This is a genomic window from Paeniglutamicibacter selenitireducens, assembly GCF_051550675.1.
Classification (GTDB): Bacteria; Actinomycetota; Actinomycetes; order Actinomycetales; family Micrococcaceae; genus Paeniglutamicibacter.
Window position 1 is genome coordinate 57093 of the sequence record NZ_JBPULF010000011.1, and the last position, 57387, is coordinate 114479.

The 57387-nt window shown below is 65.6% G+C and carries 50 protein-coding genes, 2 tRNA genes and 3 riboswitches (2 of these 55 running past the window's edge); of the genes, 34 read left to right on the forward strand and 18 right to left on the reverse strand.

Features of this window, described 5'->3' with window-relative positions; translation table 11 throughout:
* From ACSYDW_RS16595 to scpC, 7 genes are all read left to right on the forward strand, one after another.
* Positions 1 to 84, forward strand: partial view of a DUF6916 family protein gene (locus ACSYDW_RS16595; protein ID WP_438339841.1) — the final stretch only. The gene continues 273 nt to the left of window position 1, outside the view; only the last 84 of its 357 coding nucleotides appear in the window; its start codon lies beyond the left edge, outside the window; the stop codon is at positions 82 to 84.
* Position 85: 1 nt separating this feature from the next.
* Entirely contained in the window at positions 86 to 595 is a 510-nt protein-coding gene (locus tag ACSYDW_RS16600; protein WP_438339842.1) for a phage tail protein, read from the forward strand.
* A gap of 873 nt (positions 596 to 1468) precedes the next feature.
* A complete protein-coding gene (locus ACSYDW_RS16605; protein WP_438339843.1) occupies positions 1469 to 1609 on the forward strand; it encodes a hypothetical protein in 141 nt (46 codons plus the stop codon).
* Between the two features lie 306 nt (positions 1610 to 1915).
* Positions 1916 to 3613, forward strand: coding sequence for an MFS transporter (locus tag ACSYDW_RS16610; protein WP_438339844.1), 1698 nt, complete (start codon positions 1916 to 1918; stop codon positions 3611 to 3613).
* On the forward strand, positions 3610 to 5118 hold the full coding sequence (locus ACSYDW_RS16615) for a leucyl aminopeptidase family protein (protein WP_438339845.1): 1509 nt from the start codon (positions 3610 to 3612) through the stop codon (positions 5116 to 5118). Before ACSYDW_RS16610 ends, ACSYDW_RS16615 begins: the two co-directional genes overlap by 4 nt.
* A 56-nt stretch (positions 5119 to 5174) precedes the next feature.
* Positions 5175 to 5723: a GNAT family N-acetyltransferase gene (locus tag ACSYDW_RS16620; RefSeq protein WP_438339846.1), complete on the forward strand. Its 549-nt coding sequence runs from the start codon at positions 5175 to 5177 to the stop codon at positions 5721 to 5723.
* Positions 5724 to 6071: 348 nt separating this feature from the next.
* A complete protein-coding gene (scpC, locus tag ACSYDW_RS16625; protein ID WP_438339847.1) occupies positions 6072 to 7598 on the forward strand; it encodes a succinyl-CoA:acetate CoA-transferase ScpC in 1527 nt (508 codons plus the stop codon).
* Positions 7599 to 7696: 98 nt separating this feature from the next.
* On the opposite strand, the gene ACSYDW_RS16630 is transcribed toward scpC, so the two are convergent.
* On the reverse strand, positions 7697 to 8269 hold the full coding sequence (locus ACSYDW_RS16630; RefSeq protein ID WP_438339848.1) for a GNAT family N-acetyltransferase: 573 nt from the start codon (positions 8267 to 8269) through the stop codon (positions 7697 to 7699).
* Between the two features lie 507 nt (positions 8270 to 8776).
* On the opposite strand from ACSYDW_RS16630, the gene ACSYDW_RS16635 reads away from it, so the two are divergent.
* Positions 8777 to 8853: transfer RNA gene (locus ACSYDW_RS16635), tRNA-Val, on the forward strand.
* A 74-nt stretch (positions 8854 to 8927) separates the two neighbouring features.
* Here the strand turns inward: ACSYDW_RS16635 and ACSYDW_RS16640 are convergent.
* Positions 8928 to 9986, reverse strand: coding sequence for an LLM class flavin-dependent oxidoreductase (locus ACSYDW_RS16640; protein WP_438339849.1), 1059 nt, complete (start codon positions 9984 to 9986; stop codon positions 8928 to 8930).
* 595 nt (positions 9987 to 10581) lie between these two features.
* Here ACSYDW_RS16640 and ACSYDW_RS16645 point away from each other — a divergent pair.
* Positions 10582 to 11958, forward strand: coding sequence for a threonine/serine exporter family protein (locus ACSYDW_RS16645; protein WP_438339850.1), 1377 nt, complete (start codon positions 10582 to 10584; stop codon positions 11956 to 11958).
* On the opposite strand, the gene ACSYDW_RS16650 is transcribed toward ACSYDW_RS16645, so the two are convergent.
* A complete protein-coding gene (locus ACSYDW_RS16650) occupies positions 11955 to 12728 on the reverse strand; it encodes a uracil-DNA glycosylase (protein WP_438339851.1) in 774 nt (257 codons plus the stop codon). The genes ACSYDW_RS16645 and ACSYDW_RS16650 overlap by 4 nt on opposite strands.
* Before the next feature lie 129 nt (positions 12729 to 12857).
* Here ACSYDW_RS16650 and ACSYDW_RS16655 point away from each other — a divergent pair, with 129 nt between their 5' ends.
* The 3 genes from ACSYDW_RS16655 to groL all read left to right on the forward strand — a co-directional run bounded on the left by ACSYDW_RS16655 (position 12858) and on the right by groL (position 15815).
* Entirely contained in the window at positions 12858 to 13154 is a 297-nt protein-coding gene (locus ACSYDW_RS16655) for a DUF3263 domain-containing protein (protein WP_438339852.1), read from the forward strand.
* Between the two features lie 94 nt (positions 13155 to 13248).
* On the forward strand, positions 13249 to 13908 hold the full coding sequence (locus tag ACSYDW_RS16660) for a LytR C-terminal domain-containing protein (RefSeq protein WP_438339853.1): 660 nt from the start codon (positions 13249 to 13251) through the stop codon (positions 13906 to 13908).
* A gap of 278 nt (positions 13909 to 14186) precedes the next feature.
* Positions 14187 to 15815: a chaperonin GroEL gene (gene groL / locus ACSYDW_RS16665; RefSeq protein ID WP_438339854.1), complete on the forward strand. Its 1629-nt coding sequence runs from the start codon at positions 14187 to 14189 to the stop codon at positions 15813 to 15815.
* Between the two features lie 105 nt (positions 15816 to 15920).
* Here the strand turns inward: groL and ACSYDW_RS16670 are convergent, their stop codons facing one another.
* From ACSYDW_RS16670 to ACSYDW_RS16690, 5 genes are all read right to left on the reverse strand, one after another.
* Positions 15921 to 16820, reverse strand: coding sequence for a DUF4031 domain-containing protein (locus ACSYDW_RS16670; protein WP_438339855.1), 900 nt, complete (start codon positions 16818 to 16820; stop codon positions 15921 to 15923).
* A 44-nt stretch (positions 16821 to 16864) separates the two neighbouring features.
* Positions 16865 to 17155 carry a WXG100 family type VII secretion target gene (locus ACSYDW_RS16675; RefSeq protein ID WP_438339856.1) on the reverse strand — a complete coding sequence of 97 codons (291 nt, stop codon included), beginning with the start codon at positions 17153 to 17155 and terminating at the stop codon, positions 16865 to 16867.
* Between the two features lie 166 nt (positions 17156 to 17321).
* Positions 17322 to 18839 carry a sensor histidine kinase gene (locus tag ACSYDW_RS16680; protein ID WP_438339857.1) on the reverse strand — a complete coding sequence of 506 codons (1518 nt, stop codon included), beginning with the start codon at positions 18837 to 18839 and terminating at the stop codon, positions 17322 to 17324.
* A gap of 13 nt (positions 18840 to 18852) precedes the next feature.
* Positions 18853 to 19563, reverse strand: coding sequence for a response regulator transcription factor (locus ACSYDW_RS16685; protein ID WP_209995209.1), 711 nt, complete (start codon positions 19561 to 19563; stop codon positions 18853 to 18855).
* A gap of 114 nt (positions 19564 to 19677) precedes the next feature.
* Complete coding sequence (locus ACSYDW_RS16690) at positions 19678 to 19893, reverse strand: hypothetical protein (protein ID WP_438339858.1); 216 nt, start codon at positions 19891 to 19893, stop codon at positions 19678 to 19680.
* Positions 19894 to 20129: 236 nt separating this feature from the next.
* Between ACSYDW_RS16690 and ACSYDW_RS16695 the strand changes: the two genes are divergently transcribed.
* Together ACSYDW_RS16695 and ACSYDW_RS16700 are read left to right on the forward strand one after the other, a co-directional pair.
* Entirely contained in the window at positions 20130 to 20513 is a 384-nt protein-coding gene (locus tag ACSYDW_RS16695) for a cold-shock protein (RefSeq protein ID WP_438339859.1), read from the forward strand.
* A gap of 4 nt (positions 20514 to 20517) precedes the next feature.
* Positions 20518 to 21009 (forward strand): DUF3027 domain-containing protein, encoded by a 492-nt coding sequence (locus ACSYDW_RS16700; RefSeq protein WP_438339860.1) that lies wholly within the window; start codon positions 20518 to 20520, stop codon positions 21007 to 21009.
* Positions 21010 to 21239: 230 nt separating this feature from the next.
* On the opposite strand, the gene serC is transcribed toward ACSYDW_RS16700, so the two are convergent.
* Complete coding sequence (serC, locus tag ACSYDW_RS16705) at positions 21240 to 22361, reverse strand: phosphoserine transaminase (protein WP_438339861.1); 1122 nt, start codon at positions 22359 to 22361, stop codon at positions 21240 to 21242.
* Positions 22362 to 22649: 288 nt separating this feature from the next.
* Between serC and ACSYDW_RS16710 the strand changes: the two genes are divergently transcribed.
* The 12 genes from ACSYDW_RS16710 to ACSYDW_RS16765 all read left to right on the forward strand — a co-directional run bounded on the left by ACSYDW_RS16710 (position 22650) and on the right by ACSYDW_RS16765 (position 36104).
* Positions 22650 to 23348, forward strand: a complete 699-nt coding sequence (locus ACSYDW_RS16710; protein ID WP_438339862.1) for an iron-dependent transcriptional repressor DtxR — start codon at positions 22650 to 22652, stop codon at positions 23346 to 23348.
* 103 nt (positions 23349 to 23451) lie between these two features.
* Positions 23452 to 23614: riboswitch (cyclic di-AMP (ydaO/yuaA leader) on the forward strand.
* Positions 23615 to 23689: 75 nt separating this feature from the next.
* Positions 23690 to 24622: a M23 family metallopeptidase gene (locus tag ACSYDW_RS16715; protein ID WP_438339863.1), complete on the forward strand. Its 933-nt coding sequence runs from the start codon at positions 23690 to 23692 to the stop codon at positions 24620 to 24622.
* Positions 24623 to 24752: 130 nt separating this feature from the next.
* Positions 24753 to 24910: riboswitch (cyclic di-AMP (ydaO/yuaA leader) on the forward strand.
* Between the two features lie 5 nt (positions 24911 to 24915).
* The gene (locus ACSYDW_RS16720; protein WP_438339864.1) at positions 24916 to 25770 is read left to right on the forward strand and encodes a C40 family peptidase; all 855 of its coding nucleotides are present in this window, start codon (positions 24916 to 24918) and stop codon (positions 25768 to 25770) included.
* Positions 25771 to 26518: 748 nt separating this feature from the next.
* Positions 26519 to 26950 carry a DUF305 domain-containing protein gene (locus ACSYDW_RS16725; protein WP_438339865.1) on the forward strand — a complete coding sequence of 144 codons (432 nt, stop codon included), beginning with the start codon at positions 26519 to 26521 and terminating at the stop codon, positions 26948 to 26950.
* Positions 26951 to 26994: 44 nt separating this feature from the next.
* The gene (locus tag ACSYDW_RS16730; RefSeq protein WP_438339866.1) at positions 26995 to 27864 is read left to right on the forward strand and encodes a F510_1955 family glycosylhydrolase; all 870 of its coding nucleotides are present in this window, start codon (positions 26995 to 26997) and stop codon (positions 27862 to 27864) included.
* Between the two features lie 237 nt (positions 27865 to 28101).
* Complete coding sequence (locus ACSYDW_RS16735; protein ID WP_438339867.1) at positions 28102 to 28599, forward strand: HNH endonuclease; 498 nt, start codon at positions 28102 to 28104, stop codon at positions 28597 to 28599.
* Entirely contained in the window at positions 28596 to 29264 is a 669-nt protein-coding gene (mobA, locus tag ACSYDW_RS16740) for a molybdenum cofactor guanylyltransferase (protein ID WP_438339868.1), read from the forward strand. The genes ACSYDW_RS16735 and mobA overlap by 4 nt, the downstream gene beginning before the upstream one ends.
* A 15-nt stretch (positions 29265 to 29279) precedes the next feature.
* On the forward strand, positions 29280 to 29558 hold the full coding sequence (locus ACSYDW_RS16745; RefSeq protein ID WP_438339869.1) for a DUF6457 domain-containing protein: 279 nt from the start codon (positions 29280 to 29282) through the stop codon (positions 29556 to 29558).
* Between the two features lie 3 nt (positions 29559 to 29561).
* Positions 29562 to 30773, forward strand: a complete 1212-nt coding sequence (locus ACSYDW_RS16750; RefSeq protein WP_438339870.1) for a molybdopterin molybdotransferase MoeA — start codon at positions 29562 to 29564, stop codon at positions 30771 to 30773.
* Between the two features lie 58 nt (positions 30774 to 30831).
* Positions 30832 to 31662 (forward strand): formate dehydrogenase accessory sulfurtransferase FdhD, encoded by an 831-nt coding sequence (gene fdhD / locus ACSYDW_RS16755; protein ID WP_438339871.1) that lies wholly within the window; start codon positions 30832 to 30834, stop codon positions 31660 to 31662.
* A 111-nt stretch (positions 31663 to 31773) separates the two neighbouring features.
* Entirely contained in the window at positions 31774 to 34095 is a 2322-nt protein-coding gene (locus tag ACSYDW_RS16760; RefSeq protein ID WP_438339872.1) for an FdhF/YdeP family oxidoreductase, read from the forward strand.
* Positions 34096 to 34247: 152 nt separating this feature from the next.
* The gene (locus tag ACSYDW_RS16765; RefSeq protein ID WP_438339873.1) at positions 34248 to 36104 is read left to right on the forward strand and encodes an ABC transporter ATP-binding protein; all 1857 of its coding nucleotides are present in this window, start codon (positions 34248 to 34250) and stop codon (positions 36102 to 36104) included.
* Between the two features lie 27 nt (positions 36105 to 36131).
* On the opposite strand, the gene ACSYDW_RS16770 is transcribed toward ACSYDW_RS16765, so the two are convergent.
* Entirely contained in the window at positions 36132 to 36533 is a 402-nt protein-coding gene (locus tag ACSYDW_RS16770; RefSeq protein ID WP_438339874.1) for an NUDIX hydrolase, read from the reverse strand.
* A 291-nt stretch (positions 36534 to 36824) separates the two neighbouring features.
* On the opposite strand from ACSYDW_RS16770, the gene ACSYDW_RS16775 reads away from it, so the two are divergent.
* Complete coding sequence (locus ACSYDW_RS16775; RefSeq protein WP_438339875.1) at positions 36825 to 37967, forward strand: ROK family transcriptional regulator; 1143 nt, start codon at positions 36825 to 36827, stop codon at positions 37965 to 37967.
* Positions 37968 to 38566: 599 nt separating this feature from the next.
* On the opposite strand, the gene ACSYDW_RS16780 is transcribed toward ACSYDW_RS16775, so the two are convergent.
* Together ACSYDW_RS16780 and ACSYDW_RS16785 are read right to left on the reverse strand one after the other, a co-directional pair.
* Positions 38567 to 38640: transfer RNA gene (locus tag ACSYDW_RS16780), tRNA-Arg, on the reverse strand.
* Between the two features lie 98 nt (positions 38641 to 38738).
* Positions 38739 to 39371, reverse strand: a complete 633-nt coding sequence (locus ACSYDW_RS16785; RefSeq protein ID WP_438339876.1) for a hypothetical protein — start codon at positions 39369 to 39371, stop codon at positions 38739 to 38741.
* 72 nt (positions 39372 to 39443) lie between these two features.
* Between ACSYDW_RS16785 and pcrA the strand changes: the two genes are divergently transcribed.
* The 3 genes from pcrA to sucD all read left to right on the forward strand — a co-directional run bounded on the left by pcrA (position 39444) and on the right by sucD (position 44167).
* Positions 39444 to 41864, forward strand: a complete 2421-nt coding sequence (gene pcrA / locus ACSYDW_RS16790; RefSeq protein ID WP_438339877.1) for a DNA helicase PcrA — start codon at positions 39444 to 39446, stop codon at positions 41862 to 41864.
* A gap of 214 nt (positions 41865 to 42078) precedes the next feature.
* The gene (sucC, locus tag ACSYDW_RS16795) at positions 42079 to 43248 is read left to right on the forward strand and encodes an ADP-forming succinate--CoA ligase subunit beta (protein WP_438339878.1); all 1170 of its coding nucleotides are present in this window, start codon (positions 42079 to 42081) and stop codon (positions 43246 to 43248) included.
* A gap of 16 nt (positions 43249 to 43264) precedes the next feature.
* The gene (gene sucD / locus ACSYDW_RS16800; RefSeq protein WP_438339879.1) at positions 43265 to 44167 is read left to right on the forward strand and encodes a succinate--CoA ligase subunit alpha; all 903 of its coding nucleotides are present in this window, start codon (positions 43265 to 43267) and stop codon (positions 44165 to 44167) included.
* A 95-nt stretch (positions 44168 to 44262) separates the two neighbouring features.
* Here the strand turns inward: sucD and ACSYDW_RS16805 are convergent, their stop codons facing one another.
* Entirely contained in the window at positions 44263 to 44550 is a 288-nt protein-coding gene (locus ACSYDW_RS16805; protein ID WP_438339880.1) for a hypothetical protein, read from the reverse strand.
* A gap of 21 nt (positions 44551 to 44571) precedes the next feature.
* Positions 44572 to 44702: riboswitch (SAM riboswitch) on the reverse strand.
* Between the two features lie 149 nt (positions 44703 to 44851).
* Here ACSYDW_RS16805 and ACSYDW_RS16810 point away from each other — a divergent pair.
* Entirely contained in the window at positions 44852 to 45907 is a 1056-nt protein-coding gene (locus tag ACSYDW_RS16810) for a zinc-dependent alcohol dehydrogenase family protein (RefSeq protein ID WP_438339881.1), read from the forward strand.
* 90 nt (positions 45908 to 45997) lie between these two features.
* Here the strand turns inward: ACSYDW_RS16810 and ACSYDW_RS16815 are convergent, their stop codons facing one another.
* The 4 genes from ACSYDW_RS16815 to ACSYDW_RS16830 form a co-directional block, all read right to left on the reverse strand.
* Positions 45998 to 47476, reverse strand: coding sequence for a nucleobase:cation symporter-2 family protein (locus ACSYDW_RS16815; RefSeq protein ID WP_438339882.1), 1479 nt, complete (start codon positions 47474 to 47476; stop codon positions 45998 to 46000).
* 20 nt (positions 47477 to 47496) lie between these two features.
* Complete coding sequence (locus ACSYDW_RS16820; protein WP_438339883.1) at positions 47497 to 48870, reverse strand: 8-oxoguanine deaminase; 1374 nt, start codon at positions 48868 to 48870, stop codon at positions 47497 to 47499.
* A gap of 210 nt (positions 48871 to 49080) precedes the next feature.
* Entirely contained in the window at positions 49081 to 50634 is a 1554-nt protein-coding gene (locus ACSYDW_RS16825) for an APC family permease (protein ID WP_438339884.1), read from the reverse strand.
* Entirely contained in the window at positions 50631 to 51665 is a 1035-nt protein-coding gene (locus ACSYDW_RS16830) for an agmatine deiminase family protein (RefSeq protein WP_438339885.1), read from the reverse strand. Before ACSYDW_RS16830 ends, ACSYDW_RS16825 begins: the two co-directional genes overlap by 4 nt.
* A 212-nt stretch (positions 51666 to 51877) precedes the next feature.
* Here ACSYDW_RS16830 and ACSYDW_RS16835 point away from each other — a divergent pair, with 212 nt between their 5' ends.
* Complete coding sequence (locus tag ACSYDW_RS16835) at positions 51878 to 52498, forward strand: TetR/AcrR family transcriptional regulator C-terminal domain-containing protein (protein ID WP_438339886.1); 621 nt, start codon at positions 51878 to 51880, stop codon at positions 52496 to 52498.
* Here ACSYDW_RS16835 and ACSYDW_RS16840 read toward each other — a convergent pair.
* Entirely contained in the window at positions 52495 to 55818 is a 3324-nt protein-coding gene (locus ACSYDW_RS16840; protein WP_438339887.1) for an SNF2-related protein, read from the reverse strand. The genes ACSYDW_RS16835 and ACSYDW_RS16840 overlap by 4 nt on opposite strands.
* A gap of 175 nt (positions 55819 to 55993) precedes the next feature.
* Between ACSYDW_RS16840 and ACSYDW_RS16845 the strand changes: the two genes are divergently transcribed.
* Together ACSYDW_RS16845 and ACSYDW_RS16850 are read left to right on the forward strand one after the other, a co-directional pair.
* Entirely contained in the window at positions 55994 to 57199 is a 1206-nt protein-coding gene (locus ACSYDW_RS16845; RefSeq protein WP_438339888.1) for an LOG family protein, read from the forward strand.
* On the forward strand, positions 57196 to 57387 hold the beginning of the coding sequence (locus tag ACSYDW_RS16850) for an ROK family protein (RefSeq protein WP_438339889.1). 762 nt of this gene lie beyond the right edge of the window; only the first 192 of its 954 coding nucleotides appear in the window; it begins with the start codon at positions 57196 to 57198; its stop codon lies off the right edge, out of view. Before ACSYDW_RS16845 ends, ACSYDW_RS16850 begins: the two co-directional genes overlap by 4 nt.

Genomic DNA, 57387 nt, shown 5'->3' on the forward strand with positions numbered 1-57387 from the left:
GGCGTCGGCCGGGTGGACTTGTTCATGACAGCGCACGGGAACCGCGCGTTGGCCGTTATCAATCGAACACAAGGAGCCAAATAACATGGCAGCTGAACCATTCCTCGGTGAAATCCAAATGGTGGGTTTCGCCTTTGCCCCACCTGGTTGGGCCATGTGCGACGGCCAATTCCTTTCGATTTCCCAGAACACGGCTCTGTTTTCCCTGCTGGGCACCACCTACGGTGGCAATGGACAAACAACATTTGCCCTGCCGGATCTCCGTGGACGATTCCCGATTCACAGTGGGGGAGGCAATGGGCCGGGCCTGTCGACTCGAGAAATGGGCGAGACGGGCGGTCAAGAATTCGTCACATTGTCGACCAACCAGATGCCGCAACATACGCATGGCTTGCCGGCCGCTGGAGAACAGACTTCCGATCGACCGGGTGGTCTGGTTCCTGCCAAGGGAGGCAACTACGGACCTGCCAACAGCGGCCCCAGCATGGCCCCAAGTCAAGTATCCGGCGGCAACCAGCCGCACGAGAACATGCCGCCATATTTGAGCCTGAACTTCATCATTGCCCTTGAGGGGATTTACCCATCGCGTGGCTAGATGGCAAGCCGCCCTATCCAAATCAATGCCGGTTGTAGAGCCCTATAGGTTCGGGGGTTGGCGTTTGGTGTCGCTGACGGCGATATAGGACCCACTTTCGGTTCCGGCAGGCCGGGGCCACGGGCGATGTGCTTCCGGAAGTGGACCGTGTCTACAGCGAATGTGTTGTTTTGGGCCTCGACAGCGTTCGCGTGAAACTTACACGCAGCCGGTTTTCTGTGCCTTTGAATCAGGCGGCTGCCGCAACATCCACAAGTGCGGATGTTGCGGCAGCCGTTACTGTTGTCCGTCCAAGGTCAAACGGTGGTTCGCGATGGGCGCAGCAGATGCGGGGATAGCCCTCGATTCGAACAAGATTCTGCGGCTGCGGCCGGGGGTTCGGATGCACAAAGTTGCCGAGTCAGGCGCGAAATTGCGGCACTTGTGAATGGACTCAAATATGCGGCGACTTGCGAAATAGTACAAATCTGCGATAATTGAAGATCGGCAAGAATGTTTCTAGAAGAAAACGAGTGCCTTGGAACGACTCCAGGTGCCACAGGATACCTAGTTCAAACTGCTTGCCGTGAACAGCCGGCCCGGGATGCCTTCGCTTGTCGATACCAACGACAAGAAATCCCATGGCACCGATGCCGGCTGTGTGGGACTTAGCGGTATGAGGCCGGGCGCAGAGCCTGAGTAGATGCCGCGGTACGGTCCAAGGTGTCCGAAGCGGATCGTTTCGAACACCAAGCGAACTGCCGTCGCCAGCAGGTTCACAATGCAATACGGGGGACTGGGTCCAGGAATTCTTATGGACACACCCCATTGGCAGGTCTCCGGGATTCCGACCCGGCAGGCTTCGCCGCGTTTTAGAGAGAGGATGATTCACACATGACTCCAGGCCACGAAACATTGGTTATTACCGCATTTTCGATGATCGCGATGCTCAGCGTCGTGACCTTTGCCATGGTTGCCCGTTACCGGAAGGCCCACGCGCTGGGCGATGGCACCGGTTCGTCCGAAAAGGCATAACAACTCGTCGCTGTGCGACATGACAACAATGGGGGCGGTCCGAACGGACCGCCCCCATTGTTGCGTCCGGTCGAATTGCCGCTGCGCCGCAGGTAGCCGCAAGGGCGCACCCGGGCCGGCTGCTCCCGGATACAGGTGAAAAGCGCGCCACGCTATGGAATGCGGCCCCGGGTAGGGGATATGCTCCGATCACCACGACTCCTTGCGACCACCAAGCGCTCGTCGCCCCAGGGATTGCTTCGGGTCGGTGGAGCTTCTGTGCAACATCCTTAAGACTCGCACCAGCTCGGAAACAGGAGTAACCCCATGACTGCCAGTTCCACCGGTTCACAGCAGCACAGCATTGCAGAGAAGGCTTCATGGCTGCCCCTGGTCGTTGTGGTGCTGACGCAGATCCAAGCCTCCTTCGCGGTGAACGCATTGACCGTTTCCATGGCCGGCATCACCGCCGACCTGGACACCCCCGCGACATCCGTCGGCACGGCGATCACAGCCGGCACCTTCTCCATGGCCGCCTTCATTCTGCTTGGCGCAAAGATCGGCGCCCGATTCGGAACCCGCAAGGTCTTCCAGATCGCGGTGGCGATCCATGCCGCGGCCATGGCCTGCGTGGCCCTGAGCCTTAGCCCGGCGATGCTGTTCATCGCCCAGGCCTCGTCCGGCGCCGTCATTGCCCTGATCGCGCCGGCGCTCACCGTCTTCATTGCCACCAACTACAAGGATGCCCAACAGGCCAAGGCCATCGGGTTGTTGGCAGCGGCCATCCCGGCGGCCGGCGTGCTTGCCTTGCTGCTTGCGGGGTGGTTCGCCACCACGATCGGCTGGCGCTACTCGTTCGGACTCATGGTCGTCCTGGGTGCGCTCAACCTGCTGCTCACCTTCCGGCTGAAGACGATCCCGGCGCAACCGGCGCTGAAGATCGACTGGACCGGCGCCATGATCGCGGCGGTGTCGATCATCTTCCTCAGCTTCGGGTTCAGCGGCCTCTCCGGCTGGGGTCTGTGGTTCGCCACCGAACAGGCGCCGTTCAACATCATGGGCCTTTCGCCGGCCCCGCTGCTCATCCTGTTGGGCCTGATCGGCGGCCAGGTGTTCTTCTCCTGGATCCGTAAACGCCAGGATGCCAAGCTGCCGCGCATCTTCGACTTGCGGGTTCTGGCCTCCAGCTCCGAATTGGCGATCACCGCCTGCATGTCCATCATGCTGTTCGTGGGAACCGCCGCGAACTTCCTGATCCCGCTGTACATGCAGATGGTGCAGGGGCGAAGCGGCATCGAGACCTCGTTCTCGCTGATTCCCTACACGCTGAGCATCTTCCTGGCCAGTACGTTCGTGGCGTTCCTCTACGAGAAGTTCGCCCCGAGCCTGATCGCCCAAACCGGGTTCGTGGTGGTTGCCGGGGCCCTGTGCCTGATCGCCTTCACCATCCGCAACGACTGGGGCCAGCTCTTCGTGGTCCTGGGTCTGGTCCTGCTGGGCCTGGGGCAGGGGGCCATCGTCGCCCTGGTCTTCAACACGCTGCTCAGCTCCGTCCCCAAGCCGCTGGCCGGCGATGTGGGTGCCTGGCGCGGCCTGGTGCACAACCTCTCCGGATCCGTCGGCATCGCCGTGGCCAGCGCCTTCGCGGTGGGGATGCTCGCCTCCCTGATAGCCACAGGGGCGTCGACCCACCCGGATATCTCCGACGAGCTGATCTCCAAGGTCAACATCAGCGATGCGGACTTCATGACCAACGCGCAGCTAGAAGCGGCGATCGGTGAACGCGCCGGAAGCGACGCCGAACTTGCTGCGGCACTCGAGGTCAACGCCGACGCCCGCCTGCGGTCGCTGCAGCTCTCGCTGCTGGGACTTGCCGGGCTGGCCCTGCTGGCCATCGTCCCGGCCGGGCGCATGCCACGGCACCTGCAGGACGGCCTGCCCGAACAGCTGGAACCCGACGACCTCGATGCACTGGACATCGATGGCCCCGAAACAACAACGGAAGCAACCAAGGAGAAGCAGTGAACCCCGACGCCTACAAACTGATTCCCGACGATTTCCCGCGACTTCCCTCGCTGGCCGCGGACGCCCCCGTGATCGACTGGGTCGATGCCTTTGCCGGGGTCGAGGCCGTGGCAGTGCTTGTGGGCAGTGACGGCGAGGTCCCTGCAGAACTGGGCCTTGACCGCGAGGCCCTCGCCCGGGCCGGCTTCACCGGTGCATCCGGCGGCACCTTGGTTGTCCCGACCGGCGAGGGACCCCTGCTGGTTGCGGTGGGCGCCGGTGCGCTCGCCGACCTGGACCAGCACGCGCTGCGGGATGCCGCGGCCAGGGCGACCCGAGCGACAAAGTCCAAGGCGCGGTTCGGGCTGCGGATCCCGGAGACGGAGTTGGATGCCGAAACCCTGGGGCGCGTCGTCGCCGAGGGCGTGCTGCTGGCCCGCTACGCCTACACCCCGTTGAAGAACGGCGGGGAGTTCACCGAGCTGGAGCTGGTGCAGGTGCTGGCGGACGGGACAGACCCGGTCCAGGCCGCGGACGGGACAGGGATCGGGCGGATCAACGCCCGCGCCGCAAACATCTCCCGGGACCTGTGCAACGCCCCGCCCAGCCACCTGACGGCCGTGGCGTTGGCGGAGGTCGCCGGCGAACTCGGGGAGCGCTTCGGGTTCCAGGTGCAGGAGTTCGGCCGCGAGGAACTCATCGCCCTGCGCTGCGGCGGCCTGCTGGGGGTCAACGCGGGCAGCGCCCAGGAACCGCGCATGCTCAAGCTGCACTACGCGCCCGCCGGGGAACCCACCGGCCATCTGGGGCTGGTGGGCAAGGGCATCATGTACGACTCGGGCGGCGTGAGCCTGAAACCCAGTGACCCGATGCACCTGCTGATGAAGATGGACATGGGCGGGGCGGCCTCCGTGCTGGCCACGTTCACCGCGCTGCGCGACCTCGGCGCCTCCGCGGAGGTCACTGGCTTCCTGATGTGCACCGACAACATGCCCGACGGCGCGGCCTACAAGCTCGGAGACGTGCTGAGCACGCGCAGCGGGCTGACCATCGAGGTCAAGAACACCGACGCCGAGGGCCGCCTGGTCATGTGCGACGCGCTGACCCTGGCCGTGGAGGACGGGGTCGACGCCGTAGTGGACATCGCCACGCTCACCGGCGCCGCGCTGATGGCCCTGGGCCAGCTCACCGCGGCCCTGCTGGGCAACGACCAGGAGCTCGTCGATGCCGTGCGCGCCAGCGCGGCGGACACCGACGAACAGGTGTGGCAGCTGCCGCTGGAGCGTGCCTACCGCAAGCAGTTGGACTCGGACATCGCGGACATCTCCAACCTCGGCGGCAAGTACGCCGGGGCCACCACCGCAGCCTTGTTCCTTGCCGAGTTCGTGGGCCAAACGCCGTGGGCCCACCTGGACATCGCCGGCACCATGCAGTCGGACACGGACGACGTGTGGCGTTCCAAGGGCGCCACGGGATTCGGTGCCCGGACGCTGATCGACCTGGCGCAGAACTTCTCCCGCGGCTGACCCCGGGGGAGGTTCCGTCCAGGAACTTCCCCCGCACCCCACCAACAAAGGAATCGATGTACACCATCCGCGCGTACCACCCCTCCGACGAACCCCAGTGGCTCGAATGCCGCCTGCTCGGCTTCTTCGGCACCAACTACTATGACGACGTCAAGACCGCCAAGACAGTCCTGCCGGACCCGCAGCTGTGCTTCGTCGCGGAGGACGGCGGCCGGGTGCTGGGGCTCATCGACGTCGAGGTCGACGGGCAAGGCGCCACCATCGACTCGATCGCCGTGCGCCCGGATGCGCAGCGGCGGGGCATCGCCGGCGCCCTGCTGCGCCACGCCACGGAACGGCTGCCGGCGGGAGTGCGCACCCTCGATGCCTGGACGCGCGAAGATGCCGGGGCCAACGCCTGGTACCGAAGCAGCGGCTTCCTCGAGAACCACCGCTACCTGCACGTCTACAAGAACTGGGACGAGCCGAACGACGGGTATGCCAGCCCGCACGGGCTCTCCGCCCCGGTCATGGCCTTCATGCACGCGGACATCGAACACGAAGCCGCGCTGCGGGAAAGACACGCCCGGGTTTACATCTGCCGGCAGTACCTGAAGCAGCTCTGAGCTGCTACGAATCCAGCAGGTAGCCCAGTCCGCCGGAAAAAAAGAACAGGAACCCCGCCGCGACGAGTGCGCTGATGCACCACACGGTGATCCTCATTTTCTTGGCTTCGTCCATGGACCCCATGCTAGCTTCACCCAGCACGCAGCGGTCACACGGCGCCGGCCACACGGTGCCCGGAACCATGTGGCGGGCGAACCAGCCACCGCAAAATCGGGACGCCCCACCGCGCAAACCCGCTCCGGTGCGCTCCGGAGGGCGTTTTTGGTTCGGGCGCGGGGCAATCACCGGATATGGTGGCGCAGTCGGCACTTGCGCACCAGGTGCCAAACATCTGAGGAAGGACGGCCGTGCACGATCGGATCCACCACCCCAAGTTCCTGGAACTCCTGATGCCGGCCGAGCAGGCCGCCGCCCTGGTGAAGCCGGGGATGACGGTGGCCATGAGCGGCTTCACCGGGGCCGGCTACCCCAAGGCCGTTCCCGGCGCGCTCGCCGGTCTCATGGAGGCCGAGCATGCCGCGGGCCGCGATTTCAAGATCAACGTGCTCACCGGCGCCTCCACGGCCCCGGAGCTCGACGGCGTGCTCGCCCGCGCCGGCGGCATGGAACTGCGCCTGCCCTACATGTCCGACCCGGAGCTGCGCCGCCGCATCAACGACGGAGAGATGGAATACATGGACATCCACCTGTCCCATGTGGCCCAGCATGCCTGGTTCGGCTTCTACGGCAAGATCGACCTGGCCATCATCGAGGTCGTGGGCGTGACCGAGGACGGCCGGCTGATCCCCTCCTCCTCGGTGGGCAACAACAAGACCTGGCTGGACATGGCCGACAAGGTCATCATCGAGGTCAACGCGGAGCAGTCCGCCGCCATGGAGGGCATGCACGACATCTACTACGGCACGGCGCTGCCCCCGCACCGCTTGCCGATCGAGCTGACCGCGGCGGACCAGCGCATCGGCGAGCCCTACCTGCGCGTCGACCCCGCCAAGATCGTCGGCGTGGTGGAAACCAGCGCACCGGACCGGCTGAGCCCGTTCGCCCCCGTCGATGCGACAAGCACGCAGATCGCCGACCACCTGTTGGACTTCCTGGACCACGAGATCCGTGCCGGGCGCCTCACCGACAAGCTGCTGCCGCTGCAGTCGGGCGTCGGCAACATCGCCAACGCGGTGCTCGCCGGGCTGGCCCGCGGCGGCTACAAGGGCCTGCAGGCCTACACCGAGGTCATCCAGGACGGCATGCTGTCGCTGCTCAAGGACGGCACGCTCGATTTCGCCTCGGCCACATCCTTCTCGCTCTCGGCCGCGGGCATCGACGAGTTCAACGCGCACGTCGACTTCTACCGCGAGCGCATCCTGCTGCGCACCCAGGAAATCTCCAACCACCCGGAACTCGTGCGCCGGCTGGGCTGCATCGCGCTGAACGGGATGATCGAGGCGGACATCTACGGCAACGTGAACTCCACCAACGTGGTCGGCTCGCACGTCATGAACGGCATCGGCGGCTCCGGCGACTTCGCCCGCAACGGCTACCTCTCGGTCTTCATGTCCCCGTCGACGGCCAAGGGCGGGAAGATCTCCGGGATCGTCCCGATGGCCAGCCACGTGGACCACACCGAGCACGACACCATGATCCTGATCACCGAGCAGGGCCTGGCCGACCTGCGCGGGCTTTCCCCGAAGATGCGCGCCCAGGTGGTCATCGACAAGTGCTCCCACCCGGAGTACCGCCCGATGCTGCAGGACTACTTCGACCGCGCCCGCACGGGCAGCTACGGCAAGCACACCCCGCACCTGCTGAACGAGTCGCTCAGCTGGCACCAGCGCTACATCGAGACCGGGGACATGCGCCCCGGGAACGCCACGGCCTGACCGCAAGGCGGCCTGAACAGGGCCCGTCAACACCGAAGGTCCGGACCCCAGCCGGGATCCGGACCTTCGGCGTTTCCCTCCGACCGGCGGGATTCCGCCTAGGCGGTAACGGCGTTGCCCTGGTCGGGACCGAGGACCATCGGATGCGCCGGCGGCAGCACGGTGTTCGGCTGGGCGGGCACCAGCGGGTCCATGCCCATGCGGGTGCGGTACCAGGAGGATTCGGTGGCGACCCAGATGGTCATCGGCAGACCGGTGAACCACCCGGTGTATTCCTGCTCCGGGGTCCACTTGGCCGAACGCTCGTAGTAGCTCCAGGACGCCTCGTTGCGGTTGTCGATCACCGTGATGGGGGTGCCGCCCATGGACAGGGCGTAGGTGAGCCGGGCGTCGGCCATGTACTGGCGGATGCCCAGGCGTCGGTAGGCGGGGTGCACGAACATGCCGCCGAGCTCCAGGGGGCGTTCCACCTGGGTGGGTGCCGTCACGGAGGTGTGCACGATCCCGACACCCACGCGGGTGCCCTCGTGCAGGGCCGTGACGACGAATTCGGCGTGGTCCATGCGCTCGTGCCAGCGGGCATCGGGCGTCAGGCACAGTGCGGACAGGGCATCGCGCTCGGCGCCTGCGGGCGGAGCGTAAGACAGGGAGTACTCAATGGTTGGAAGCACTGGGAGCGGTCCTCTAAGTGAAAAAGAGCGAACGAAAGAAGGGGTTCCCGGGATTACGCCGGGCCGGTTCTTTGGCCGGTAGGGGACCGATGCCGGCGGCTCCCGGCAGCTTCCTTGTAGGGCCCAGTTTTGTGGGCGTCGTGGAAACGACAAAAGAAATTATTACCCGAGCGTAGGCCTCTTGTAAACACGGCCCGAAAGAGCCAAGTTGGTGGACAAATCCACGCGCACTTTGGGGGTGCTTCGAACCCTTGCTTTTCCGCGGAATCATGCGGATTTTTGCGACCTTGGCGACGGCTGTCCCGGGACGTCGTTTTGCCAAGAATTCACGAGCCCGTTTCCGGCGGTTTCCGGGGCTGCGGGTGTCGGGTTTCGGCAGGGGTGCCCGGGGTCGGGGCAGCGGCCGCCGCGAGCAGGGTTCGGAGGGGTGGGTGGCATCGCCGATTTGGTGTGCACCTCGCACCTCGGCTAACCTTGTGAGGTACGCCCCCTTGGGGGTGATCGACCGGTTCTTTAGCTCAGTTGGTTAGAGCGCTCGCCTCACACGCGAGAGGTCAGCAGTTCGAGTCTGCTAAGAACCACCAACAGGAAAACCCCCGGTGCATGCCGAGGGTTTTCCTTGTTTTCCGGGGCGGTGTCGCCCGGCGGCAGTGTCGGCTCACCGGTCGTTAAGCATCTCCAGAACCAGCGGCTTGACCTTGGTGCCCAGCAACTCGATGCTTCGGACCATGCTCTCGTGCGGCAGGGTGCCGTTCGAGTACTTGATGTCGACGCGGGAGAGGCCAAGCCCCGTGGCGAAGGCAGCGATCTTCTTCGCCACGGTTTCCGGGCTGCCGGCCAGGAGGGAGCCTTCGGGGCCCGCCGAGGCCTGGAAGCGCATGCGGCTTGCCGGTGGCCAGCCGCGTTCGGCGCCCAGCCGGTCCATGGTGCGCTTGTAGTGCGGCCACAGCAGTTCCAGTGCCTCGTCGTCGCTGTCTGCGACAAGGCCGTGGAAATGTGCCCCGATCTTCTGCTCCGGGTGGCTGAACTCCTCGAGTGATCGCTTGTAGAGCCTTGTCAGGGGTTCGAACGCCATGGGTGCCCCGCCGATGATAGCCAGGAAGAGCGGCAAGCCGTGGCGGGCAGCCCGGACCACCGACTCCGGACTTCCGCCCACGCCCACCCAGGTGTCAAGACCGCCGGTTTCGATGGGCGGGTACACGCTCTGGCTGCGCAGGGCGGACCGGGTCTGCCCATGCCATGTCACAGGCTCCGACGTGCGGAGCTTGGCGAAGAGGGCGAGCTTCTCCTCGAAGAGGAGCTCGTAGTCGGAGAGCTCGTATCCGAAGAGCGGGAACGACTCGATGAAGGAACCGCGGCCCAGGATGACTTCGGCACGGCCGTTCGAGAGCGCGTCGACCGTCGCGAAGCGCTCATAGACGCGTACGGGGTCGTCGGAGCTCAGGACGGTGACGGCTGAGCCCAGCCGGATGTTCTTGGTGACCCCGGCTATGGCGCCCAAGACGACCTCGGGCGCCGACACCGAGTAGTCGTCGCGGTGGTGTTCCCCGACGCCGAAGAAGTCCAGCCCCGCGGCTTCGGCGGCCTTGGCTTCCTCGACGACGTTTCGGATGACTTCCGCCGGGTGCAGGAGGTTGCCCTCGGCATCCTCGGTGATGTCCCCGAAGGTCTCGACGCCGATCTCAAGGTCCTTGTACGGGATGTGGTTTTCGCTCATGTCCGCAGTGCTCGCCTTCCGGTGATTTGAATACTTTTGCATATATTTCTGTCCAACGCGGGTGGCCCGGTGGATATTCCCCCGGCTCGTCCCGGAGGCCTGTGTGCAGGGCAACATGTGAGCCACGAAACCTGTTCAATATTTCCCGGGGATGCGGCTGTAAGGTGGGGATGAAAAGGCGCAACCGACGGGAGTGAGAGTGTCTTCAGGCAAGGAAACGAACGGCCCGAATGTGGTGCCCTCCGGTGAAGACCCAAACCCGCAGGTAGCGAGCATCAGGCGGGTCAGTACCCGTGAGATGAACGTGGTGGCACCCGCCGATTCCCGCGTGCCCGAGACGCCGAAACAGCCCCCAGCACCCGGAAGCCCGGAGGCGCCGGGACGGCGCACGATGGAGCACGCGAAACATTCGGCGCCTGCGCGGCCGGTACCTCCCCGGCCGACACCTGCGCGGCCGATCTCCGCGTTGCCGGAGCAGCCGGCCAAACTGCCTCCCGGGTTGCAGGACAAGGTCAACGCCCAAACCGGCCAGGTGGGAGTGACCCCCAGCGGTGCCCCTGCGCTGCCTCCGAGGGCCAATCCGACGGCCCGGCGCATGATTTCGCGTTGGCTTGCCTCGGACACCCCTCCGACCCAGGCCTTCAGCATCGTTGACCGGCTCCGGGGAACCCCCTACGCCAACCCCAAGGTCAACTCCGCGCAGGACGCCTCGGCCCGCAAGACCCTCGAATTCGCGTTGGACCTAGCCGAAACGATGTTCCGCTACGGGGCGGGCGCCCTGGAGGTCGAGACGAGCCTTATTGCTGTGACGGCGGCCCTCGGCCTGCGGCACATCGACGTGGACATCACCAACCAGTCGATCCACCTGAACTTCTCCCCGCCCGAGGGCGAGTCGTACGCCATGCTGCGCGTGGTGCGCTCCTGGACCAACAACTTTGCCGGCCTTGCCTACGTGCATCAACTGGTCTCCGACATCGTTGCCGGTGGCGTCACCCGGCAGCAGTCGGTGGACAGGCTCCGGGAGATATCCCGGCAGCCCAAGCCATTCCCGCGCTGGATGGTCTCCGGCGCGGCGGGCGGGTTCGCCGCGGCATTCGTCGTCTTCATCGGCGGATCCCTGGTGGGTGCGGCGATCGCCTTCGCCTCCGCGCTCCTGGTGGGCCAGATCGCGAAGTACGCGTCGCGCTGGCGCGTCCCAGACTTCTTTTCCATTGCGGCGTCGACTTTCGTTGTCACGGCGATCGCGGTCCTGTTCCATGCGCTGAATGCGCCGATCGACCCGGCGTTGGTGGTGTCTGGCGGAATCCTGTTGCTGCTGCCCTCTGCCAGGTTCGTCTCGGCCCTGCAGGATGCCATCAACGGGTTCCCGGTGACAGCGGCGGGCAGGTTCTTCTCCGCCGGACTCAGTTACGCGGCAATCCTGACGGGCATCATGGCGGCCCTGGTGATCGGCCAGTTGGCCGGTGCGCCGGAGCTCGACGTGCGGACCATCGACAAGATCGCCTATCCGGGCTGGCTGTTGGTGGTGCTGGTCGTGGTGGCAGTCGTGCTGGGCGCCATGACCGAGCAGACGAGCAAGGAGCTGCTGCTTCCCACAGGTGCCATCGCGTTGCTGGGCTACCTGTTGCTGGTGGGCATCCAGGCCGTGGGCGTGGGGGACCGGACCGCTCCTGCGGTTGCCGCAACGTTTATCGGCCTGGCGGGCCGCATCGTGGCGCACCGGATGCGGGCACCCCAGCTGGTGCTGGCGGCGCCGGCCATCGTGTTCCTGCTGCCGGGCTTGATGATTTTCCGGTCCATGTACGGCCTGGTGTTCGACGTCGAGGACATGACGGGGGCCTTGGTCGACATGTTCAACGCGTTCACGATCATGATGGCCATCGCCGGCGGCGTGGTGTTCGGCGATACCTTGGCGCGGCCGTTCACCGGCGGTGCGGTCAGCCGGGAACGCAGCGGCATCCGCCGACGCTAGCGCGTTCGGCCCGCAGGGGGCAGCGACCAATCGATGGGAGCTGCCCCTTGTTCCTGAAGCAGCTGGTTGGTCCGGCTGAAGGGGCGTGACCCGAAGAACCCGCGCCGGGCCGAAAGCGGGGAGGGGTGCGCAGAGGCGATGGTCGGGGTGTCTCCGAGACGGCCACCCAGTGCTTGTGCGTCCTTGCCCCACAGGATTGCCACCAGCGGCGTCCCGCGCGCGGCAAGTGCCTCGATGGCCGCATCCGTGACGGATTCCCACCCGATGCCACGGTGGGATCCGGCCTCGCCGGCACAGACCGTGAGCACGCGGTTCAGCAGCACGACGCCCTGGTCAGCCCATGCCGTGAGATCCCCGTGGGTCGGCGCCGGGAAGCCCAAATCCGACTCAAGCTCCGTGTAGATGTTCTTGAGGCTCCGCGGGAGCGGGCGCACGGTTGCATGGGTGGAAAAGCTCAGGCCCACCGAATGTCCCGGTGTGGGGTACGGGTCCTGCCCCATGACCAGCACGCGGGCATCTGCCAGCGGCAGCCGGAAGGCGCGCAGGATGTTTCCAGGTGCCGGAAGCACGTGCTCCCCGGCGCCCCTGCGCTTCTGCAGGGTCCTGGCGATGGCGACGAGGTCACCCTCCAGAGGGGCCAGCGCCTCGGCCCAGTCGGGGGCCACAAGGCCGTCCGATACTGCGTCTTCCAGGCCGTTGTCGAACGGGAACCTGGTGGTATCTGGCTGTTCGTCGGGTAGCTCAAAGAGAGTTGGTGCTCCGGTGTCCATAGGAGCCATTGTCGCTGGACAGGACCCCTGCGGGGCAAATGGGAAGCCCGGGTTCAGCGTTAGAATAATTACATTGAACTAATGTCTTGAGGTTCACCGTGCGGGGAACTGGATTGTTGAGGGTGTGCGATGCCAACCGAGGCGCCTGGGCTTGATTTCGAGCTTGATGAGTCCAGTGAATTGGATGAGCGTTCCCAGCGGATCCTTGCGCTGGAGCGGCAATGGTGGAAGTACGCGGGAGCGAAGGAGCAGGCCATCGCGCAGCTTTTTTCCATCTCCGCAACCAACTACTACCAACTGCTGAACACCTTGATCGACACGGACGCCGCGTTGGCCTTTGACCCCATGCTGGTCAATCGATTGCGTAGACTACGAACGACGAGGCATCGCGCTCGTTCGGCCAGAAAGGTCGAATCAGAGGCTTGAGTGCAACGCGGGTCGAAGGTTCCAGCCTTCTTCCGCGCCAGCACGACGGCATCCGCGTGTGCCCCCAAAGCTACACACATCACCGAGGACGGGCATGACCAACTATCCGCGCGATGAATTTGATCGCGTCCCAGAGTTCAGCAACCGCAGTGGTGCACACCGCGCCAACGGTTGGGCGGCTGCCGCATCCGGACGTGGCGCGCGCCCTGGCCTCCGTTGGCTGATGGTCTTCGGTGTCGTGGCCTTGCTGGTCGGGGTGTTCTCCTTCACCGCCTTGCCCAAGCTCCTGAACGACGGCGGCGCAAAGCCTCCGTCGAACGTTGCTGCGAGTGGCACTGCCTCCTCGGCAACCCCGTCCGAATCGAAGGAACCCGAAACGGAGTCCGAAAGCCCCAAGGAGTCGGACAAGTCCTCCGAACCCGCGGATGCCAGTGAATCGGAAGCAGACCCCAGCGAAAGCGCATCGAGCCTCGCCGGGGACGTCGATCTCACGCTGAAGGTTGGCGTCTACAACGGTGCCAAGAAGTCAGGCCTCGCCAACACGGTACGCACCACGTTGCAGAACGCCGGATTCACCAACGTTTCGGCAGCCAACTGGACCAAGCAGGTGGCCTCCTCGACGGTCTACTACCGCAACGAAGCAAGCCGTGCCACTGCCGAAGAGGCAGCCAAGGAGCTCGGGATCACCTCGGTTGTGAAGACGAGCAACATTCCGGGCAACATCGCCGTGGTCCTGGGGAACACCTTCAGCTAGGAACGCATCGCTGGCTATGCTCTGGGCTAACGCCCACAGCTTGCACTCTCCATGCTTGAGTGCCAAGATTTGTATTAGCACTCACGAGTTCCGACTGCTAATTCGATCGAGTTTTCGAAGCGAATCCATGCGGCCCGGAGTCTGTGTTTGAGTGAGTCCTGGACCTGAGCAGCGAGAATGTTTCACGATCGTCCCATGACATCGTGGGGCATTCGTCCGTCGCGGGCGTTGCCTCCGGTCGTAGATAAGCATGAACGTCCCGAAAGGACATAGCCGCTATGGCCAAGATCATTGCATTTGATGAGGAAGCACGCCGCGGCCTTGAGCGCGGCCTGAACATTCTGGCTGACGCCGTCAAGGTAACCCTCGGCCCGCGTGGACGCAACGTCGTTCTGGAAAAGAAGTGGGGCGCCCCCACGATCACCAACGACGGTGTCTCCATCGCGAAGGAAATCGAGCTCGAGGATCCGTTCGAAAAGATCGGCGCCGAGCTCGTCAAGGAAGTTGCCAAGAAGACCGACGACGTTGCAGGCGACGGCACCACCACCGCAACCGTCCTGGCACAGGCACTGGTCAAGGAAGGCCTGCGCAACGTTGCAGCCGGCGCCGACCCGCTGTCCCTGAAGCGCGGCATCGAGAAGGCCGTCGAGGCCGTCACCGTTGAGCTGCTGGCTTCCGCCAAGGAAATCGAAACCAAGGAAGAGATCGCGGCCACCGCATCGATCTCCGCTGGTGACGAAGAAATCGGCGCATTGATCGCCGAGGCCCTGGACAAGGTCGGCAAGGAAGGTGTCATCACCGTCGAGGAGTCGAACACCTTCGGCCTTGAGCTTGAGCTCACCGAGGGCATGCGCTTCGACAAGGGCTACATCTCCGCCTACTTCGTGACTGACAACGAGCGCCAGGAAACGGTCCTCGAGGATCCGTACATCCTGATCGTCAACTCGAAGATCACCAACGTCAAGGACATGGTCTCCATCCTGGAGAAGGTCATGCAGTCGAACAAGCCGCTGCTGATCATCGCCGAGGACATTGAGGGCGAAGCCCTTGCCACGCTGATCGTGAACAAGATCCGCGGCCTGTTCAAGTCCGTTGCCGTCAAGGCCCCGGGCTTCGGCGACCGCCGCAAGGCCATGCTTGCCGACATCGCCATCCTCACCGGTGGCCAGGTCATCTCCGAGGAAATCGGCCTGAAGCTCGAAAACGCCACCATCGACCTGCTGGGCTCTGCCCGCAAGGTCGTTGTCACCAAGGACGAAACCACCATCGTCGAAGGTGCAGGCGACGCCGAGGAGATCGCCGGCCGCGTGAACCAGATCCGCGCCGAGATCGAGAACACCGATTCGGACTACGACCGCGAGAAGCTGCAGGAACGCCTGGCCAAGCTGGCCGGCGGCGTTGCAGTCATCAAGGCCGGTGCCGCCACCGAGGTCGAGCTCAAGGAACGCAAGCACCGCATCGAGGATGCAGTGCGCAACGCCAAGGCCGCAGTTGAAGAGGGCATCGTCGCCGGCGGCGGCGTGGCCCTCATCCAGGCCGGCGCGGCAGCATTCGCCAAGCTGGAACTGACCGGCGACGAAGCAACCGGTGCGAACATCGTCCGTGTTGCCATCGAAGCACCGCTGAAGCAGATCGCCTTCAACGCCGGCCAGGAGCCGGGCGTCGTCGCCGACAAGGTCAAGGGCCTGCCTTCGGGCCACGGCCTGAACGCCGCAACCGGCGAGTACGTCGACCTGCTGGCTGCCGGCGTGAACGACCCGGTGAAGGTGACCCGCTCTGCTCTGCAGAACGCCGCCTCGATCGCCGGCCTGTTCCTCACCACCGAAGCCGTTGTCGCAGACAAGCCGGCTCCGGCAGGCGCAGCAGTTGGCGCCGGTGACGAGATGGGTGGCATGGGCGGATTCTAATCCCCCTGCCGCAACTCCGGTATCACCGCGCGGGCCGCGGAGCACGTTCCCTACGGGAGCTGTGTTCCGCGGCCCGCCGCATTTAAGGCCCGGGAGGCATCACCGTCAGGAGGATGCTGGGCGCTCCAGGATCTCAAGCTCTGCGGCCAGGTTCGCGCGTGCACGCGGCTCCCACAGGGAGCGGGCCAGCGGACTGGAATAGAGATGTCCTGCCTCCAGCAACCCACGCAGGATGCCGGACCTGCCTGCGGCAAATGCGGCGTCCGGGACATGGGCGTACTCGCGGCGCACCGAGGCCGCATAGCGGCGGTAGGCGCCGGCCTCGCGGCCCAGGACCTCGAGGTCCGCATCGCAGAGCAGCTGGCCCGCGGTGTCGCCGGGCCCGGGGCGGTGCTCCGCAGTCAGCTCAACCAAACGGACCACCTCACCGACTTCGCCCGGTTCAAGGCCGGCTTCCGGAAGCTGCTGGGCAGCCAGCGCCGCCGAGTCGCTCTCATCCGTCGAGGCCCCGTTGTAGACGGCATCGTGGTACCAGGCCGCCAGGTACAGGGGACGGCGGGCCGGGTCCTGCTCGTTGGTTTCGGTCAGGATGTCCAGGGATCTCAGCATCGCGAGCAGGTGGGCCCGGTCGTGGTAGGTCCGGTGTGGCTCGGACCAGCGTGCCAGCAGTTCCCTGCCGAGCGATGGTTCTTCGGGCATCAACGAGTCCCAGCGCGCCAGCAGGACAGCGTCAAGGCGCTCGGGGCGTTCGCGCGCGGGCACCCGCAAACCGGAACGCACCAGGCGGCGCACGAGGTCGGTGGCCGAGACGGGGAGTGCCCCGGCCGCGACCAAGGTGTCGTACCGGCTCTGCGGGACGTCGTAGTGGTCCCTGTCGAACGCCCGTTCCGGAAGCTCCTGCTCCAATGCGAAGGCGAGCAGCTCATCCAACGACGTGTCGGATACGAGGTGGGAGAACATGGTGCCGTGGGCAGGCCACAGCGGGGGATCGATGAGTATAGCCACAAGGCAACAGTAGTGCCTCGTGGTTGTGCCCGTGCCGCGCTGTTTCAGTAGGTGAACAGGTTGGTGTTCGCCGCCTCGGCTTCCTCGTAGTGCACGGAGGCCCGGTTCAGGGCGGTGCCGATGGCGTTGAGGGATTCCTCGACACGGATCTGGGTGGTTCGCCAGTCCGCGACGACCGACTGGAAGTTCGCGGAGGCCGCGCCTTGCCAGGTCCCCTGCAGGTCCTGCAACGAGGAGGTCATGGAATTCACCTCCGCCCGGACCCTTTCGATGGTCGCCTGGACGGCCATCGAGCGCATCTGCATTTCACCGGTGTTTGCGGCGAATGTGCTCATTGTTTACTCCTTCGGACGGCGGCTCCGCTGCAGGCCCGCAGGGCGCTGGTGCCGCACGGGTTTTGGCGGCAGCGGTGGGGATGTGTTCCCCCGTTCCTAGGGTAGAAAGAGCAAGTCCACCCCGGGCATGGCCCGGGGCGGACTGTGCACAAGCGGGCCGGGACGCCTAGAGGTCCGTCGAGGAGTCCTCGGCGGAGGAGTTCTCGGGCTCTCGCTCGGGCTCGACGTAGGGCAGGTGGATGGACATTGTCGCGCCGCCGCCCGGGGTCTCGCTGAGCCTGATCGAGCCGTCATGCTGGGCAGCGATGGCGGCCACGATGGCCAAGCCCAATCCGGTCCCGCCGGTTTCCCGTTGCCTCGACGAGTCTGCGCGGTAGAAGCGCTCGAATACGCGCCCGGCTTCCTCCTCTGAGATTCCGGGTCCGTGGTCGCGGATCTCCAGGACGGCGTCTGAGCGGCCGTTGATCACGGGCTTCACTCCGACGGCGATTTCGATGTCGCTGCCTTCGGCGGTGTAGCGCAGAGCATTGGTCATCAGGTTCGCCACGATCTGGCGCAGCCTCGCCTCGTCGCCGCTGGTGGGAGCCGGTCGCGGACCTGCCCCTTCCAGCCCGACCAGGCGCACCTTGCGGTCCGGGGCATTGACCCGTGCGTCCTCGGCCGCGTCCCCGGCCAGGAGCAGGAGGTCGACGGGCTTGCGGTCCAACGGGCGCTGCTCGTCAAGGCGCGCCAACGTCAGGAGATCCTCGACCAGCTGACCCATGCGCTTTGACTCGGCCTCGATACGCCCCATGGCGGTGCGCAGCATCTCCGGGTCGGCCAACCCGCCCTGCCTGTAGAACTCCGAGTACCCCTGGATGGTGACCAATGGGGTCCGAAGTTCGTGCGAGGCATCCTGGATGAAGCGCCGCATCTTCCGTTCGGAGGCCGCCCGTCCGCGGAAGGCATGCTCGATGTGGGCAAGCATGGCGTTGAGCGAGCGCGAGAGCCTGCCGACCTCGGTTTCGGGAGGGTAATCCTCGACGCGTCGGGAAAGGTCCCCTGCCGCAATGGCCGCGGCAGTGCGTTCGACCCGGAGCAGGGGCAAGAGAGCCCTGGTGGTGATGCCGTAGGCAATCATCGACATCAGCAGCGTCGCAAGCATGCCCGTGGACATGACAAGCATCGCCGCCTTGGTGACGGTGTCCTGGACGGAATCCATCGGGAGGGCGTAGATGAGGTCGTAGTCGCTGCGGTTCAGCGTGACGATGCGTACGCGCCAGCCGCTGGAGCTCATGGTCGTCCCGGGGACCGTCACAGAGCTCGACGGATCCTGCCGGAGCTTTGTCAGGGTCGCGAGGTCCAGGTCGGGGATGTCCTCGGTGACGTGGTTCGAGGTTTCCTTGCTCGGCATCGTGTAGAGGATGTTTCCCGATTCATCGCGCAGGTCACCGTAAAACCTGTCGAACCCCGGACTCTTGGGATTGATCGGTGCGATCTCCGCGTAGTCGTTGAGCATCAGGGAAGTGATGGCCACCGAGTTGCTCTTGAGTTCCGAATCAACCTGGGCAGTCAGCATGAGGCGAAGCGACTGCGCCGATCCGACGGCCGTGACTACGATGCCCAGGATCATCAGCATGCTCATGAGCGCCACGAGCTTGGTACGCAGCGAAACCTGACGCCAGAAGCGACGCAAACCTTGCACTCCCGGGACCTTGCTAGCGGCGGTCCGAGGTACGCATCAGGTAACCAACACCGCGTTTGGTCTGGATCAGCGAGGGCCATTCGGGGCGCGAATCGATCTTGCGGCGAAGGTAGGAAATGTAGGACTCGACGATGGAAGCGTCGCCGTTGAAGTCGTATTCCCAGACGTGGTCCAGGATCTGCGCCTTGGAGAGAACCCTGTTGGGATTCATCATCAGGTAGCGGAGCAACTTGAATTCGGTGGGGGAGAGATCGATGACCTCGCCGGCGCGACGGACCTCGTGGGCGTCGTCATCGAGCTCCAAGTCATCCACGCGGATCACCGCGGTGTCTTCCTCCGCCGGCTGGGTGCGGCGCAGCACCGCACGGATGCGGGCGACGACCTCGTCGAGGCTGAACGGCTTGGTGACGTAGTCGTCGCCGCCAACGGTCAGGCCGGTGACCTTGTCCTCGGTGTCGTCGCGGGCCGTCAGGAAGAGAACGGGGAAGTGCTTTCCCGCTGCGCGCAGCCTGCGGGTGATGGTGAAACCATCCATGTCGGGAAGCATGACGTCCAAGACGGCCAGGTCAGGAGCTTCCTTTTCAACTGCGGCGAGGGCTTCGCGCCCGTTGGCCGCCGCTACGACCTCGAAACCTGCGAAACGCAACGAGGTGGAGAGCAGTTCACGGATATTTGGTTCGTCGTCAACAACCAGCAACCTGGCTTCGGGTGTCTTGGCATTCATGCCTATTAGTCTGCAACCGGTATCTGTAAGAATCCTGTGTGTTGAGTGTGCGGAACTTTGACCTTGTCCCCATGCCCACCAGTTGTCGGCGACCAAATTGCCCCGAAAACGCCATTAACCCTTGCGGCGTTCGAGAAAATTCAGGCCGAGAACAGTCATCAGCAGGATGAACGCCAGCGGCAATCCATAGAGCCCCACGGCCAGCAGCAACGGGGACAAAGCTACGGACATTGCGTATTGGACCAGGATGACGGCCAGGGCAACGAGCGAAACGATGGCAATGCCACCGGCGAACAGGGTCAGGTACCGCTGGAAGGCAGGAGTTTTCACGGTGGTATTCACCCCTTAAAGTTACAGCGCGCGGGCCGCGGATCCACAATGGGCCCCACGACGCAGGTGGGCCGCCAATTGCCGCGGATGTCGTACCCTAGAAGAATAGACTTGCCCGGCGCGAAGAGCCCACCGATCCGTCATGGATGGGGGCCCGCGTGGGGAACCGGCAGATATGGGATCGGGGAATCCAACTCCCCGTGGCCCATTGTGACGCAAGAACGAGGTAGCAAGACGTGCCAACCGGCAAAGTGAAGTGGTACGAACCCTCGAAGGGGTTCGGGTTCCTGGTGACTGACGAGGGCCAGGAAGTGTATTTGAACGCCTCGGCCCTGCCTGCGGGCGTGAATGAGTTGCGTGCCGGTACCCGCATGGAGTTTGGCATTGCCGAAGGCCGCAAGGGCGCGCAGGCGCTGAGCGTTCGGCTTCTGGAAGCGGCACCGTCCGTGGCCCGGGCCAAGCGCAAGGACGCAGTGGACACCGCGGTTCTGATCGAGGATCTCATCAAGGTCCTCGACTCGGTCTCCAACGGTTTGCGCCACGGTCGTTACCCGGAAAAAGCCCAGGGTGCGAAGGTAGCTTCCGTGCTGCGCGCCGTTGCCGACGAACTCGACGTCTAAGCCCATGGCCCGCAAACCAAAACTCGACGAGACGCTGGCGGCAGCACATGAGCGCGCCCGCGCGGCCCTGCTGGAGATTGCTCCGGAGTCCATGATCGGCGCACACCTCGATGCGGTGTGCGACGGCGACCGCTTGGTGACCCACCGTTTCGTCACCTTGCAACCCGGCTACGAGGGATGGTGCTGGTTTGCGACGCTGACCCGGATTCCTCGTGCCCAGGCCAAGGACATCACGGTGTGCGAAGTTGGAATTCTTCCCGGCGAGGATGCCTTGTTGGCTCCGGCATGGGTCCCGTGGGCGGAACGCGTGCGCCCGGAAGACCTCGAGGCAGAGCGCTTGGCCTCCGAAGAAGCGGCTGGACAAGGCGAGGTCGGCGCTGAGGAGCCCGAAACCCACGATGATTCCGACGAGGCGGTTGCCGAGGGTTCAGGCGATCCGGATGAGGGTCTTGCTGAAGACAAGGAAGCCGACGGGGAATCGCCCGAAGGGAACTAGGCTCCTCCATACCAGTTGAATAATCGACCGGGAGATTAATCTAATGGGGCCGGGTGGCGGATGCGAAAGCACCAGCCACCCGGCCCTTCGCGGTCTCCGACCCTGCGGCGGAGGTTGCGCGGTCGGTGCGAGAAACCGCGGGCTTCACGGCAAACGAGAACGGGGAGCGTTCCCCGCTGGCCGTGTGGCTGGCGGAAACGCTCCCCGTTCGTCGTGCAGGCGACTTGGACCTAGTTGTTGGCGATCACGAATTCGATGCACTCGATCAATGCCGAGATGTCTGCGGGCTCGATGGCAACGAACGTGGCGACGCGCAGCTGGTTGCGGCCGAGCTTGCGGTAGGGTTCCACATCCACGACGCCGTTGGCGCGCAGGACCTTTGCGACGGCAGAGGCGTCGATCGAGTCATCGAAGTCGATTGTCGCGATGACGTTGGAGCGGTCCTCCGGGGCGGCGACGTACGGGCTGGCGAAGGTGGATGCCTCAGCCCACTCGTAGAGGCGGGATGCGGAATCGTTGGTGCGGGCCGCGGCGAATTCCAGGCCGCCGTTGGCGTTGAGCCACTGCACCTGGGCATTGAGCGAAACCAGCGTCGAGAGCGACGGGGTGTTGTAGGTCTGGTTCAGGCGCGAGTTGTCGATGGCGGTCTTCAGGTTCAGGAAGTCCGGGATCCAGCGGCCGGACGCAGCGATCTCTTCGGCGCGGGCAATGGCTGCCGGGGAGAAGAGTGCGATCCACAGTCCGCCGTCGGAAGCGAAGTTCTTCTGCGGGGCGAAGTAGTAGACGTCCGCCTGGGAGACGTCGACGTTCAGTCCGCCCGCGGCCGAGGTCGCGTCAATGACGACCAGCGAGTCCTCGTCTGCGCCTTCGACCCGGTGGACGGGCGCTGCAACGCCGGTCGAGGTCTCATTCTGCGGCCAGGCGTAGACGTCGACTCCGGCCTCCGCGACCGGTACGGGGCGGGTGCCCGGCTCCGACTTGATGATGGAGGATTCGGCGAGGAAGGGCGCCTTGTTGGTGGCGGAGGCGAACTTGGAACCGAACTCGCCGAAGGAGAGGTGCTGCGCCTTGTTGCGCACCAGCCCGAAGGTGGCGATGTCCCAGAATGCGGTCGAACCGCCGACACCCAAGACCACTTCGTAGTCCGCGGGTGCGTTGAAGAAGGTCTTTAGGCCTTCCTGGATGTCGCGCACCAGGTTCTTGACGGGTGCCTGGCGGTGGGAGGTTCCCAGCAAGTTGCTGCCGGCCTCCAGGAGTGCCTGGACCTGCTCCGGACGGACCTTGGATGGACCGGCACCGAAACGGCCGTCCACTGGCAAGAGATTTTCGGGAATGGTCAGGCCGGTGCTCATGTTGCTCCTTATTAACAGGATGGGTTCGCTCTTCCGACGCGCCAGACACTGGCAAATGCCGGGGGGTCGGTGCTTCAATGGTCCCGCATGGCGCACCCAAATGCGTAAAAGCGAGTCGTCATTATTAACGCCCGGAACGGGTGGGCTCGTGCGTGACGGCCCGGCACAGGCAGAGTGGGTTGTTTGTGAAGCGGCGGGGGACTTCGTGGCAATTCGCGTGGGTGGCGACGGGTAGAGTGGATGGCGTAGTAATTCCTTTCAAAACCAACCCTTGCAGGAGCGGCAGACGTGTCAGACCTGATCGATACAACCGAAATGTACTTGCGCACCATTTTGGAGCTCGAAGAGGAAGAGATCACTGCACTCCGTGCCCGCATCGCCGAGCGACTGGGGCATTCCGGTCCGACCGTTTCGCAGACGATTGCCCGCATGGAACGTGACGGGCTGGTAGTTGTTACCACCGACCGTCATCTTGAGCTGACCGAACGCGGCCGCGAACTGGCCACCGGAGTCATGCGCAAGCACCGTCTGGCGGAGCGCCTGCTGGCCGATGTGATCGGGCTGGAATGGGAATTCGTCCACGACGAAGCCTGCCGCTGGGAGCACGTGATGAGCGAGCGTGTGGAGCAGCGCCTGTACAAGTTGCTGGGGCAGCCTGCATCATCGCCCTACGGAAATCCGATCCCCGGCCTTGAGGCCCTTGGCGGTCCCGAGCTTGCCGATATCTCGGTGGGTGTCCAAAATCTCGATTCGGCCCTTGCGGACGGCAATACCGGTCCAGTGCGCGTTGAACGCCTTGCCGAATCGATCCAGGTCGAACCGGAGCTCCTCGTTCAGCTCGACGAGGGTGGGATTCGTCCAGGTGCCCTAGTCACACTGGAACGCGCGGACGATTACGTCTTGGTTCGCGTCCAGGGCATCGAAGGGGCCCTCGAGCTTCCGACCGAGGTCAGCGCCCATGTGTTTGTCCGGCGCTTGGATAGATAACGGAATTGTAACTTTGGACTAAAGCCCGGTAGGGTTTCTAGTTGTGTCATATTTTCGTGACTCAATCCAGATCCGGTTCGCATAACCCTACCGGCGGAGACTGGACTAAGACTTGCCGGTAGGGGCGGAGGACCCAATTCAACCGTTTCGTGGTTTTGAACCACGGATCTTGGGGTGAAGTTGAGTCCACCATGGTGGGCTCGGCCGAGTTGATCTCATGACTCGAATCCGACAGCTAACTTCGCAGGCGATACATGAGAGGTTGTCATTTGACACAGCAGCACAATTCCGGCCGCCGCCGTGCGTCTGGACCGGTTGATGCTTCGCCTGCCGAAGGCACTTTGGAACGTATTGTCGACTCCGCATTGAGTGACGAGGCACCTGCCCGCCGCAGCGGTCGACGCTCCCTGCACGTGGTGCCCGAGCTCGCCGAGACGACTCCGGCAAGCTATGTGGGCCGCCGCTTTGAAACCAGCCTTCGCTACGGCGTGGCACCCGAGGCCGCAGCCATTGCCGCCACGGAACGCGTCGAAGAAGAGGTCGCCTCGGCGCCGCAGTACGATGCGCAAGCAGACTCCGAAGAGCTCAACAATGTCCTTCAGTTCGAGTCGCACCCCAAGCGTTCGCGCCTTGGCTTCACCCACAAAATTGCAGCGGTTGCAGCGGTTTCAGGCCTTGCGTTGGCTGCAGCAAGCCCGTCCCAGGAAGCGGAACAGCTTTCCGGCGAAGAGACCCGCGTAGCGCAGTCGGTCGTCGTCGACGTCAAGGCCCCGGTTACCGAGGAAGTCAAGATCGAGCGCGTTTCGGTCACGAGCAAGTTCACTAAGGAAGACAAGCTTGCGACGGTGATGACTGCCGCGGGTGGCGATGTCTCCAAGATCGCCACGAGTGGGGTCCTTGCCCAGCCCGTGGATAACATCCGATTGACTTCACGCTTCGGCCACCGCAAGAACCCGACCGGCCCGGGGTACATGATCCACAACGGCCTGGACTACGCAGTCCCGATGGGGACCCCCATCAAGGCCAGCGCCGCCGGTACCGTCGTGCAGGCGGGGTGGGCCGGCCACTCGGGCTTCCGTGTGGAGATCGACCACGGCAACGGACTGCACACCAGCTACAACCACAACTCGGCCGTGAAGGTCGCCGTTGGGCAAAAGGTTGAACGTGGCGAAGTTGTTTCGCTCAGCGGCAGCACCGGCAACTCGACGGGCCCGCACCTGCACCTCGAAGTCATCGTCGATGGCAAGTGGGTCGACCCGGCTGGCTGGTTGTAACGAACAATGTCACCGTTCCGTGACCAGAACGTGACATTCGCACTTGTTTCATATATTCTAGAAATGTAGTCGGCGCTCAAGCACGATTACCGCCATGAGGAGTGCCGAGCACTGCCGCCGCATGGTGTCCGTTCAAAAAACGCATGGCAGTGGCGGGGGACCCACTTTTTGGCTTCTGAAGTTAGGAAGCCTTGGGGTTAAGTAACCCGGACCCGCACAGGGGCCGGATTGCCGAGTGACTCCCACTCGAACCCGACAGCTCACCTCGTAGGCATCAGGAGAGGCAAAACAACGTGACTACACGTCAAGCACTTGGTCGCCACCGCGCGACTTCGGTTCGAACGAACCCACTTGAGTCCATCTCGAAGGCAGTCGCCTCGAACGCTGGATCCGTTGGTCGTCAGGCCGCAGTAATCGCAGCAGCATCCGGCCTTGTCCTTACCCTGGGCGTTCCGGGCCAGGGCACGGCGACCCGCGAGGCATCCTCCGCCCCCGTCGAAGGCCTCTCTGCAGAGCGCGTGGCAGTCAAGGCCGTTTCGGTCTCTGCCTCCAAGGTCAAGGACCTGGACATCGAACGCTCCGCATTCACCTCCAAGCCGGCTCCGGCCCCGGTTGTCGTCTCGGTTGCAAGCTCCGTTTCGACCCGTGGCGACAACACCGCCGCGACCCGCGCAAACAACACGACGACCCGCGCAACGTCCAACAGCGCTTCCGCCGACGCCTTCGCACCGACGACCCGCACCAACCGCGGCGGCGCTGCAAGCACCGCTGTTGCACCCAAGAGCGATTCGATCAACACCGCGAATCTCTCCGGCATTGCGGCCACGGCAGCCCAGTACGTCGGCGTCCCCTACGTCTGGGGCGGCAACACCACCGCGGGCTGGGATTGCTCCGGTTTCGTGAAGTACGTATACGCCAAGCACGGAATCAACATCGCCCGCGGCACCTCGGCGATCCGCGCTTCCGGCCAGTTCGTACGCACCAGCAACCCGAAGCCGGGCGACCTGGTGTTCCAGAACGGTGGAGGTCACGTCGGCATCTACCTCGGTGGCGGAAAGATGATCGGTGCACAGAACCCGACCGTCGACACCATCCTCCACGACGTGAGCCGCAACCCGCTGTACGGCTACTACACGCTGGCCAAGTAGGCAGAATTCATTCAGGGCCCCGCTGAATCCGCAAGGATGCAGCGGGGCCCTGTTGCATGTTCCCCCAGTTGGATTGATACCCCCAGAGGGTATATGGTGATGCGTGTGAACACGCCATCCGGATCCGTCGGCAACAGGGCCCTGGTGCCCGCCGTGAGGGTCGTGTTCTTGTGCGCGTTCTTCCTTGGACTGCTTTCCATGCATGTCCTCGGCGGGGCCGCAGTGGATCCCATCGACCACGGGGGCACCAGATTCACCGTCGCAACGGGGTTCACCGCGGTCGCCGCAGCCCAGGACCACGGCGATTCGCACGGGCCGGTTGCGCAACCTCACGGTGAACATGGCATGGGGCCGGGGGACTGTGCGCTCCTACTCGCATGCGTCCTCGGATTTGTTGCGATTGTTGCCAACCTCGGAAGACCGAGGGTCGGGGCAACCGCTCCGCGAGCTGGGCCCCTGCCCTATCTGCAGAACCGCTTCCCGGTGAGGATCGGTGTCGTTCGTCCTCCCTCCCTCCAACGTCTAGGTATTTGCCGTAGATGAGTGCTTCGGAATGTAACCGAAACACAAATACATCTCACGCAAGGAAAAGACGTTGAAAAAGTACAAAAGAAACTTGGTGCTGTCGGCTGCCGTAGTGGCGGGCGCCTTGGCCTTGGCGGGTTGCTCGTCACCTGCATCGAGCCCCGCCGCGGGCTCGACAACCAGCGAAGCCGCATCGGTAAACGAACACAACGGTGCGGATACCATGTTCGCGCAGATGATGATTCCCCACCACGAGCAGGCCGTTCAGATGAGCGAGACCATGCTGGAGAAGAGTGGTCTGAGTTCCGAGGCGGTCGAACTTGCCACCGGAATCAAGAATGCCCAGGCCCCGGAGATCAAGCTCATGGAGTCTTGGCTGGAAGGATGGGGCGAACCCCGGCACATGGGCCACGACATGGCGATGGACGGCATGCTCGGGGAGGAAGACCTCAAGGCCCTGGCCGGTGCCCAGGGAGCCGCAGCCGAAGAGCTGTTCCTGAAGCAAATGATCGAACACCACCTGGGTGCCACGAAAATGGCGGAAGATGTGTTGAAAAACGGCAAGGATCCGAAGGTCCTGGACTTGGGCCGGAAAGTGATTGCCGACCAAAACGCCGAGATCGCCGCCATGCGCACCATGCTGGGGAAGCCGTGATGCTGCGAGGACTGGCGACAACGGCCGCGAAGGGGCCGCTTTTCATGTCCATCGCACTGGCCGGAAGCGTGGCCCTTGCCGGCTGCGCATCCGCAACCGTAGAACCGGGACCCGCCACGAGAAGTGCGGCGGGTGCCCCGCCGCAGGCCTCCACCGGAGCCGCGGCACAGCGCATCGACGGGTACCCGAGCGCACATGTGCACGCCATCGCCGACACGGGGGATGGGCAGGTGCTGCTGGCCACCCACGACGGGCTCTACGACGTCTCGGCGGATCCCGCCCGGCGCATCGGACCCGTCGTCGACTGGATGGGATTCACCCTTGGGAAGGACGGCTACTACGCCTCGGGCCACCCCGGGCCCGGCACCGACCTGCAAAACCCCGTGGGCCTGATGCGTTCGACAGACGAGGGCCGCACCTGGGAGGGCCTTTCGCGCTCCGGGGTATCGGACTTCCATGCGATGACGGCCAGCAAGAACGCCGTCATAGGGTTCGACACGGCGCTGCGTTCCACCGCCGACGGCACGACCTGGAAGGACCTTGATCCCCGGATCCTCCCGGCGACACTTGCCGCCGACGCACGCGGAACCCTCGTCCTGGCGGCCACGGAACAAGGCGTCTGGCGCTCCGCGGACGACGGCGCGACGTTCAGCGAACCGGATCCGGGCGCCCCGGTGCTCCAGTACCTGGCTGTCGCCGGCGGCAAGGCCGTGGGGATCACCCCCGACGGCGTCGCCTGGACGAGCCGGGACGGCGGAGCGACCTGGGCTCGGGGCGCCCGGGTGCAGGGAACCGCGAGTGCGGTGGCCATGAGTCAGGACGGATCGCGGATCTGGGTGGCCAGCTCGCTGGGCGTCGAACATTCCGATGACGGGGCCGCCGGCTTCGAACTGCGGTTCGCGGCTCCCCGGTAGCGGCCAACGGTCTTGTGAAACCCGGTTTTGCCGGGTTCCACAAGACCGTTCCCGGTGCATGCGACGTTCAGTGTTCGGAGGGAATTCGAACCAATTTCACCCAAAACCGCGCGCAACCACCGGCCTTTGTCCTAGGCTAGCCCCAGAGTCAATGCTCAGAGCCACGCGCGTCGCATGAGGGATTCCGCCACGAACGGGTCCCTCTGTTGCGCCGGGTCGGGATCTAAGGATGCGCCGATGCGAACGCTAGTGCTGAATGCAGGATTTGAACCGCTGGCGGTAGTCACGTTTCGCCGGGCGCTGCTGCTTGTCTTCATGGAGAAGGCCACGGTGCTGGCCGTCGACGAGGAGCACCCGGTCATCGGCCCCAACCACGTCATGCCCCGCCCCACGGTGATCCTGCTGAACCGCTACGTCCGCATGCCGCACCGCCGCAACCTCCAGGTCTCGCGCCGCGGGGTGCTGCGCCGGGACGCACACCGCTGCGCCTACTGCGGACGCAGCGCCAGCACCATCGACCACGTCATCCCGCGCAGCAGGGGCGGCGTCGACAGCTGGGAGAACCTCGTCGCGGCATGTCACGGCTGCAATAGCGCCAAAGGCGACAGGACGCTGGCACAGTTGGGGTGGAAACTACGATTCGCACCGGGCACACCCCGCGGCGCCCACTGGTTCATCACCGAACTCGACAGGCCCGTGGAGGCCTGGAGCCCCTTCCTTCGGAGCGCAGCATGAAATTCGATGCCATCATCGTGGCGGGAGGCCGTGGTTCGCGGCTGGGCGGGGTGAGCAAACCCCTGCTGGAACACCACGGTGAAACGCTGCTTGAGCATGCGCTCAACGCGGTGAAGGACGCCGAGGGCATCGCCGTGGTCGGCGCGCATGCGCTGGCCGACGCGGTGACCCGGTACATGGAGAACGCCCCCGACAGCCAGCGCGTGGTCATCACCCGGGAATACCCCACCTATGCGGGTCCCGCGGCCGCCGTGGCCGCGGGACGCGCGGCACTCGACGACGGCCCCGACGACGAGAGCGCGCAGTGGCCGACGGGCGGATCGGACATCACCGTGGTGCTTGCCGCCGACCTGCTGGAACCGGCCCCCGTGGTCAAGGCCCTGCTCGAGGTCGCGCGCCGCCGGGCCCCGGGGGTCGAGGCATGGGTGCCTCAGGACGCCGGAGGGGTGCTGCAGACCCTCGCCTGCGCGATCACCACCGAGGCCCTGAAGGCCGCCATTCTCCAGGCGGCCGAACCGCACGGCACCCTGGAGAATGCGTCGATGATGCGTCTGCTTGCTACAGTGCAGATGGAACGGCTGAAGCTGCCGGAGGCGGATTTCAGCGACATCGACACACCTGGGGACGCCGGGCGCCACGGAATCACGGTGGCGAACGGCAACTGACGAGGAGAACAGCACATGGCCGCAGAGGGACTCGACGACTGGGTCAGTGAGCTACTGGCCGCCTACGGGCTCACCGGAACGCAGGTGGACATCGACAAGGTGCTCTCCCTGGCCGGGGTCGCCGCCCACGGCATCGTGCGGCCCGCCGCCCCGCTGACCACCTATCTGGCCGGCTACGCCGCGGGACTCGCGGTGGGCCGGGGAGAGGCCGGGGAAGCCGGCGCCATGGATGAGGCCGACGCGCTGGCCCGCGAGGCACTGCGTGCCCGCACCGCCCCCGGCACCGACGACTAGGGCATGCCCGAGCACAACAGCGACCACGGGTGGGACCACGCACGCCGGGAGGCGCACCGGCTGGGACGGGAACTGCGGCCGGCCCCGGAAACCGTCCCGCTGCACCTGGCCGGCGGCCGCGTGCTGGCCCGGGACCTGGTGGCCCGCTACCCGATACCGCACTGCGCTACCTCCGCCATGGACGGCTTCGCCGTGTCGGGCCCGGCCCCCTGGCGGCTGCTTGATGCGGTGGCCCACAACCCCGCGGAGGGTGCCGGTGCCTCGCTGGCCCCGGGCGAGGCCGTGGCGGTGGTGACCGGCTCCTTGATCCCCGCCGGCGCCGGGGCCATCGTCCGCCTTGAACACACCACCGAGCGCGACGGCCTGCTGACCGCCGACAGGCCGCCGGCCGCGGGGGCGGACATCCGCCCGGCGGGAACCGAGGCCGCACCGGGGGACGTGCTGCAGGCGGCGGGCACCGTGCTGCGTGCCGGGGTCGTCGCCACGGCCGCCGTCGCGGGGTACGACGAGCTGCAGGTCGCCGCGCGACCGAAGGTCCACCTGGTCTACACCGGCGACGAGGTCGTCACCTCCGGCACCCCGGCCCCCGGGGAGGTGCGCGACGGGTTCTCCCCGGTCCTGCCGCTGATCGTCGGGGCGCTGGGCGGGCAGGCCCACGGCTCGACGCGCATCGGGGATTCGCTGGAACAGTGCCTCGAGGCGCTCACCGGCGTGCAGGCGCTGGCCGCGGACATCGTCGTGACCACCGGCGGCACCGGGTTCTCCGACCGCGACTTCGTGCGCGCCGCCGCGGCGCAGCTCGGCGGCAGGGAGGTCGTTTCCTCCATCGCCATGCGCCCCGGGCACCCCTCGATGCTCGCGTTGCTGCCCGACGGGCGCATCCTCGTGGCGCTGCCGGGCAACCCGCTGGCCGCGCTCATGGCCGTGGCGACACTGTTGGACCCGCTGCTGCGCGGTGCCTGCGGCATCGACCCCGAGGCACCCGGGCACGCGCCGTCCGCCGTCGACTTCGCACCGCTGCCTGGGCGGCACCGGCTCATCCCGGCGCGCTGGGTGCGCTCCGCGGACCCGCTGGCCGCCGACGCGCTGGCCCCGGCCGAACACGTGGGCTCGGCCATGCTGCGCGGGCTCTCCGGTGCCGAGGCCATCCTGGTCGTCCCGCCCGCCGGGGCCCGGGCCGGGAGCCCCGTCGGCTACCTTGGACTACCGTGGTAACAGGGGAAAACCCCCGAGCCGGCCGCCCGCGGCCCGAAGCAAGCAAAGGAACATGAGCATGGGACGCAAGATCGTGCGCCGGCGCATTGTGCGCGCCACCCTGGAGGGTGCACGGAGTTCGCGGGAGGAAAAGCTCGCCGTCGAGGAACCGCTGGAGATCCGGTTCGGCTCCACCCCGTTCACCACCTCCATGCGCACCCCGGGCGACGACTTCGACCTTGTCGCGGGGTTCCTGCTCGCCGAGGGCATCATCACCCGCCCCGAGCACCTTGTGGCCATGCGCTACTGCGCCGGAACCGATGCGGAGGGCAACCAGACCTTCAACGTCATCGAGGTGCAGCTGGGATTCGGCGCCCAGGCCCCGGACCTCTCGGCCGCCCGCCACGTGGTGACAAGCTCCGCCTGCGGGATCTGCGGGACAAACTCGATCGACGAGGTCCGCAAGAAATCCCCGTACCTGCTGGACCCCGCGGCCGGCACCGTGGAGCTCGGGACGCTGTTGGCCATGCCCGATGCCCTGTTGGAGGCCCAGCAGCTTTTCGGTGCCACCGGCGGCGTGCACGCGGCGGGGCTCTTCACCACCGAGGGCCGCCTGCTGGTGGTGCGCGAGGACGTGGGCCGGCACAACGCCGTGGACAAGGTGATCGGCGCGGCCCTGCGCGAGGGCCTGCTCCCGCTGCGCGAGAGTGTCCTGCAGGTTTCCGGGCGGGCCTCCTTCGAACTGGTCCAGAAGGCGGCGATGGCCGGGATCCCGGTGCTCTCCGCGGTCAGCGCCCCGTCGTCGCTGGCCGTCGAGCTGGCGCAGGAATCCGGACTCACCCTCGCCGCGTTTTCCCGCACCAGCAGCGTGAACCTATACACTCATGCTCAACGTGTACTCGGCGGCTAGCTGCCCTGCGGCCCGCACGGCCGCGGGAACGCGGCGCGCCCGTGAATCAAGTGCCGGCCCGCGCCCGAGGGGGCGCACGGCAACAACCCCGCTGCGACGTGGAGGAACAAGATGAATCGCCCGGCCCCAACGCAAGACATCAACGAAGACGACCTGGTCGTCGGCAAGCCCAAGCGCAGCGCCGCGGGCGTCGAGGCGGTCAAGGTGTCCCTGGAGCGCGGCTTCGCCGAGGCCGGGGTGACGCGCACCCTGCGCTCGATGCTGCGGATCAACCAGCGCGGCGGGTTCGACTGCCCAGGCTGCGCCTGGCCCGAGTCCATCACCGGGGCCCGCAAGCCCGCCGAGTTCTGCGAGAACGGCGCCAAGGCCATCGCCGAGGAAGCCAGCGCGCGCACCGTCACGCCCGCCTGGTGGGCGCAGCACCCGATCGAGGTGCTCCGCGGGAAGACCGAGTACTGGCTCGGCTCGCAGGGCCGCATCACCGAGCCCATGGTCATCCGCGCCGGGGAGAGCCACTACACGCCGATCACCTGGGCGCAGGCCTTCCGCACCATCGGCGAGCACGTGAACGCGACGACGCCGGAGAAGTGCGTCTTCTACACCTCGGGCCGCACGGCCAACGAGACGGCGTTCATGTACCAGCTGCTGGCCCGCTCGCTGGGCACCAACAACCTGCCGGACTGCTCCAACATGTGCCACGAGTCCTCCGGCTCGGCGCTGAACCCCACCATCGGCATCGGCAAGGGGACGGTCTCCCTTGAGGACTTCGAGCACGCCGAGCTGATCTTCGTGGTCGGGCAGAACCCCGGCACCAACCACCCGCGCATGCTCTCGGCGCTCTCCGAGGCCCGCGCGCGCGGCGCCCGCGTCGTCGCGGTGAACCCGCTTCCCGAGGCCGGGTTCTTCGGCTTCAAGGACCCGCAAACCGTCGGCGGCATGCTGGGGCGGCCCTCCGAGGTCTCCAGCGACTTCCTGCAGATCAAGGTCGGCGGCGACCTGGCGCTCTTCCAGGCCTTCGGCCACCTGCTGCTGGCCGCGGAGGAAAAGAACCCGGGCAGCGTCATCGACGCGGATTTCATCGCCTCCGCCACCGACGGCTTCGAGGCCTACAAGGCGGCCCGCGCCCAGCTGGACTGGGAGGCCACCGAGGAGGCCACGGGGCTGACCCGCGCGCAGATCACCGAGATCGCCGGGCTGCTCATCGCCTCAAAGGCGACGATCTTCTGCTGGGCGCTGGGCCTGACCCAGCAGCCGCACTCGGTGCCGACGCTCAAGGAGATCATCAACCTGCTGCTGGTGCAGGGCAACTTCGGCAAGCCCGGCGCCGGCGCCTGCCCCGTGCGCGGGCACTCCAACGTGCAGGGCGACCGCACCATGGGCATCTGGGAGAAGCCCTCCGAGAAGCTGCTGGCGGCCCTTGACGCGGAGTTCGGCATCGAGTCCCCGCGCGCCCACGGCTACGACTCCACCGAGGCCCTGGAGGCCTTCGAGAACGACGAGATCGACGTGTTCGTCTCCATGGGCGGCAACTTCGCGCTGGCCAACGCGGAGACCGAGGCGCTGGAGGCCGGCATGCAGCGCGCCAAGCTCACGGTGCACATCTCCACCAAGCCCAACCGCTCCCACGTGGTGCACGGGCAGACCTCCATCATCCTTCCCACGCTGGGGCGCACCGACCGGGACGACAAGCACCCCGGCGGCGCCCAGTTCCTCTCGGTGGAGGACTCCATGTCCGTCATCCACTCGACGCAGGGGCGGCTCGCCCCGGTCTCCGAGCACCTGCTGGCCGAGCCCGTCATCGTCGCCCGCATGGCCACCGCCATCCTCGGCGAGGACCACGTGGTCCCGTGGAAGGCCATGGCGGATGACTACGACGTCGTGCGCGAACACATCTCCCGGGTGCTGCCGGGCTTCGAGGACTTCAACCGCCGGGTGCGCGGGCGCAACGGGTTCGTGCTGCCCAACCCGCCGCGCGACACCCGCTCCTTCGCCACGGACATCGGCAAGGGCCGCTTCACGGTCTCCCCGTTCGAGGCGCTGGAAGCCCCGGAGGGCCACCTGATCCTGCAGACCATGCGCAGCCACGACCAGTACAACACCACGTTCTACGGGCTCGACGACCGCTACCGCGGGATCAAGGACGGCCGCCGCGTCGTGCTGATCAACCCGGAGGACCTCGCCGGGCTGGGCCTGGAGGACAGGTCGCTGGTGGACGTGATCTCCACCTTCGGCGGCACCGAGCGCCGCGCCAACAGGTTCCGCCTTGTCTCCTACCCGACGGCCAAGGGCTGCGCCGCCGCGTACTTCCCGGAGGCCAACGCGCTGGTGCACCGCGAGCTGGTGGCCCGCGAATCCAACACCCCCGGCTTCAAGGCCATGACGGTGCGCTTCGTGCCGCACTCCCTGCAGCCGGGCCCGACCCTGGACAGCTGACCCGGACCCTGCCGGGCGCACTCCGGCGGGGGCAACGCCGGTGCGCCGGTATAGTTGGTCTGCACCTTCGGGCCCGCCGGGGCCCGGACCGGGGGTGCGGAAACCCCGTGGCGCCGCGCGCTGCCACGGCCTAGATGTGGCGGGACACCTTCATGAGCATGGAAAGCGTCGCCTGGAGTTCGCTGTGGCGGATGTCGGGCCAGGACAAGGGCAAGGCGTACGCGCCGGGCACCCCGCGGCGGGTCCTGGCCTTCGCAGGGGTCTACAAGAAGCAACTGCTGGTGTTCGTCTTCTTCTCGGTGTGCGCTGCGGTGCTCTCGGTCGTGACCCCTGTGCTGGCCGGCCGCGTGGTCGATGCGATAGTCGCGAAGTCCGAGGCCGGAACGGTGCTCTGGCTGGCCGGGCTGATCGCCGTCGTCGCCGTCCTCAGCGCCATCTTCTCGCTGGTCGTGCGCTGGTTCTCCTCCCGGCTCGGCGAGGGCATCATCTTCGACCTGCGCACCGCGGTCTTCGACCACGTGCAGAAGATGCCCGTGGCCTTCTTCACCAGGACCCGCACCGGCGCGCTGGTCAGCCGCCTGAACAACGACGTCATCGGGGCTCAGGCCGCGTTCGCCGGCACCCTGTCCGGGCTCGTCTCCAACGTCGTGGCACTGGTGCTCACGGCCGGCGTCATGTTCTCCACCTCCTGGCAGGTCACCCTCGCGGCGCTGGTGCTGCTGCCGGTCTTCCTGTTTCCGGCCCGCCGATTCGGCCGCACCCTCGCGCTGCTGCGCAAGGAGTCGGCCGAGCTGAACGCCTCCATGGCCACGCAGATGACCGAGCGCTTCTCCGCCCCCGGCGCCACGCTGATCAAGCTCTTCGGGCGCCCGGCCGACGAATCCGCGCAGTTCGCGATGCGCGCCGGGCGCGTGCGGGACATCGGCGTGAAGATGACGATGCGCCAGTTCTTCTTCGTCACCATGCTCACCCTTGTCGCAGCGCTCGCGCTGGCCCTCGTCTACGGACTCGGCGGCCTGTATGCGACCCGCGGGCAGTTGGCCGCCGGCGACGTGGTGGTGCTGGGCATGCTGCTGGTGCAGCTCTACTCGCCGCTGACGGCGCTGGCCAACGCCCGGGTGGAGATCACCAGCGCCCTGGTGAGCTTCGACAGGGTCTTCGAGATCCTTGACCTCAAGCCGCTGATCAGCGATTCGCCCACCGCCCGGGCCCTGGAACCGGGACCGGTGGACGTGAGGTTCACGGACGTGTCCTTCGCCTACCCGAGCGCGGAGAAGGTCTCCCTCGCCTCGCTCGAGGACGTCGCGGTGCTCGACACCCGCGGCGGCGAGACGGTGCTGCACGGCATCGACTTCGAGATCCCCGCGGGGTCCACCGTCGCGCTCGTGGGTTCCTCGGGCGCCGGAAAGTCGACCATCGCCTCGCTGCTGGCCAGGCTCTACGACGTCGACTCCGGGTCCGTGGAGCTCGCCGGCGTCGACATCCGCGAACTCAAGCTCGACTCGCTGCGCTCCACCGTCTCCATGGTGACCCAGGACGGGCACCTGTTCCACGAGACCATCGGCGCGAACCTGCGCCTGGCCCGGCCGGACGCCGGGGATGCGGAGATCTGGCAGGCGCTGGAGCGTGCCCGGTTGCGCGAGACCATCGAGGCGCTGCCCGACGGGCTGGAGACCGTGGTGGGGGAGCGCGGCTACCGGCTTTCCGGCGGCGAACGCCAGCGCATGACCATCGCGCGCCTGTTGCTGGCCGCGCCCCAGGTGGTCATCCTCGACGAGGCAACTGCCGCGCTAGATTCCTCCAACGAGGCGGCCGTCCAGGCGGCGCTGGCCGAGGCGCTGGAAAACCGCACCGCGCTTGTCATAGCGCACCGGCTCTCGACCATCCGCTCGGCCGACCAGATCCTGGTGGTCGAGGGCGGGCGGATCGTCGAGCGTGGCACCCACACCGAGCTCCTGGCCGCCGGCGGGCGGTACGCTGAACTGCACGAAACGCAGTTCGCCCAGTAGCGCCGGCGGGCCCCGCGGGCCGGGGCGCTAGGTGCCCAGCAGCGCGGGCAGCACATGCTCGCGCAACAGCGGCGCGATGTCCTCGCGCCGCATCGCCTCCACGGGCTCCAGCCACATCATCTGCTCGATCTCTGCGGCGATGCGCGGGGTCTGCGCCGTCGTGGCTCCGTAGAGGTAGGCATGGATCACGGTGTCGGCCTCGTTGGCCGCCGGTCCGTCCCAGCGTCCGAGGAACCGGAGGTCCTCCGGGCCAAGCACCAGCCCTATTTCCTCCCGCACTTCCCTCAAGACCGCTGCCTCGGGGCTTTCGTCGGGTTCGAGCTTCCCGCCGGGCTGCATGAACATGGTGGTGGCACGCTTGCGGACCAGGAGAATGCGTCCTGAGGGGTCAAGGAGCCGCAAGGCGGCGATGGTGAGAATCTTTGGCACACCTTGAGCTTAACAACGTCCAAAACTGCATGCGAGGATGATAACGTGCTCTTTGGGTTGAATTAGTCTCGACTATTGGAGTAATACGTTGCCAGTGGTATCGCGCCCGGCACAAAGTAGTCGTCGTGCGACGGCCGGATACTGGGACTATCCGGAAATGGGCACGGCCAACGGGGGATCAAAATTGGATCTACAAATGGAGTATTGATGCAGCGGGGCACCAACTTAGGTCGACTCGGGGATTTTAATCAGGCGGTAATTTTTGAGTCGATTCGTCGCGCCGTCGACGGGGTGAGCCGGGTTGAGCTGGCGGGCTCCACGGGACTTTCTCCACAGACCATTTCGAACGTCGTGCGCAGGTTGCTCGACGAGGGGCTGGTCCGCGAGGACCGCACCATCGTTTCCGGTCCGGGCAAGCCCCGGACCGTCCTGGAACTTGAAGCCAACCGCATGGTTGCCATCGGAATCCACCTGGATCCCGGTGTTATTTCCGTGGTCATGCTCAACCTGCGCGGTGAAGTGATGCACTCCCGCCGGCTGGAAATCCCGGCGGTCGAGGTGCCGGAGAAGACCGTGGAAACCATGGCACGGACCGTGGAGGAAATCATCGCGGCCTCCGGCATTCCGCGTGCCAACATCGTGGGCGTCGGCGTCGCCGCCCCCGGGCCGCTGGATCGCGAACGCGGTGTCATGATCGATCCGCCGTTGCTTGACGGTTGGAAGGACGTCGCGGTCGTCGAGCCGCTGCGACGCATGCTTGACCTGGATGTCATCCTCGAAAAGGACACGATTGCCGCATCGATCGCGGAACTGTGGAAGGGGAACGACGCAGCGCGCGACAACTTCATCCTCATGTACGTGGGTGCCGGCATCGGGGCCGGCATGGTGCTCAACGGGGAGATCCACCGCGGCGTCAGCAACAACGCGGGCGAGGTCGGCCACTACTCGACCGGCGTCGTCGCGCAGCCGTGTATTTGCGGACGTAACGACTGCCTGCACTCCAACCTCGCGTTCACCAATGTCGCGCGCAAGGCCCGCGAGGCCGGACTGGAACTGACGGTGCCGGATGACGGTACCCCGGAGGACCGCGCCGAAGGCATGAGCCAAATCGTGAAGATGGCCGACGACGGCAACGAGAATGCCGCTGCCCTCATGCGCGACTGCATGGGCAAGGTCGGGCAGGTCGCTGGCCAGCTCTGCAACGCGCTGGATGTTTCGCAGGTGATCTTCGGCGGACCCCTGTGGTCCGAGGTCGGCGACTACTGCCTGGACGGGGTCCGCGAGGTCATCAACGAACGCTTCAGCTCCAAGAACGTCCACGGCATCGAGGTCCGTTCCTCGACCCTCGGGCCAGAGGCCGGGGCCATCGGCGGGGCCTGTTCCGTCATGGATGCCAGCCTGTCGCCCAAGGCCGCTGCACTGCTGCTGCGCTAACAGGGCCGAAAGGTCGGTGGAAGGGTCGTTCGGTCACGTACCGGGCGGCCCTTTGACGTGATTTAGGTGACCCGGTTGACAAAACATTCTAAATAGAATTAGATGTCCGGTAGGAGTTGGTAGCAACCGAACTGCCCACCGTTGCTTGCGTGAAAGTCTCGACTGTCCGCAAATCTGATGTGTGGGGGAACGGCAGGTCGGCTGCTGGGGAGCCACTCCAACGCCGTCGACCGGTGATGTGGGATGTAATGGGAGTTATCCCATATTTCACCGGTCGGCGGCACTTTTTTGCCCTGGCGCTTCCGGGTCGAACCCCAAGGGACCCCGCGCCGTTGCCCGACCCGGGTCGATCCCCAGCTGCAAGTGATCCTGGCTCCAGTCATTCTTGGGCGCGGAACCGTTGGTGAATCTGCGAAGGAAGCTTTTCAAACAGTCCCTTTCCAAACCGGTCCGGCCATCTTTCGTTCGCGCTTTTGGACGTACATCCACGGCGGGTGTGCCGTCGGAAAGTCTGGTCAGGCACGCAGCAGCCCCCTGCGGCCCACTGGGCGCCCTTAAAAGAGTTATGGCCTGCACGAATGCAGGCCATAACCAACGGGTGCCCCTGGCCGGAATTGAACCGACGGCCTACCCTTTAGGAGAGGGTCGCTCTATCCAACTGAGCTACAGAGGCTTGCTTCGCCGAAACGAACCCTACTTATCGTAGCGGTTTTTCGGCGGGAACATTGGCAGCGGCACCCTTGCGTCGCACCGGGTGCCGCCGGCGGGAGGCTAGAGCAGCCCCTGCTTCGAGGCTTCCCACTTCTCGCGGAACGTGCGGATGAACGAAGCCACGAGTACTCCCACCAGGATCGCCGACGTGGCGAAAAGCAGGATCCAGCGTGTGGTGGTCAGGGCGGATGCCAGCGCGACAGCGCCCGCGTCGAGTGTGCCGCCGAAGAGCGCGTCGATCGCGACGTTCTCCCAGAGGTCAACGACGGCGAACAGCATCGGCACCGCCCAGAGCGCCCACCGCAGCGGGCCGCGCGAGGTATTGAGGTTCACCGCAAGCATCGTGACAAGGGCCAGGAACAGCGGGAAGAGCAGCCCTGCCGTCTTGTGGAGGTAGTTCAGCTGGCCGACGGCCGTTGGGTCCATGGAGGTGCGCAACGCCTCGATGTTTTCGGCGGAATAGCCGCCGATCATCTGGTCCGGCATCATCAGTCCATTGGACAGGTCGATCATCTGGTTCAGCGTCAGCAGGTGGTAGTACCAGAAGAGGAGGATCACCGCTCCAAAGCCCGCAACCAGGACCAGGTTTCCGTTGCCCTGCGCCTGTTCGGGCGTGCGGTCCGTGGACGGGTTGGCGACCGGCGCCGAGGGTGCCGGTCGGTTGTACTGTTTCGACTTGCGTGTCTTGGCCATGAACCAATTATGCCTTCTGCCGTGCACCCTCCGGCCAAGCCGGGGCAGGCTCCACGTAGACTAGGGCACATCATGGATTTCCTTTTCGATGACTTCGTCGCACCCGCTCCAGCCCAGCCACTGCCGGACGCCCTCGAGCTCCTCAGGGGCTTGAATCCGCAGCAGGAACAGGCTGTCAAGCATGCCGGATCGCCACTGCTCATCGTCGCAGGCGCGGGTTCCGGCAAGACCCGTGTGCTCTCCCACCGGATTGCCTACCTGCTGGCCACCGGCCGGGCCAGGCCGCACGAAATCCTCGCCATCACCTTCACGAACAAGGCTGCCGCGGAGATGCGCGAGCGCATTGCGGCACTCGTGGGGGAGGACGTTGCACAGAAGATGTGGATCTCGACCTTCCACTCCTCGTGCGTGCGCATCCTGCGCCGCGAAGCTGCCTCGGTTGGCCTGAAATCGAGCTTCTCGATCTACGACTCCGCGGATTCGCTGCGTCTGATCACCATGGTGGCCAAGGGCCTGGAGCTGGACCCGAAAAGGTTCACGCCGAAGTCCATGGCCCACAAGATCTCGGCGCTGAAGAACGAGCTCGTCGACGACGAACAGTACGCCGCGACAGTCGACTCGAACGACCCGTTCGCGCGGGCCGTCTCACAGGTCTACCGCGGGTACGCCGAACGCCTGCGCGCGGCAAACGCACTGGACTTCGATGACCTGATCGCGCACGTGGTCAACATCTTCCGCGCCTTCCCGGCCGTGGCGGACAACTACCGCCGGCGCTTCCGCCACGTCATGGTCGACGAGTACCAGGACACGAACCACGCCCAGTACGCCCTCGTGCGCGAACTGACCGGGCCCGACGGACCCACCCCGGGCGGGGAGCTGACCGTCGTCGGCGATTCGGACCAGTCGATCTACGCCTTCCGCGGCGCCGACATCCGCAACATCGTGGAATTCTCGAAGGACTACCCGGACGCCGAGACCATCAAGCTGGAGCAGAACTACCGCTCCACACAGACGATTCTCTCGGCGGCCAACGAGGTCATCAAGCGCAACCCGAACCGCCCGGAAAAGCGCTTGTGGACCGCCGAGGGCGACGGCGAGAAGATCGTCGGCTATGTGGGTGAATCCGAATCCGACGAGGCGCGCTGGATCGCCGACGAGATCCTGCGCCTGAACGACGAGGAGGACATCCGCCCCGGGGACGTTGCGATCTTCTACCGCACCAATGCCCAGTCGCGTTCGCTCGAGGAGCAGCTGATGCGCGTGGACCTGAAGTACAAGGTCATTGGCGGCACCCGCTTCTACGACCGCAAGGAAGTCAAGGACGCCCTGGCCTACCTCCGGGTCCTGATGAACCCCGAGGACGACATCAACGTCCGCCGCATCCTCAACGAACCCAAGCGCGGCATCGGCGACAGGGCCGAATACTCGGTTGCTGCCCTTGCCGAGCGCGAACGCATTTCCTTCATGGAGGCCCTCCGCCGCGCTGACGAGGCCCCGGGCCTTGGAACGCGTGGGCTGAACATGGTTGCCGCGTTCGTCAAGATCATCGACGACCTGGCCGTCGTCGCCGACGGTTCGGGTCCGGCCGAGGCCCTCGAGGCGGTGCTCGAACAGACCGGCTACCTGGAAATGCTGCGTTCCTCCAACGACCCGCAGGACGAGTCGCGCGTCGAGAACCTCGCCGAACTGGTGGCAGTGGTGCGTGACTTCATGAAGGAAAACCCCGAGGGAACGCTCACCGACTTCCTCGAACGCGTGGCACTGGTCGCCGACGCAGACCAGATCCCGGAGGCACCAAGCGACGACGAGGGCGCAAACATGGCCCGGCGCGAGGGGTTCGTCACGCTGATGACCTTGCACACGGCCAAGGGGCTCGAGTTCCCGGTGGTGTTCCTCACCGGGATGGAGCACGGCATTTTCCCGCACCAGCGTTCCTTGACCGACGAGAAGGAACTGGCCGAGGAACGCCGCCTGGCCTACGTGGGACTGACCCGTGCCCGCGAACGCCTCTACCTCACCCGCGCGGAGTACCGCAGCATGTGGGGCCAGTCGCAGTACAACCCCGCGAGCCAGTTCCTCGAGGAGATTCCTGTCGACCTGCTGGATTGGAAGCGCGAGGGCACCAAACGCTCGAACTTCGATTCCTTCGGCGGCTCCGCGAGCTTCGCCACCAGCCGCTACGAATCCGGCTCCTACTGGGGTGCCGGACGCGGAAACACCGGCGGCGGATCGACGCGCCTGAGCGGTGCCAGCGAGGAGCACACCCTGCGCACCGCTCCCACCGCACGGGCAGCCGCACGCAGCGGCCGCGTCCAGCCCAACAAGGAAATCATCGCGCTGAACATCGGCGACAAGGTCTCGCACGGCACCTTCGGCCAGGGCGTCGTGTTGGCGCTGGAAGGCGCCGGTGACAAGACTGTCGCGAAGGTCAAGTTCGCGGATGCGGAGAAGCGCCTGCTGCTTCGCTACGCGCCTTTGACTAGGCTTGACTAGCGTTTTCACGGAAGTTTCCGCGTGCAGGATGCCATGGCCGGTGCCCCGGGCGGGGCTCTACGATTCGTAGAACTGTGCCATTGCGTGGGAAAGCGTTAGTCTGAAGGTGCACCAGGCCTGTTTCAGGTCCGGTGCTCCCCTCTGAGGCGCGACATGGTTATGCCTTGCCGCGTCTTCGAGTCAGCATAGACTTCGACAAGAAGGACACAAGCCCGTGGACCTGTATGAATACCAGGCGCGCGATATGTTCGAGTCTCACGGTGTACCCGTGCTGGCCGGCATCGTTGCCTACACTCCTGAAGAAGCCAAGGCCGCAGCCGAGAAAATCGGCGGCGTCGTGGTTGTTAAAGCCCAGGTAAAGGTCGGAGGCCGCGGCAAGGCCGGTGGCGTCAAGGTCGCAAAGACCGCCGACGAGGCATTCGAGCACGCTACCAACATTCTCGGTATGGACATCAAGGGCCACACCGTGAACAAGGTCATGATCGCCCAGGGTGCGGACATTGCCGAGGAGTTCTACTTCTCCGTACTGCTGGACCGCGCCAACCGCAACTACCTGGCCATGTGCTCGGTCGAAGGCGGCATGGAAATCGAGGAGCTCGCCGTTGAGCGCCCCGAGGCACTGGCACGCATCGCCGTTGACCCGGCCGTGGGCATCGACCAGGCCAAGGCCAACGAGATCGTTGCAGCAGCAGGCTTCGCTCCGGAACTGACCGAAAAGGTCGCTTCCACTATCATCAAGCTGTGGGACGTCTTCAAGAAGGAAGACGCAACCCTGGTTGAGGTCAACCCGCTGGTCCGCACCGGCGCCGGCGACATCGTGGCACTGGACGGCAAGGTCTCCATCGACGAGAACGCCGACTTCCGCCACCCGCACCACGCAGACCTTGAGGACAAGGACGCCGCGGACCCGCTCGAGGCCAAGGCCAAGGCGCAGGACCTCAACTACGTCAAGCTGGACGGCGAAGTGGGCATCATCGGCAACGGTGCTGGCCTGGTCATGTCCACCCTGGACGTCGTTGCCTACGCAGGCGAGAACCACGGCAACGTGAAGCCCGCCAACTTCCTGGACATCGGCGGTGGAGCCTCTGCAGAGGTCATGGCCGCAGGTCTGGACGTCATCCTGAATGACGAGCAGGTCAAGTCCGTGTTCGTGAACGTCTTCGGTGGCATCACCGCATGTGACGCCGTTGCCAAGGGCATCGTCGGCGCACTGGCCGAGCTCGGTTCCGCAGCCAACAAGCCGCTCGTTGTGCGTCTTGACGGCAACAACGTGGAGGAAGGCCGCCGCATCCTGGCCGAAGCCAACCACCCGCTGGTCACCCTGGCAGCAACCATGGACGAGGGCGCCGACAAGGCCGCCGAACTCGCCAACGCAGCGAAGTAAGTAGGGATACGCGAACATGAGCATTTACCTTAACAAGGACTCCAAGGTCATCGTTCAGGGCATCACCGGTGGCGAGGGTACCAAGCACACCGCCCTGATGCTGAAGGCCGGAACCAACGTCGTCGGCGGCGTCAACGCCCGCAAGGCCGGCACCACCGTCGTCCACGGCGACAAGGACATCAAGGTCTACGGCGCAGTTGCCGAAGCCATGGCCGAAACCGGCGCCGACGTGTCGATCGTCTTCGTTCCGCCGGCCTTCACCAAGGATGCCGTCGTAGAGGCCATCGAGGCAGGCATCGGCCTGGTCGTGGTCATCACCGAGGGCGTGCCGGTGCAGGACTCGGCCGAGTTCTGGGCACTTGCCCAGTCCAAGGTCGACGCCGACGGCAACCAGATCACCCGCATCATCGGCCCGAACTGCCCCGGCATCATCACCCCCGGTGAAGCACTGGTCGGCATCACCCCGGCCAACATCACCGGCAAGGGCCCGATCGGCTTGGTCTCCAAGTCCGGTACCCTGACCTACCAGATGATGTACGAACTGCGCGACCTGGGCTTCTCCACCGCCATCGGCATCGGCGGCGACCCGGTCATCGGCACCACCCACATCGACGCCCTGGCTGCGTTCGAGGCGGATCCGGAGACCAAGGCCATCGTCATGATCGGCGAAATCGGCGGCGACGCCGAAGAGCGTGCAGCCGACTTCATCAAGGCCAACGTCACCAAGCCGGTTGTCGGCTACGTGGCAGGCTTCACCGCCCCCGAAGGCAAGACCATGGGCCACGCTGGCGCCATCGTCTCCGGTTCGGCCGGTACCGCACAGGCAAAGAAGGAAGCACTCGAGGCTGCCGGCGTGAAGGTCGGCAAGACCCCGTCGGAAACCGCGAAGCTGCTGCGCGAAGTTTTCGCCGCCCTCTAAGCTGAGCATTCCGCATTCGGCGGTTGGCCGCCCGTGAAAACGGGTGGCCAACCGCCGTTTCGTTTATGCGGCGGAAACAGGTTCGCTCCGGTGGCTCAGCCGCGCAGGCGGAAGAACGAGGTGCCGGCGGCCTCGTAGCCCCCGGGCAGCAGCAGCACCCGCAGCTCCGGGTTGAACTGCACCTCGGCAGGCCCGCGCCCGTCCAGCGCCGCCGCGAGCTTGTCCGGGGAGAGCGCCTCCAGCAGCCATTCGTTGGGGCCGGCACCCAGCTGCAGGAGCCCGGTGCCTGGGTCGAAATCAAGCCAGGCGGAGATCCAGTCCCCGGCAAAGCGCGGCAGGGGATTGGCGGTGGCCGCGGGGGCTGTGTACGTGTGGTGGGACATGGGTGTCACGTTCCTTGAAGCTGGTTGTCCTTGCCCTGCCGCGGGTATGCGTGCGAAGGCCGCTTCGTCATCCGAACCACCCGCCGTACAACAATGGGGTTGGTGCCTGGTCAGTCGGAGCTTTGCCATGAAAGCAACCAGAACTCGTGAAGCTGTATCCACCATACGTCGGGCAACCGACACCTCGCCAGCGCCGGTCGGTTGAGCGCAATAAAGCGTCATCGCGCGGCCGTGCGGACTTTGCGCCGGGAGGCATAGGCTGGGAGGCGGATATCCGTCACCAGCTTCCGGAAGGCACACCATGCGCGCAACACTGATCCACGGACCGCGGGACATCCGCGTCGAAGACTGCCCGGACCCGGTCCTGCTTGCCGGCACCGACGCGCTGGTCAGGGTGACAGCGGCCTGCGTGTGCGGGTCGGACCTGTGGCCGTACCGCGGCGTCAACCAGATCCCGAAGCCGCGGCGCATCGGCCACGAATTCATTGGCGTCGTCACGGCCGTCGGGGACGAGGTCTCCACCCTGAAGGCCGGGGACTTCGTGGTTGCCCCGTGGGCCAACAGCTGCGGGGAATGCCCGCCATGCCGCAACGGAGTCCACGTGGCCTGCGAGCACCGGGCCGTCAGGGGCGGGAAGGACGAGCACGGGCTGCCTGTCGATGGCGGCCAAGGTGAGGCGGTGCGCGTTCCGAATGCCGATGGAACCCTGGTTCCGGTGCCCGGCGTCTCGGAGCCGGACGAGGCCTTGTCCAAATCGCTGCTCGCGCTCTCCGACGTCATGGGCACCGGACACCACGCCGCGCTCGGTGCCAAGGTGGCGCCGGAGCGCAGCGTTGTGGTGGTCGGCGACGGCGCCGTGGGTTTGAGCGGCGTGCTCGCCGCCAAACGTCTGGGGGCCACCCGGATCATCGCCATGTCCAGGCATGCCGACAGGACCGAGCTGGCCCTCACTTTCGGGGCGACCGACGTGGTCGCCGAGCGCGGCACGGAAGCCGCCGACAAGGTGCGCGAGCTGCTCGGGGGAGTGCTGGCCGACTCTGTGCTCGAATGCGTCGGCACCGCCGAGTCCCTGGGACAGGCGCTGGCCTGCACCAGGCCCGGCGGCGCCATCGGCTTCGTCGGGGTGCCGCACGGGGAAGATCCGTTGCCCCTCTACGAGCTTTTCTCGAAGAACATTTCGCTGGCGGGTGGCGCGGCCAGCACCCGCGCCTACCTGCCCGAGCTGCTGGAGGCCGTGCTCGCAGGGGACATCAATCCCGGCCTGGTCTTCGACACGGTGATGGGCCTGGAACAGGCGCCGGAGGCCTACGCGGCCATGGACGAGCGCCGCTCTATCAAGGTCATGCTGGTGCCGTAGGACGTTGGGGTGACCGCAGCACCGCTCAGGCCGCTGATTCCTTGGAAATCAGGGAATCAGCGGCCTGACGGCATGCAGTGAAAATCGAGGCTAATCGGTGCAGGGTATTTCCCTGGCCTTGGCGTCGTAGAGCTTTCCGTCGGAGACATAGTCGCCATCGTGAAGGTCGTTGAGCAGCACCGAGGAGATTCTCCGGTTGCTGGCTTCGGCCATGACGGATGTCGGCCTGTTGCCCCGGATCTTGAGGTGGTTGAACAACAAGTTCAGCAAGATCGCCATGATGGCCGAGGAACTGATTCCCGAGTGGAAGATCGTGACGAACCAGCCGGGGAATTGGTTGTAGATGCTTGGTGCGACGATCGGGAACATCCCGAAGCCCAAGGCCGTCGCCACGACGACCAGGTTCATGTTCCCTTCGTACTTCACCGTGGACAGGGTTCGGATGCCCGAGGCCGCGACGGTTCCGAACAGCACGATTCCGGCCCCGCCAAGGACCGGCGTGGGTATGGCGGCCACGAAGCGGCCGAGGATCGGCAGGAGTCCCAGAATAACGAGTATGCCGCCGCCCGCAGTGACAACAAACCTGCTCTTGACGCCCGTAATGGCGACAAGCCCGACGTTCTGGGCGAAGGCGCTCTGTGTGAAGGAATTGAAGATCGGCGAGATCGCGCTCGAGATCATGTCGGCCCGCAAGCCATCACCGATGCGACGGGAATCAGTCTTGGTTCCGACGATTTCCCCGACCGCGATGATGTCCGCCGAGGTCTCGGTCAAGGTCACCAGGATGACAATGACCATTGAAAGGATCGCGGCGAACTGGAACTCCGGCGGGCCAAAGGCGAAGGGCATCGGGAAGGCGAAGGCCGGACCTTCCAAGACCTTGCTGAAATCGGCCATGCCCGTCACCGCTGCAACGACGGTTCCCGCGATCATCGCGAGAAGGATCGAGAGCCTCGAAATCGCGGCGACGCCGATCTTGCTGAAAACCAGCACGAAGAGCAGCGTGGCGGCCGCCAAACCGAGGTTCTGCACGGAACCGAAATCTTCGGCCTTCGAGTTTCCTCCCATAGCCCATCCCGCTGCAACAGGCATCAGCGTGAGGCCAATGGTGGTGATGACGGTTCCGGCAACCACCGGCGGGAAGAACCTGATGATGCGGGAAAATATCGGCGTTATCAGCAACCCGATGAGCGAAGCCGCAATGACGGAGCCGAAGACGGTGGCAATGCTGCCGCCTCCTTCGAGAATAGAGATCATCGTTGCCACCCCGGCGAAGGAAACACCTTGGACCAAGGGAAGCTGCGAGCCAAAGAGGGGGATGCCAACGGTTTGCAGAATTGTGGCAAGGCCGCCGACGAAGAGGCATGACGCGATCAGCACCCCGATTTGGGCTTCGGAGAGACCCGCGGCCGTACCGATGATCAATGGCGGGGCAATGATTCCGCCATACATGGTGAGCACGTGTTGGAAGCCGTATCCAAGGTTCTGCGCGAAAGGAAGTCGTTCGTCCTCGGGCCGGGGTGCGGTGCCCACGCGCGCTGCTGAAGCTGATTTTCGAAAAGTAGACATGAGAATTACTCCAGGAGTCGCTAGCTGAACTGGTGGATGGGTGCCGAGAGATCCACCAGCGCCCGTGCATGTTTGCGGTGCCGGTGGATGAGTTCCGGCAGATCCAACCCGGGAATGGCCCCGTCGACGACACGCCACTTTCCGCCCACCATGACGCGGTCTGCCCTGTCGGCGCCGCATAGCAGCAAGGAGGCCAACGGATCATGGCTGCCCGAGAAACGCAGTTCGTCCGTCTTGAAGAAGGCGAGATCGGCTTGCTTGCCCACGGCGATGGTGCCGATGTCGGTCCGTCCAAGCACCCTGGCCGAACCTTCCGTGGCCCAACCGAGTGCCCGCTCCACGGGAACATCTGCACCGTAGCGAAGGCGTTGCAGATACAGGGCCTGGCGGGCCTCGAGGATCATGTTGGAACCATCGTTCGAGGCAGATCCGTCGACGCCCAGTCCCACCGGGACCCCTGCTGCTTCTAGCTCCAACACGCGTGCGATGCCCGAGGAGAGCCTCATGTTCGAGGTTGCGCAGTGGGCCACCGCCGTCCCGGCAGCCCCCAGCTGGCGGATTTCCGCGTCGTTGAAATGGATGCCGTGGCCGAGCCACGTTTGCGGCCCGAGCCAGCCAACGCTTTCCAGGTAGTCGAGGGGTCGCAGGCCAAACCTGGACAGGCAGAATTCCTCCTCGTCCAGGGTCTCCGCCAAATGGGTGTGCAGGCGGACGTCGAATTGCCCGGCAAGTTTTGCGCTTTCGCGCATGGCCTGCGTGGTGACGGAGAACGGGGAGCACGGAGCCAGCGCGATCTGTATCGAGGCTCCGGCCCCGCGCTCATGGTAGGTCTCGATCAATCGCTGGCTGTCGGCCAGGACGACGTCCAACTCCTGGACCGTCGACTGTGGCGGAAGCCCGCCGTCGTCTTCGCCCAGGGTCATCGACCCCCGTGTGAGGGTTGCCCGCATGCCGAAGTCCCTGACCGCGGCAACCTCGATGTCGATCGATTCATCCATTCCCTCCGGAAAGAGGTAGTGGTGGTCGGCTGCCGTGGTGCACCCGGAGAGGAGAAGCTCCGCCAGGGCGACGCGCACGGCTGCATCGAGGGCATCCGGGGTCAGGCGCGCCCAAACCTTGTAGAGATTCTGCAGCCAGGGGAAGAGCGGGGCGTTTGCTGCGGGCCCCCACGCGCGGGTCAGCGTCTGGTAAAAATGGTGGTGCGTGTTGACAAGTCCCGGCGTGATGACGTGATTGCCGGCGTCGAAGACATCGGTGTAGGGGGTCGTGGGGTTGGCCCCGGCTGGAACCAACTCGACGATCACGTTGTCCCGGACGACGATGCCGTTGGCAGCATCGGTGGCACTGAGGATTCCTTGCGGGTTTTTGATCCAGAGGGCAGTCAGGTGCGGCATGGCCGACATTCCTTTCGTTGAGAAAAGATAAATGTCAGCTCAGTTATGCCTGTCTGCTGATCCAGGACGCCATGGCGTGCTTAGGAGAATAGCAATGTGATGCACGTCTCGGCAAGACATCTCTGGAATTTTATTTCTATATCGTGAAAAAGGGGTGTGCAATTTGCCGGAGCAAGCTGCACACCCCTTTCGTAAAGGCGCGGTAGTGCGCTATGCGCGCCCGCGTTCCGAACCGGGGGTGCGCTTCGGCAGGCTACGCCCGGAGAAGAACTCCGGCCGGCGCGCGGCGGCGCCCACCAGGAACAGCGCGCCCAGCGCGATGATTCCCACGCCAATGACAAAGACCAGCCCGATGCCAAAGACCTCCGACCCCGACCCGTAGGACGGGTCCCAGGAATCCACTGCGGTCTGCAGGAAGACCGCCACCAGCGCGATTCCGCCCAGCAACGGGGCCAGCAGGCGCAACAGGAAGTTGCGCAGCGAGTCCAGCGCCGTGCGCCTGAAGTACCAGACGCAGGCCAGGGCGGTGATGCCGTAGTAGAAGCAGATCATCATGCCCAGGGCCAGGATGGTGTCGTTCAGGACGTTGCTGCTCAGCACGCGCATCAGCGCGTAGAAGCCGGCCGAGACCCCGCCGGCGACGATCGTCGCGAAGGCCGGGGACTTGAACTTGTTGATGGCGGTGAACCGCTTGGGCAGTGCGCCGTGGTGCGCGATCGCCAACAGCGATCGGGCCGGGGAGATCATCGTCGACTGCAGTGACGCCGCGCAGGAGGAGAGCACCGCCAGCGAAAGCAAGATCGCGAACGGGCCCATGACCGGGGTGGCGATGGCGGTGAAGACATTCGCGGAGTTCTCCGGGTTGCGCAGGCCCAGCCCGGTGTCGCCGACGCCGGCGAACATCACGGTGGCGATCGAGCCGAGCAGGTAGATCGCGAGCACGCCGATGGCCGTGAGGGCCGCGGCCATGCCGGAGGTCTTCTCGCCGTTCTTGGTTTCCTCGGTCATGGTCAGGCATACGTCCCAGCCCCAGAAGGCGAAGATGGACAGGCTCAGGCCCACCGCGAACGCGGAGAAGGAATCGATGTGCATCGGGTCGAACCACGAGGGGTCGAAGGCGAGGTGCCCCGGCTGGTCGGCGGCCTTGGTGAAGGCGCTGACGGCGAACCAGGCGAGAACCACCAGCTGGAACCCCACCAGGATGTACTGGACAAGGCGCGTGGTGGTCAGCCCGCGGCAGGCGATGAACACGGCCGCGCCCACGAAGGCCAGGCACGTGAGGATGTTGACCGTGTTGTTCGAGGCCAGGTCCGCCAGCGCCGGGTTGCCCGTGGCCTGGGCCAGGAAGAGGTAGAAGAAGTCCACCGCCACCCCGGCGAGGTTGGAGAGGACGATGATGTTGGCCGCCAGCAGCCCCCAACCGCCCAACCAGCCCAGCGCCGGACCGAAGGCCTGGCTCACCCAGGTGAAGGTGGTTCCGGAGTCCGGGGTGTCGGCGTTCAGTTCCCGGTACGCCAGGGCGACAAGGAACATCGGGATGAACCCGATGATGAAGATGGCCGGAAGCTGGGTGCCGATGGCCTCCACCGTGGGGCCCAGCGAGGAGGTTAGCACGTAGGCCGGCGCAATGGTGGAGATGCCGATCATCACCGCGGCGAAGAGCCCCAGTTGTCCGGAGGCAAGTCCCTTGCCGCGCACGAGTCCCGTCGCGGCCGAGGGCGCGGGGGTGGCCGCAGCCTGGCGCTTCAGCGTTGTTTGGCTCACGACTCGTCGTCCTGTGCAACAGGTTCCTGCTGGGTGATGCAGTGGATGCCGCCGCCGCGGGCGAAGAGCTCGCGGGCATCGACGCCTACGACCTTGCGCCCCGGGTAGGCATCGGACAGGATGGCCAGCGCCTTCTCGTCGTTGGGGTCGTTGAAGGTGCAGGCGACGACGCCGTCGTTGATGACCAGGTGGTTGATGTAGCTGTAGTCGACGAAGCCTTCCTCGTCGCGCAGCGCGGCCGGGGCGGGGACCTCGATGACGTTGAACGGACGGCCTGCAGCGTCGGTGGCTTCATGGAAGGACGCGATGATGTCGCGGCTGATCGCGTGGTCGGGGTGCTCCGGGTTGTGCTGGGTGTGGACCAGCACGTTGCCGGGGGAGGGGATCGTTGCGACGATGTCCACGTGGCCGCGGGTCCCGAATTCCTCGGAGTCCCGGCTCAGCCCGCGGGGCAGCCAGTGGACCTTGGTGGCGCCGAGGGTGCGTGCGAACTCGGCCTCGACCTCTTCCTTGGTGATGCCGGGATTGCGCCCTGCATCCAGCTGGACGGTTTCGGTGGCCAGCACCGTTCCCTCGCCGTCGACGTGGATGCCGCCGCCCTCGTTGACCAGGGTGGAGGGGATGCGCTGGACGCTGGCCCATTCGGCGACCTGGGCGCCGATCTTCGAGTCCTTGTCCCAGGCGGCCCAGTCCTGGGCGCCCCAGCCGTTGAAGACCCAGTCGATCGCTGCGCGTTCGCCGACCTCGTTGGTGACGAAGGTGGGGCCGATGTCGCGCATCCAGGCGTCATTGAGTTCCGCGGTGCGGATTTCGATGCGACCGTCGAGGTACTTCGCGGCGATTTCCGTGTCCGCGGGATCCACGACCATCACCACCGGGGCGAACTCTGCCACCGCGTGGGCGACATTGGCCCAGGTGGAGCGTGCCGCGTGGGCCTCTGCCTCGGTTTCGCCGAGGGTGTAGCCCTCGTGGGGGAATGCCATCCAGACGCGTTTCTGCGGGGAGGTCTCTGCGGGCATGGTCCAGCTCATGGTGTTGCTCCTGCGGTGATCTTGCTGCCTGAACGGGAGTGCCTGGCCGTGCCGTTTCCCGTCCGGATGGGCCGGCGCGGGAGACTCCTGTCACAGTAAATGAATATCGTTCGTTTTAGTATGGTGCCTCGCGTCACGTTGCGCAAGGGCTAAAACGAATTTGATTCGTTAGACTTGGGGGAAAGGACCGGCGACCCAGGGAGTCTTCTTCGATGGCACGACCCAGCATCCCCAAGTTATCGGCGCACGCCATTGCCGCAACGGCGCTGGAGCACGTGGATGCCCGCGGGGAATTCACGATTCCAGGACTGGCCAAGGCCCTGGGCGTGAGTCCGTCGTCCCTCTACAACCATGTGTCCTCCAAGGACGACATCGTCGAGATGATGCGCGGCCAGGCCATGGGGGAAATCGAGCTTCCCGATCCGGACACGGACTGGGTGCAGACCCTGCGCGAGATCGCGAAGGGATACATGCGGTCCTACTCAAAGCACCCGAAGCTGATCCCTCTGCTCACCGCCCACACGGTCCGCGACGAGCTGACGCTGAGGGTCTACGACCAGCTCGCGGAGGCCTTTGCCCGTGGCGGATTCAGCGCCGGCGAATCGCTGGCTGCCATCACAGTGCTTGATTCGTTTGTGCTGGGGTCGGCGCTGGACGCGGCTGCGCCATCCCAGGTATGGGATTCGAACGAGGCGTCCTCGGAGGCCTGGCGCACCGCTCTCGAGGCCGGCCTGGCCGTGGGCGACCGGGCGCAAAAGACGTTCGAGTACGGCCTGGAGATCCTGCTGGCTGGATTCGCCCTCCAGGCCGCCCCGAATATGCAGGTCGGTTAGCGCAACAGCTCGCGGATGTCGTCGGCGTTGAGCACCTTGCCGAAACCGGCTCCCTCGTCCATGACCGAGGAAATCAGCTGGCGCTTGGAGTCCTGCAGTGCCACGACCTTCTCCTCGATGGTGTTCTTGGCGACCATCCGGTAGACCATCACGTTGCGCGTCTGCCCGATGCGGTGGGCGCGGTCGACGGCCTGGGACTCCGCTGCGGGGTTCCACCACGGGTCCAGCAGGAAGCAGTAATCGGCCTCGGTCAGGTTCAGCCCGAAGCCGCCGGCCTTCAGCGAGATCAGGAACACCGGGGCGGCACCGGACTTGAACGAGTCGATGACCTCGGTGCGCTTGCGCGTGGAACCGTCCAGGTAGGCATACGGGGTTCCCGCCGCCTCCAGCCGTTCGGCGGCCTTCTTCAGGAAGGACGTGAACTGGGAGAAGATCAGCGCGCGGTGGCCCTCGGCGACGACGTCCTCGAGCTGCTCGAAGAGCATGTCGAGCTTCGCGCTGGGGATGTCGGTGTACTCCTCGTCCACCAGAGAGGCATCCAGAGAAAGCATGCGCAGCAGCGTCAGCGACTGGAAAATGGTGAAGCGGTTCTTGTCCATGTCATCGACCAGGCGCAGCACCTTCTGGCGTTCGCGCTGCAGGTGCGTGTCGTAGACCTTGCGGTGCGCCGGGGAAAGTTCCACGTGAAGCACCTGTTCCTGCTTCGGCGGCAGGTCGGTGACAACGGCGTCCTTGGTGCGGCGCAGCATGAACGGGCGGATGCGCCGGCGCAGCCGCGAGAGCGGCTCGTCGAGCCCCTGGCGTTCGATCGGACGCTGGTAGTTCTCGGCGAAACGCACGGCCGAGGGGAACAAGCCGGGGGAGACGATGGCGAAGATGGACCAGAGTTCCATCAGGTTGTTTTCCATCGGGGTACCGGTGATGGCCAGCTTAAAGCGGGCAGGCAGGTCCCGGGCCACATGGTGGGCCTTTGTCGCCTTGTTCTTCACGAACTGGGCCTCGTCTAGGATCAGCCCCGCCCACGAGATGTCGGCATAGGAATCGGCGTCGAGGCGCAGCAGCGTGTAGGAGGTCACGACGATGTCGTGGTCCTTGGCGAGCTGGGCCAGCGACGCGGTGGCACGGGTCTCGGTGTCGGTGATCGCCGCGACCTTCAGGCTCGGCGCGAAGCGTGCCGCCTCGTCCTTCCAGTTGGAAACCACGGAGGTCGGCGCGACCACCAGGAACGGTGCGCGGGTGTTCGCCTCGGTGCCCGGGTGTTCCTGGGGGTTCGCCCAGACCTCGTGGGCGTGCAGGATCAGGGCGAGGGTCTGCAGCGTCTTGCCCAGACCCATGTCATCGGCCAGCACGCCGCCGAGCCCGTTGCGCCACAGTGTGCTCAGCCAGCCGAATCCCTCCACCTGGTAGGGGCGCAGGGTGGCATTGAGCGTGGCCGGCAGTTGCGCCGGGGCCGCGTCCTTGAGGTTGATCAGGGCGCCGAGAGAGGTCGCCCACGCGTCGGGACCCTCGAGGTGGGTGGCCAGGGCGTCGAGCTCTTCCCAGAGCGAGAGCTGGTACTGGGTGATGGAAAGGTCGGCGTCCTTGTCCTTCATGTCGCGCAGCGCCCCGGCCTCGGCGACGAGGGCGCGCAGCTTCTCGAAGAGCGGGTTGTCCAGCGAGAAGTAGCTCCGGTCCGGCATCAGCAGCTTCGTCTGGCCGTTGGAGAGGGCGCGCAGCACGTCGGCGAAGGGGATCTGGCGGTCCCCGATGGAGATCAGCAGGCCGAGGTCGAACCAGTCGCGTCGGTCCGACTCGACGGTGGTGATGGTCAGCTCGGGGGCTTCGGTGAGTTCGTGGAAGGCGGGGCGGACGCCCTTTTCCTCGATCACCAGCCCGTCGAGGTTCTCCAGCTCCGGGAGTGTACGGCGGACGAAATCGATGACGTCGAGGCCCTGCAGGTGCTTGGGTCCCAGGACCGCCGATTCCAGTGCGGGGAAGTCGTTGAGGATGTCCAGTGCCGCGGCCTCCAGGGCGCTTTCGACAACGGTGTCGCGGTCCGCCGCCTCGACGACCAGGCCGTTGTAGTCGAAGGCCCAGTCCAGTTCCACGTTGTCGCGCGAGCCGTAGCGGATCTTGCTGACGAGCTTCGGGGGCAGCACCGCGGGCAGCTCCACGCTGGCATCGGGGCTGGTGACGCGCAGCTTGCGGGCCAGGCGCGGGTAGACCCGGGAGAAGAACTCCTCGGATTCCCCGGCCGGCACCGTGACGGGTTCCGGGTGGTGCAGCATGGTGAGTTCGCTGGCCGAAAGACCGCCGGGGATCCGGCCCAGGAAGATCTGGCTGTGGTCCTCACTAGCGGCATACACGCCGTGGTTGCCGATGGCCCCGGCGGCGGAGTCGGCATCGAGGTCGATGCGCACGTCGCCGATCAGCAGGCTGGGGGCCAGCTCGATGCCCACCGCGGTGGAGGTGGCGCCCAGGGAAGCGTGGGCCGGCTCCAGCAGCGTGATCCGGGTGTTGGTTTTGGTGCCGATCAGTGCGACGCCGAGCTTCTTCGCCTCGGCCAGCAGCGGCCAGAGCAGCGCGGAGGAGAACTCGTCGAGGTAGAGCCAGTCGTTGTCCTCGCCGAAGTAGAGCTGTCCGTTGGCGCGGTAGAGCGGCACGAACTGGCAGAACCACCGGTGCTGTTCGGCATCCAGGTTCAGCCCGTAGGTCTTGAAGCTGATGGTGTTCCAGCGCAAGTTCCCGCGGACCCAGCGCTCCGCGCCGGTGCGGACCATGGGGCGCACGCCCAGGCGCCACCTGCGGCTTGCGACCTTCTGCTGCCCGACGCCGGAGCCCGGGGCCCACTGCTGGTGGGCGCTGAGCGTGGTGTCCTGCAGCTCGAACTGCAACCCCATGTGGGCCAGGGGGTTCTTGGCGCTGGCCGAGGAGGTGCTCTTGGGCGCGGGAGCGGGCGCGAGCAGTTCCTGCAGCGACTGCTGCCAGGCGGGAACGCTGACGGTGGCGCTGCGGAACACCACGTCCTTGGCCCGCAGGTGCAGGGTGTTCGAGTAGATCAGCAGCGCCGCGACGTGCTTGCACTTGGGCGCGTCCCCGCACGGGCACACGCCGTCGTCGATGACCCAGGCGTCCTTCTTGGAGACCAGGGAGATCTGCGCCGAAAACGTGGGGTTGTCCTCCTCGCTGACGTTGCCGGCGAGCACCGCGGAGTCGGGGTCCCAGGTGACGTCGCCCAACGAGGTATCTGTGGCAAGCACCTTGCCACGGGTGAAGGCGGCACCACCGACGACTCGCAGGATTTCACGCGCATCGACCATGGGGAAAGCAGATTCGGTCATCCTCCTATCGTTTCACGTTCGGGGGCCTGAGGACTAACCGGGGGCAGTGTGGTGTGCATTAACCGCAGGGCGCACGATCCGCGGCGCCGAGGAGCACCGGGCGCGTCGGGGCACATGGGAGCGATTTCGGCCTAGAATCGCCATCCGGGACAAAGAAAGAAACGAGGCCAGACTCATGAACAGCACCCCAGCCTTGACCCCGCTGCCGCGAGTGATCGAAATTGCCTCGTTGCGCGACTTTGACCGGCATGCCACGGCGGCCCTCGCCATCGAGGGCGGGCGCCTGGCGGCGTCGATGCACGGGTGGCACGTCCAATCCGTCGACCTGCGCTCACGCAGCACCGTGCTGGAGAAACTGCGCCCCTCCGGTTCCGTCTTCATGGGGTGCGACATCGAGGGGAAGATCGAGCGCCGGCTGCGCGGGGGCGGGGCACTGGTCTTCCCGGAAATCCCCGGGCTGCCGTTCGACCCGTACCGCGGCGAACTCTACGGCTGGGACGAGCTTTATGCGGGTATCGCCACCGGGTCCTACGAGTCGGTGCCCGACGCCCGGATCTACGCCTGGAGTTCCCACCGGCTGGGTGCCGGCGCGCACGACGCCCTGAACGCCGCACTGGCCAGCACCCTGCACGACCACGCCATCGGGAACAGGCTCGATTCCCAGGTCCGGGACGGGGACCTCTCCTACGCCCCGCTGGTCGGCGTGATGGGCGGGCATGCGCAGCAGCGCGGCGGGGACGAGTTCAGGACAGCGGCCCGGCTGGGGCACGCGCTCGCCGAGGCCGGGTTCATCGTGGCCACCGGCGGCGGGCCCGGGGCCATGGAGGCGGCCAACCTGGGTGCCTATCTCTCCACGCTGCCGCTGTCCACGCTGGACGAGGCGTTGGCGATGCTGGCTGTCGAACCGAGCTTCGGCACCTCGATCACGGGTTGGGCGCGGGCGGCGGAGAAGGTCCGCCGGCGCTGGCCCTCGGGAACGGCGAACCTGGGGATCCCCACCTGGTTCTACGGCCACGAGCCGCCGAACATGTTCGCCACCCACATCGCCAAGTACTTCGCCAATGCCACGCGCGAGGCGGTGCTGCTGGAGAAGTGCTCCGGCGGGGTCGTCTTCCTTCCCGGGGCCGCCGGGACGGTGCAGGAAATCTTCCAGGACGCCTGCGAGAACTACTACGGGGCCACCGAGAGCATCAGCCCGATGGTGCTGGTGGGCGTCGAACACTGGACACGGACGCTGCCGGCCTTCCCGCTGCTGATGGAACTGGCGCGCGGGCGGCACATGGGAGGGCTGATCCACCTTGTCGACGACCCCGCGGAGGCGGCAAGCATCCTGGTGGGCCTCAACGACGGCGGCATTTCCGGGGTGCGCGGACTGGCATGAGCGCCTACGCGATAGGCATAGACATCGGCGGCACCAAGATCGCCGCGGGGCTGGTGGACGCGCACGGCACGGTCCTGGTCAGGGGCCGGCGCGCCACTCCGGGGTTCGACCCGGCAGCGGTGCTCGCCGCGGTGTGCGAGCTGGTCGGGGAGCTGGGCCCGGGCGGCGCGGGTGCCGTGGTGGGCGTG

Excerpts from the sequence above, each read along its gene's own strand:
- ACSYDW_RS16645 (WP_438339850.1), top strand. The coding sequence starts at position 10,582 with ATGATTTCGCGTTGGCTTGCCTCGGACACCCCTCCGACCCAGGCCTTC.
- ACSYDW_RS16735 (WP_438339867.1), top strand. The coding sequence starts at position 28,102 with ATGCGAACGCTAGTGCTGAATGCAGGATTTGAACCGCTGGCGGTAGTC.
- sucD (WP_438339879.1), top strand. The coding sequence starts at position 43,265 with ATGAGCATTTACCTTAACAAGGACTCCAAGGTCATCGTTCAGGGCATC.
- ACSYDW_RS16765 (WP_438339873.1), top strand. The coding sequence starts at position 34,248 with ATGAGCATGGAAAGCGTCGCCTGGAGTTCGCTGTGGCGGATGTCGGGC.
- ACSYDW_RS16785 (WP_438339876.1), bottom strand. The coding sequence starts at position 39,371 with ATGGCCAAGACACGCAAGTCGAAACAGTACAACCGACCGGCACCCTCG.
- ACSYDW_RS16685 (WP_209995209.1), bottom strand. The coding sequence starts at position 19,563 with ATGAATGCCAAGACACCCGAAGCCAGGTTGCTGGTTGTTGACGACGAA.
- ACSYDW_RS16660 (WP_438339853.1), top strand. The coding sequence starts at position 13,249 with ATGACCAACTATCCGCGCGATGAATTTGATCGCGTCCCAGAGTTCAGC.
- mobA (WP_438339868.1), top strand. The coding sequence starts at position 28,596 with ATGAAATTCGATGCCATCATCGTGGCGGGAGGCCGTGGTTCGCGGCTG.
- ACSYDW_RS16745 (WP_438339869.1), top strand. The coding sequence starts at position 29,280 with ATGGCCGCAGAGGGACTCGACGACTGGGTCAGTGAGCTACTGGCCGCC.
- ACSYDW_RS16605 (WP_438339843.1), top strand. The coding sequence starts at position 1,469 with ATGACTCCAGGCCACGAAACATTGGTTATTACCGCATTTTCGATGATC.
- ACSYDW_RS16810 (WP_438339881.1), top strand. The coding sequence starts at position 44,852 with ATGCGCGCAACACTGATCCACGGACCGCGGGACATCCGCGTCGAAGAC.
- ACSYDW_RS16820 (WP_438339883.1), bottom strand. The coding sequence starts at position 48,870 with ATGCCGCACCTGACTGCCCTCTGGATCAAAAACCCGCAAGGAATCCTC.
- ACSYDW_RS16845 (WP_438339888.1), top strand. The coding sequence starts at position 55,994 with ATGAACAGCACCCCAGCCTTGACCCCGCTGCCGCGAGTGATCGAAATT.
- ACSYDW_RS16620 (WP_438339846.1), top strand. The coding sequence starts at position 5,175 with ATGTACACCATCCGCGCGTACCACCCCTCCGACGAACCCCAGTGGCTC.
- ACSYDW_RS16700 (WP_438339860.1), top strand. The coding sequence starts at position 20,518 with ATGGCCCGCAAACCAAAACTCGACGAGACGCTGGCGGCAGCACATGAG.
- ACSYDW_RS16760 (WP_438339872.1), top strand. The coding sequence starts at position 31,774 with ATGAATCGCCCGGCCCCAACGCAAGACATCAACGAAGACGACCTGGTC.
- ACSYDW_RS16650 (WP_438339851.1), bottom strand. The coding sequence starts at position 12,728 with ATGGACACCGGAGCACCAACTCTCTTTGAGCTACCCGACGAACAGCCA.
- groL (WP_438339854.1), top strand. The coding sequence starts at position 14,187 with ATGGCCAAGATCATTGCATTTGATGAGGAAGCACGCCGCGGCCTTGAG.
- ACSYDW_RS16835 (WP_438339886.1), top strand. The coding sequence starts at position 51,878 with ATGGCACGACCCAGCATCCCCAAGTTATCGGCGCACGCCATTGCCGCA.
- ACSYDW_RS16675 (WP_438339856.1), bottom strand. The coding sequence starts at position 17,155 with ATGAGCACATTCGCCGCAAACACCGGTGAAATGCAGATGCGCTCGATG.
- ACSYDW_RS16725 (WP_438339865.1), top strand. The coding sequence starts at position 26,519 with ATGTTCGCGCAGATGATGATTCCCCACCACGAGCAGGCCGTTCAGATG.
- ACSYDW_RS16815 (WP_438339882.1), bottom strand. The coding sequence starts at position 47,476 with ATGTCTACTTTTCGAAAATCAGCTTCAGCAGCGCGCGTGGGCACCGCA.
- ACSYDW_RS16655 (WP_438339852.1), top strand. The coding sequence starts at position 12,858 with ATGCCAACCGAGGCGCCTGGGCTTGATTTCGAGCTTGATGAGTCCAGT.
- ACSYDW_RS16640 (WP_438339849.1), bottom strand. The coding sequence starts at position 9,986 with ATGAGCGAAAACCACATCCCGTACAAGGACCTTGAGATCGGCGTCGAG.
- ACSYDW_RS16600 (WP_438339842.1), top strand. The coding sequence starts at position 86 with ATGGCAGCTGAACCATTCCTCGGTGAAATCCAAATGGTGGGTTTCGCC.
- ACSYDW_RS16840 (WP_438339887.1), bottom strand. The coding sequence starts at position 55,818 with ATGACCGAATCTGCTTTCCCCATGGTCGATGCGCGTGAAATCCTGCGA.
- pcrA (WP_438339877.1), top strand. The coding sequence starts at position 39,444 with ATGGATTTCCTTTTCGATGACTTCGTCGCACCCGCTCCAGCCCAGCCA.
- serC (WP_438339861.1), bottom strand. The coding sequence starts at position 22,361 with ATGAGCACCGGCCTGACCATTCCCGAAAATCTCTTGCCAGTGGACGGC.
- ACSYDW_RS16610 (WP_438339844.1), top strand. The coding sequence starts at position 1,916 with ATGACTGCCAGTTCCACCGGTTCACAGCAGCACAGCATTGCAGAGAAG.
- ACSYDW_RS16750 (WP_438339870.1), top strand. The coding sequence starts at position 29,562 with ATGCCCGAGCACAACAGCGACCACGGGTGGGACCACGCACGCCGGGAG.
- ACSYDW_RS16730 (WP_438339866.1), top strand. The coding sequence starts at position 26,995 with ATGTCCATCGCACTGGCCGGAAGCGTGGCCCTTGCCGGCTGCGCATCC.
- ACSYDW_RS16805 (WP_438339880.1), bottom strand. The coding sequence starts at position 44,550 with ATGTCCCACCACACGTACACAGCCCCCGCGGCCACCGCCAATCCCCTG.
- ACSYDW_RS16830 (WP_438339885.1), bottom strand. The coding sequence starts at position 51,665 with ATGAGCTGGACCATGCCCGCAGAGACCTCCCCGCAGAAACGCGTCTGG.
- fdhD (WP_438339871.1), top strand. The coding sequence starts at position 30,832 with ATGGGACGCAAGATCGTGCGCCGGCGCATTGTGCGCGCCACCCTGGAG.